This is a genomic window from Rhodococcus sp. OAS809, assembly GCF_040546695.1.
Taxonomy (GTDB): Bacteria; Actinomycetota; Actinomycetes; order Mycobacteriales; family Mycobacteriaceae; genus Rhodococcus_F; species Rhodococcus_F qingshengii.
Window position 1 is genome coordinate 173014 of sequence record NZ_JBEPOI010000001.1, and the last position, 57671, is coordinate 230684.

Below are 57671 nucleotides of genomic sequence, written 5' to 3' on the forward strand. Positions count from 1 at the left end.
CACGGGTGCCACCGGGTACGCACTCGCTGGGACAGCTGGCACGATTCTACCGTTGATGGCAACTGCGCCCGAGGGCACGCTGGGTTACGGTCTCGGGTTCACCACATCGCAATACTCCTTCATTGCAACACCATTCGCACTGTGCACTGTGTTGGCAGGCGCCGTCTTGGGCACCTTGGTGTCCAAGGGGCGCCATCCACAAGTTTTCATGGCGCTCAGTATGACTCTGTGGCCGATCGGCCTCGTGTTGCTAGCATTTCGCAACGACACGCTCGTCGACCTCGTCATGGCGGCCCTAATCTTGGGAACAGGAGTGGGTTTGGCCAACGGATCGGTGCCCAATCTCGTGATCAGAGCCACCCCCCCTGATGACCAGGGTTCGACCTCCGGCGCAGTACAGCTCTGCCAGACGGGTTTCGGCGCCGTGATCCCTGTGGTTATGTTCGCGGTACTCGCACGTTACGCCACCATAACTCCCTCCGGTATTCAGTATTCCGAGGATGGGTTCCGCATCTGGTTGCTGATCGCGGCCGGCTTCGCAGTCGTCGTCCTGATCGTGGCCCGAACACTCTTATGGGATCGAAACAAGACCACCGCGCCGGTTCAGGCTGAGAGCGGTAGCGGAAAATTTTCGACCGGTTCCGCCGTCGAACCCGGACCTGAGGCCGGATTGGCGCCGCGAATACCGTGAACTGGACCGATCGAACTACGACTCATGAACGGAAGTATTTGATGCCAGCGGCAGTGATCCGCGTAGTCGTCGACCCTAGCGGGCGACTCAAGGACGACGACTACCGGAACGGTCTTCACCATCTGAGGTCCAAAGGACTTGATGTGGTTGCCACACCGAGCATCTCGGTCGATCCCCATCGCCACGAGATTGAATTGATCGTCGACGACGATGGACGCGGTCCTGCCACCGATGAGTACCTCGCCGAGTGTCTGACGGCGTTCGGAGTCAAGCCTGCACTCGGTGTCATCACATACATCAGTCGTGGGACCGAGAACGACGCCCGTGGCGTTCTCGCCAGGTTCGGAGTGTCCGGCACCGTGGTGCGCACGATCGAGAGCGACGAAGAAGTCTTCACCGTCTCTTTGTCCCAAGAAACCCGTGGCCAGGTCGCTGAGAGCCGTTTGCACACTGCGCTCGAGGCCGCGCTCAATGCTGAGGTGCGGATCATTTCTGCTTAATAGCAGTGTGCGGAGACGATAGAAGGCCGTATCTCCTCTGGCGGCAGGAGATACGGCCTTCTATCGTGACGAGCGAACTACTTGTTCTTCGACGTCGTGTCGATGATCGCATGAACGGGGCAGTCCAGTAGTGCGCGGCGCACACCGTCCTCCTCGCTGATTTCAACGTTACTCTTGCCCGGATACAGTGAGACATAACCCCATTCGTCGACCGAAAATGTTTGCGGCGCATACTCTGCACACATTCCGAACCCGTCACACAGAGTCCGATCCAATCTGATCTCCATGGTTAGCTCCTCACACGTCGTCGGCGGCGTACGAGACACCGTACGGGGGGTAGGACGGGAATTTCCCGGTTTCGCACGAAGGGCAGGCTCCGCGCAAATGAACTTCGACGGAATCAGGAAACTCCCGTAGCAGACTGGCTGCGACATTGGTTGCGCCGTCAAGGGTTCCGCATGCACCGCGTCCACGTAGGAACGTCGACCAGCGCTTCAATCGATCGAGTTCCGCGAGATCAGCGGCTGAATCTCGCAACGATTCGAGTACATTGGCCATCGCCGATGTCCCGTTAAAGCAGGAACCGCACTGCGCCGCGTTTTCACGCCCGAAATACGTCATCACGGCGGCCGAAGTCGCGACCGCACACGTCTCTTCATCGAGGATGATGACAGCACCACATCCTAAACCTGTTCCAGCAGAGGCATACACGTCGTAGTCCAGTGATAGGTCGAGGGCACGGGGACCGATCACGCCAGCAAAGTATCCACCCATCAGGAAACCTCGCACCCCATCGGGATCGATGCCCGACCAGCTCAGAACCTCGCGGAGTGTGACTCCGAACGGAACCTCGCACAGACTTGCTCCGGCGGCGGTCGAGAGCGTCATCAGGAAGGTTCCGGGTGAATTGTCGGTCCCGACGCGGCGATAGCCCTCCGGGCCGAGCTGATGTAGCAGTGCAAGGTTGGCCAGTGTCTCCACGTTGTTCACGAGGGTAGGTAAACCTGCGACGCCTTCCTCGAATGGACGCGGCGGCTTGTCGGTCGGCAGGGCTGGACCGCCGTTGATCGCCTGCACAGCCGCGGTCTCCTCGCCCGCGACATAGGAGGGTTCCACTTGGACGACAGTCACTTGGAGGCCGAAGGATGCATCTCCCCTCAGCTCCTCCAAAGCCTTCTCCACTCGGTCCCGTGCCGGACTGTCCGACAGATACACAACTGCAGTCATGGTCCCGACCACTTGCGCCGCAAGCCGTAGCCCATCGAGTACCAGGTGCGGACGATGACGCAGAAGCCAACGGTCTTTCACCGAGGTCGGTTCACCCTCTTCCCCATTCGCCACCACCACCGAATCACCGGCGGCGGTGCGCACGCTAGCGAGTTTGACAGCCACTGGGAACGCTGCGCCTCCGCGTCCACGCAAGCCCGACGCACTGACGTCATTCAGAAACGCGACCTCGTCGTCCAACTCGCGGTAACCGCCGCGGGAGCGATAGAGCGAGGCATCCTCGTAGTTGTTGCCATCAACGAGGATTCGAGGTTGTATTCCCTTATACACCAGCACATTACGGTTCAGACGGGTACCGATCGACAGTGTCATGTCGGGAGTCCTCTCTCTGTAGCAGTCACGCGATGACGATCACGTCGTCGCCGTCGATCCGGACGGGATAGGTACGAATACTCCACTCGGGCTTGACCGCTGTAGTGCCGGTCGAGAGTTCGAATCCCCATTGGTGCCAGGGGCAGTAGATGAATTCACCCGGGCGAGTTTCCGACTGACCGCCGGCCTGCGACTCGTCGGCGACCGTCTGTCCGCGCGTGCGCCCGCTGCAGAGAGGGCCCCCCTCGTGTGGGCAGTAGTTCGCAATCGCGTAGAACTTTCCGTTGACGTTGTACACCCCGACCCCGTGCCTGCCAATCGGAACAACTTTGTGTTCACCGGGCTCGATCTCGGATACCGTCGCAACGACATGCTCGCGCCCACTCAGTGGCAGCGGAGTGGGTTCGGGCTGGACAAGGTCGGCTACCGATTCCGCAGTCATCAGAATGCTCGCTTCTGGCCTGGAAGGGCCGGTACTTCCTTGGGCAGGTGGAAAAGCTCAATGGCGTTCTGGAACATGATCGCTTCGCGCATATGTTCAGGCATGTGCTTGGCCACCCACCGAGGGTCGTCGAATGTCCAGTGTGGGTAGTCGGACGAGAACAGCAGCACCTTGTCCGCTTCCATCCATTCAAGAGCGTTGGTCAACTCGAGTTTGTCCTCCGGATAGTCCAACGGCTGGGTCGTGAACCAGATATTCGACTTGACGTAGTCCGACGGCTTACGTTTCAGACCCGTCTCCGGCACACCATGCTTGGCATACATTGCGTCCATCCGCCACATCAGCGGCAGAATCCAGTTGAACGCGTGCTCGATGAACACAATCTTCAGAGTGGGGAACCTGTCGAACACGCCGTCGAAGATCAAGCTCATGACCTGATTGGCGGCAAGCATCGAATAGCTGACCATCAAGTCGTGGTTGTAAGTCATGAAGCCGACTGGTGACATCGGCAACTCGTTGTACCGACCTCGACTCAAATGGCATGCGACCGGGATATCGTGCCTTGCGGCCGCGGCCCATACAACATCGTAGCGCGGGTCACCCCACGCCGGTCGCATCTCGGCGTTGATCAATACCTGCGAAAAGTACTCGTGTCCGGCCCACGTTTCGATCTCACGGGCTGCCGCTGCAGGGTCCTCAATGGCGGCGACGATGGATCCTCGAAACCGCCTATGCCAGTTCACCTCGGTGCTCAACCAGCATTCGTCCTGCCACAGATTGGTTGCCACCGCCAGTGCGTGGACTTCCTCCTCCGTTTGCCCCGGGGAACCGTTGGTGGGCCCCAGAATAGCAATATCGGAACCAGCCTCCATGATCAATTGTTGGAACAGCAGATCTGGATCCGAGCCGGCGAAGTTGCCGTCATCGGGGTAGCTGTCGACCCGCATCGCCATCGCGTGTGCGAAATCCGGTGCGTCGTAGTAGACGCCGCTGCCGGCGCCCTCTCCACGCTTGGCAAAGCGCGTCCGAAACGGTTCCGGAATGAACGGTGCAAGCTCCCCGAATTTCGGTGACGGGTGGACATCGGTGTCGACGACTCGGACGGGTGTCGTCGTCGCCAGGTCGAAGGTGGCGTGACGCCGGTTCAATGCGATGGTCATGATGAAGAATCCTTTAGGCTGTCTACAGGGCGAAATTCAGACCCGGGTTAGCTGATCGAGTCCGAACACAGAAATTGCGTTTTCTCCCAGCACCTTTCGCCGTTGCTGCTCACTCCATGCCGTGGGCAGATCCTCAGGGGAGACGAGTTGCCAATCCGGATAGCTCGAACCGAACATGAGCATGTCCTCTTTGCCTGTCATGCGTAGCCACTCTCCGGCGAAATCGGCATCGCCTGGGCCATCCATCAACGAGTGGACGAAGTAGTTGTGCGACAACAGGTAATCACTCGGCATGCGAGGCGCCCACGGAGTCTGCTCGAGATGCGGTCTACCGAACGTGTCCATCCTCCACATAAACGGCGTGAGCATATCCGCGGCTCCATCCGCCCAGATCATCTTCAGCTCCGGGAACTTCTCGAATACACCCTCGGGGATCATGTTCAGCAGGTGCCACACGAAGGTCATGGGCACGTACGCACCATGGTGTGCGTACGTACGCGCGGGGCCCGACGGTGTCGGCGGGTGCGTGATCCCCATTCCCATTTCCCAGTGAACGGCCACCGGAAGACCAGCGTTGCACGCCGCACGCCAGATCGGATCGTAGTACGGACGGCCGTACGGCATCTGGGTCTGTAGAGGCAGCCCGATCTGGACCATCCGTGGATGGTTCTTCCAATGCTCGATTTCGCGGACTGCACCGTCGATATCGTTGGGATTGACCCTGATGGTGCCGCGGAACTGTTGCGCGTAGGTGCCCGACTCAAGCCATCTTTCGGCCAGCATCCTGTTCGTCGCGTTCAGGATTGCCGTGCCGACATGCCAGTCCGGCACATTCGTGGCACCGGACATCGGATGCAGGACCGCGAGGTCGAAGCCCCGTTCGCCGAACAAGTGCGCTCCGGCGAGCTCCGGATCCGAGCCTGGATGCCTGCCATCAGAGCATTGTGTGCCAGTTGCATACTTCGGCCCGATGGGTGCCGCGAGTGCCACGTCGACTGCAGGCCACCCGCGACTCTTGACCGGTTCGGGGAGATAACTCCGCAGGTCCTTGTCGTTCTCGAAGAAGATGTGGGCGCTGGCATCGACCAGAAGACCCGAAGACACGTTCACTTCAGTTGGTCCTTACTCCTATTTTCGATCCCGCTGTCGATGACGACTGCAGGGTTTGGGGCGGTGACGCCCTTCTTCTCCAACACCACTCCGGGACCAGATACCTCGACGCGGCAGGCCAAACGAACCATGCGACTGCGTAGACGCGGCGGCAACAGGGTCCGCATAGCGGTCGTCTCTTCTTCTTTCGCGGGGACGATGTTGATCTCCCCGTCCTTGATACGCACGAAGCACTGCATACATTCGAGTTGGCCATAGCATTTGGTCGGCCAGGAGTAGCCCTGTCGCCATGCTGCCTCGGCTACAGTCTCGTGGGATTTCACATCGATATCGACGTTGGAACCTTCGATATGCACGGACGTCATCGCGTTTCACCCACCGTTGCGGTCTCGTCGACGGCACGTTCGAGTCGAGCGAGCCGATCCTCCAGCCGACCTACAACCTCGAGCAGTGCCAGTACCGCTTTGCGGATCACGATGTCGTCGTTCTTCGCTATTCGCTGCTCGTCCAGGTCTTTCAGGATCGTGACGACCTCAGCCAGGTCCGATGCCACGGACCCGACTGTCACTTCACCGATGGTGTTCGGAATTTGCACGCGGAGCACCTCCCTCATTCGTACGTCAAAACCACGTCCGTCACGACGCCGCCCGGATCGCTTATCCGACCTCGATTTGCCCGATCTCGGTCCCTACCTCGTAGTCCTCGTCTTCCTCGGCGGTACCGTGCCGCAGAATGCCCGAGGCGGGCGCCTCGATTTCGACCTCGACTTTGTCGGTGGCAGCTGTATAGATGGCTTGCTCTTCGACGACCGTTGCTCCATCCTCGACAAGCCAGCTGATGAACGTGGCCTCGGTGGCCGCCATGTTCAGCTTCGGGATCTGTACTGACACAGTGTTACTCACTTGTACTCCATTGATTTCTTGACAGCGGATGCAATCTTCGACGGCGAAGGCAAGACGTGTGATTCGAGCTTGCCTGCCGGGATGGACCGAAATCGAGTGCCCACTCGCTCCACCGGTGCACGTAGCGATCCGAACAAGTGGGCGTTGATCTGGGCGGCGACCTCCGCACCCGGGCCCGCGAATTCGACGGCGTGGTGGGTGATAACGGCCCTGCCGGTACGACCTACCGACTCGAGAATGCTCTCCGTGTCGAGTGGCAGCAGGGTGCGGAGATCGAGAACCTCTGCGTCGATGCCATCTGCGGCGAGTAATTCGGCGGCCTGCAATGAGTCGAAGACGCCCCGCCCATAGGTGATGATCGTCGCGTCGGTGCCGGGTCGTTTAATGTCCGCCTTGCCGATCGGCACGAAGTGGTCGGCGCCGGTGGGAACCTCGCCCTTCACGCCGTAGCACGCGACAGTTTCGATGAAGATGACCGGATCTGGATCGAAGATCGACGCCTTCAGTAGGCCCTTCATGTCTGCGGGCGTACTCGGCATGACCACCTTGAGGCCTGGCACGTGCATGAACCAGCTCTCGAGGGATTGCGAATGCGTTGCACCGCTGCCCAAACCGCCAAATGTTGCCGTTCGCAATGTCAACGGGATCGTGGTTCGGCCGTTGGACATGAACCGTGCCTTCGCAGCGTGATTGACGACCTGGTCCATCGCGATCCCGATGAAGTCCATGATCATGATCTCAGCGACCGGGATCTGCCCTTCGATTGCGGCACCGATTGCGGCACCGACGATCGCGGCCTCGGAGATCGGCGTATCGAGGACACGACCGGGTCCATGTTTGGTGGACAGGCCTCGTGTCGCCCCGTTGACGCCACCACCCGGATCCGCGAGGTCCTCGCCGATGAGAAATACCCGAGGATCTGCGGCCAGGGCTTCGTCGAGGGCTTCGTTGATCGCTTGTAGATTGCCTAGTGTCTTTGTCGCAGTGATGCTTTCAGTAGCGGCGGTCATGCCGGCACTCCTCTCATGTCGGCGTACAGGTCGTTCTCTAGTGCCTCGACCCCGGGACTACCAGCTGCGGCGATGGCGGCGACTGCCTCTTCCACGTCTGCGACTGCGGCGTGGTCGATCTCGTCCAGTTCCGCTTCCGTCAGCAGTCCGCCGGCGATGAGGGTACGACGGTAGGTGATCATCGGATCGCGCAACTCGGCCTCCGCCAGTTGCTCTTTCGGCATGTACTTCATTGTGTCCCCGAAATAGTGGCCCTTGAATCTGAACGTCACTGCCTCGATGAGAGTGGGTCCGTCGCCGGCGCGGGCACGATTCGCTGCCTCGGTCACCGTCGCGAACACGGCTTCGGGATCGTTGCCGTCGATGCGAATTCCCGGGATGTTGTAAGCGAGGGCTCGCTCCCGTACCTCGGTGATGTTCATCGTGTCCTCGACTGGCGTCAGCTCCGCGTACAAGTTGTTCTGGCATACGAAGATGACGGGCAGCTTCCATACTGCTGCCAGATTCAGACCCTCGTGGAACGAGCCGGTGTTGGTCGCTCCGTCACCGAATGTCACGACGACAACCCTGTCGCTGCCCTGCTGCTTGGCCGCGAGTGCGAGTCCGACTCCGACGGGAACGCCGGCCCCTACGATGCCGGTCGTCAGCATGACGCCCTGCTCCGGTGCGGTGATGTGCATGGTGCCGCCCTTGCCTCCGGAGGCACCGATACTGCTACCGACGACCTCGCCGATGACCTCGGTCAGCGGGACGCCCTTGCAGACGAGGTCGTGCAGGCCGCGGTAGGTCGTCACGAGCCGGTCATCGTCAGTCAGAGCTTCTCCGATCCCTGCAGGGATCGCTTCTTGACCTCGAGAGGGCCAGATCACCGTGGCGAACTCGCCGCGACCGATACCCTTCCGGAGTCGCTCGTCGACCGTGAAGGCCAGTGCCATTTTGGTGTACAGGCTGCGACCGAGCGCTGCCCGCGACGAAAGTGTGCTTTCGCTCATTATCGTGGTCCTCTCACACTGCGCGCGTCGTCGAATGTTGATCTGGAATGGATGATTTACCAACGTCTTCAGATTTTTTTTCAGATTTCGAGGCCTTTGCTGCCTCGTTGGCCGCGATGTAACCGAAAACCATCGTGTACGCGATGGAAGCGCCCGCGCCCGGGTACGTCCGGCCGACGACGGTGGCCGCCATGTTTCCCGTCGCGTAGAGACCGGGTATCGGTGTGGCAGTGTCGTCGAGCACCTGCGCTCGCTCGTTACAGACGACACCGCCGACGGTGCCTACGTCACCCGGGAAAATCTGGGTTGCGTAGAACGGCCCGGTGGCAATGTCTCCGACCGCGGGGTTCGGCTTCGTGCCCGGATCACCGAGAGCCTTGTTGTACTGCGACTCACCCCGGTGGAATTCCGGGTCGTTGCCGACAGAGGCGTGGGTGTTGAATCGATCGACAGTCTCGGTCAGTACGGCCGGATCGACCTCGATTTTCGCCGCGAGGCCCTCGATGCTGTCCGCCTTCAAAATGAAGCCGTTCTCCACCCACTCCTGTGGCATGTTGCCGGGGCGCGCGGACCAAAGATCGCGTAGCTTCGGCATACCGCTGGACCATGGAACATTTCGGCGGTAACGATCGTCGAAGATGAGCCAGCACGGTGCACCGTTGTTCGCGTACATCGCCCGGCCGACCTCGATGTACGAGTTGGATTCGTTGACGAACCGCTGACCCTCTTGGTTGACGAAGATCGTGTGCGCGAACTGCCGTGCCAGAGTGAGCGTCGAGCCTGCCATTTCCAGTCGTGGCGTCAGAAACCAGACCGCTTCGTCCATGTAGTCGGTCTGCGCACCCAACGCGATGGCCGCCTGCAGTACATCACCTGTGTTGCCTGCATTGCCGAGGCTCCAGCGCCCGTCATTCGGCTGAGTCTTTTCGGATACCTTCGATCGGAACTCGCTGTTGTGCTCGTATCCTCCCGCAGCCAGGAGGACGCCCTTGGACGCGTGGAACTCGGTGGCGACTCCATCCTTGGTCGCTCGCACGCCGACGACACGGCCATTCTCGACGATGAGCTCGTCGACTGCGGTGTCCAGGCTGATCGGGATGCCCCGGTCGACGATGATCTTCGTCAGCTGGCCGACCAGCGACATCCCGTTCGTGAACAAATCCTGACGTCGAATCTTCGACAGGTACGTCCGTAGCACGACGCGCGCAGCGGACGAGAAGCTTTTCAGGGAACGGAACACCATGGGAATGTTCCGGACTTCGTTGGTCTTGACCGCAAGGCCGATCCGACGCGCCATTCCCGGGTTTATACGGGGATGCCACGCGCCCAGCTGCTTACCATCCCAAGGAACGCCTTCGACCGACCGGCCGCGCGCACTACCGCCCGGGACGTTGTCGTAGTAGTCGGAATAACCCTCGCACCGAACGAGTTTGACGCCGAGATCTTGAATGAACGAAATCATCTCGGGACCGTCGGCCAGAAATGCGTGGCGGCGTTCGAGCGAAGACGGGGCATCCGGTTCTCCGACGACCGAATTGAAATACGTCAACCCCTCCTCGTAAGAGTCCGGGACGCCGTCGCGGCGCATCAGCGGGTTGTTCGGCATCCAGATCACACCCCCCGACATCGCCGTCGACCCGCCGATCACCGATTGCTTTTCCACGATGATGGGACGGAGGCCCGCTTCGGCCGCTGCAAGAGCTGCGACCAACCCTCCACCTCCGCTGCCCACGATCACGAAGTCGTAGGTTTCGTCCTTGCTGACCATGTATGTCTCCGTTGCACTTTCGGTGGTATCGGGCCTGCGAGTCATTTTTGCTCGGCGCGAAATACTCGAACCAAATATTTGATCTCTCTCAAAGTACTGTGTGCCGGGTCACAGCACAAGGCGGTTCAGATGGTCCAGTAGCGTGGGCGCAGCCTTTAACCAGGGGCCGAAGATGCTCCCCTCGCCACGGTTCATCGCCAGCTGCGCCTGCTCCCAGGCATCCTCCGGCCACGGCGGCTCGATCAGCCGGGATCCTTTGATCAAGCAGTGGACCGCGAACGATGTCCGCTTGGGATGGTCGTGATCGTTCTCCCCGCCACGAATTATGAGCGTGGGGACGTCGATGCCGCCGAACTCCCAGTCCGCCACTCCAGGAATCGCCTCGTTGGGTTTCGGAATGTAAGCGTCGAACCAGCGGGTCATCACTTCCTCAAAGTTAAGAGGCCCCAGCGCCAGGAGTCGTTCACGATTGCGGGGATTGACCTTCACCAGGTCGCTCCAACTCCCAGCCTTTCCTTCCAACTCGAGAATTCCCTCTATACCTGCCGCTCGAACCGTGCGCAGCTCGGCCGTCGAATAGACCCCGGCCAGGGACACAGTGCTGAAAGTTCCTCCGACGATGGACCACAACGCCAAACTCGACACCAGGTGCGGATACTCGATCGCGAAGACAATCGAGTCGCGGGCTCCACCGGATCCACCGAACGCTGCTACCGGCCCACCGACCAACTCGTCGACCATGACTGCCAACGTGTCGGCTCGCATGTGCGACTCGGATCGGCCGAACAACTGTATGTCCGACGCTCCGCAGTTCGGCCTGTCCCACATCAACACTCGCTTTCCACCCTCGGCCAAGGCGACAGCAAACTCGCGAACACCAGGAAAGTCCTTGCTGAATCTGCCACCAGGAGTGAGGACGACGACATCGCCGTCATCGGGGCCTACGAACTCGTAGACCACAATTCCGCCGTTGACTTCGATTTCAGCCAATTCGATCAACCTCCAAGATCTTGAGCTTCATCACGACATCGTTTCTGCGACTGCTTTGTGCACGAATGGCCGATCGTCGATGAAGTCGAGGAGTAGAGGTGCTGCCAGCCTCCACGGATCGAAGACGCTACCTTTGCCCGACTGGGCGTCAGCAAGTGCGCGTTCCCAAGCATCCTCCGGCCATGGCGGGTCCACCAGAACTGATGTCTTCATCACGGAGTGCAGTTCGTACGACGTCCGCTTCGGATGATGAAGGTCGCCTTCCCCGCCACGAATGATGAGCGCCGGAGCCTTGATTCGGCCGACCTCGAAATCCCGAACACCCGGGATCACTTCGTTCGCTTTGGGAACGTACGCGTCCAACCAGCGGTTCATTACCCGCTCGAACTCTCCGGCTCCCAGGTCGTGAAGGCGGGCGCGGTTTCGTTCGTTCACTCGGACCAACTCCGCCCACGCCGGCACGTTCAACACACCGTCGATTCCCGAGCTCTGCACAGCGCGCAGTTCCGACAGCACGTACACGGCTGCAAGGTTGATCGTGCTGAACGTGCCTCCAACCACCGACCACAATGCGAGTTTCGTGACGAGGTGTGGATAAAGGTCTGCGAAAACAATCATGTCACGCGCCCCGCCGGATCCACCGGCGGCAACGACCGGACCCGTGCCGAGCACATCGAGCATCGCTCCGAGTGTCTCTGCACGCATGTGTGATTCGGTCTTTCCGAATAATTGGACATCCGATGCACCGCAGTTCGGTCGATCCCAGAGGAGCACTCTCTTGCCGCCTGCGGCCAGAGCTTCGCCCAGTTCGCGAACCCCACCATGATCCTTGCCGAATCGCCCGCCCGGGGTGAGCACGACCACCTCGCCGTCCGCCGGCCCGATAAACTCGTAGATCACATTGCCTCCGTTGACGTGCACTTCGGACACTTCAAACTCCCGTCTGGTCCACGCAACATGTGATCGAAACCATATTTCAGATCGCTCAGAAGAGTGAACCACAGTTCATTTGATTAGGCCAGGCCGTGTCGCATGAGGCGTGAATACTTGTTCATTTTCCTATTTGTATTGTTTTACATTTTGAATGTGGGTACCTTATTTAGTGATCTGCGGCACAGTCACATCAGAATCGACGGCAACTTACACCATCGAATCGCACTCGCTCGTCCCTTGATCCGACCACCCCGAGGAACCAACCATGAAGGTTCACGTCGAACCCGAGCTATGCCAGGGCCACACAATTTGTTCCATGCTCGCACCACAGATTTTCATCCTTGACGACGAAGACGGTCATGCATCGGCCGTCGACGGCGACACGCCCGCAGACCAGATATCCAATGTTCACGAGGCGATCAGGTCATGCCCGGAACGTGCAATCGTCGAGTCCTGACAGCTCGCCATGACCCAGATAGCCCGCATGACAAACAGGAGACTTGTATGACACTCGATGACACACCAGCTGCAGTGGGCCAGAAGGGGTGCCCGGTACATTTCGACCGGCATGCGCCGACATACCGCGACCAATTCGTCGAGATCACCGACGAGCTACAGAGCAAATGCCCTGTCGCATGGACTGATACGTATGACGGGCATTGGGTCGCAAGCGATATGCCTGAGCTGTTCGAGATTGCTCGGCGCTCAGACGTGCTATCGAATGACAGCGACTACGAGGGCGTGAGGAAGGGGTACACGGGCGTTGTGATTCCGGCATATCCCGGTCGCCAATCTCGTAGTGGCTTCCTGGAGATGGACCCACCGGAGCAACAGGACTATCGCAAGGCACTCAACCCGTATCTGTCGCCCGCAGCTGTGGCTAGGTGGATTCCGGTCATCGACGAGGTGACTCGTGCGTGCATCGACGAGCACATCGAGACTGGAAGTATCGATTTCATCGACGATTTGGCCAACATCGTTCCCGCCGTTGCCACGATGGGCCTTCTCGGAATGCCGCTGTCCGACTGGGACATCTACTGCGAGCCCGTTCATGCCGCCGTATATACGCCGTACACATCGCCGGAGATCGTTGGCGTACTTGGCCGCCTCCAGAAGGCGATGGCACACATGTCTGCCCTAGTCGAGGCTATGGAGGTCGATCCGAATCCGCGCCCCGGACTGGTTCTCGCGCTGCAGAACGCCGTGATCGATGGCAAGCCGACAACCCACCGGGACGTAATGGATACCCTGAATCTGCTGATCGGCGGAGGCTTCGACACGACAACCGCGCTGACCTCACACGCGCTCGAGTGGTTGTCGGAGAACCCGGACGAGCGAACGCGGTTGCACAATAACCTCGACACCATGCTCGATTCGGCGACCGAAGAGTTCCTGCGGTTTTTTACGCCGGCTCCCGGAGCTGGCCGCACCATATCCGAAGGCGTCGAGATCGCCGGTGTCCAGTTCGACGAAGGTGATCGAGTCTGGCTGTCCTGGGCCATGGCAAATCGGAACGCGGATATCTTCCCCGATCCCCACGAGGTGGATCTGGAACGGAGTGGCAACCGCCATGCGAGCTTCGGTCTCGGTATTCACCGGTGTATCGGCTCGAACCTCGCCCGTAATCTATTCAAACGCATGCTGACTCAGGTGCTCGACCGCATTCCGGACTACGTTTGCGACCCCGAGGGAGCTGCGCACTATCAAACCATCGGCATGATCAACGGTATGCGCAAGCTACCTGCCTCGTTCACTCCCGGAAAGAGATTGGGTCCGGGACTAGCCGAAACCATAGAACGACTACAGACCGTGGTCGATGAGCAGCAACTCGGCGAACCCGTGGTTCGCGGCCGGTCCTGAAGGAAGAGATGTCATTCGTCATTCTGCAGTCGTGCTGCAACGACGCGTCGTGCGTAGCGGTGTGCCCCGTAGACTGCATACATCCGACACCGTCTGAAGCTGGTTTCATGCGGGCTGAAATGCTCCATATCGACCCTGAGACCTGTATCGACTGTGGAGCATGTGTCGATGAATGCCCGGTTGACGCCATCCGCGCGGAAGAGGACTTGTTCGACGACGATGAGGAATACCTGACCCTCAACGCCGAGTACTTCGCCGTCCACCCCGTGGAGACGGATTCTGCTGTCCCCGAGCGTAAATCATGGCGCAAATCCGACTTCTCAAGCCTTTGCGTCGCAGTTGTCGGTTCCGGCCCTGCTGCCTTCTACGCCGCACTCGATCTTCAGAGCACAAAGGCAAGTATCGAGATGTTCGAACGGTTACCGACGCCGTACGGTCTCGCCCGGTTCGGTGTCGCTCCCGATCATCAATCGACGAAGGCTGTCACCGACACCTTCCGGTCGTTGGGCAAGAAAGCAAATTTCAACCTCAATCTCGGTATCGAGGTGGGACAGCACATTTCGCACGCAGAGCTGCTGGAACACCACGATGCGGTGATCTACGCCGTCGGCGCCTCGTCCGATCGACGGCTCGACATTGTCGGCGAGGATCTACCTGGATCGCACGCGGCTACCGAGTTTGTTGCATGGTACAACGGCCACCCAGACTACGCGGACAGGCAATTCGATCTGTCCGGCGAGCGGGCGGTCATTATCGGCAACGGCAACGTCGCGCTGGATGTCGCTCGAATCCTTCTGACCGATCCACTGTCCCTCTCCTCGACCGACATAGCCCAGCATGCCCTTGTTGCACTGCGCAAGAGCAATATTCGCGAGGTCACGGTTGTCGGTCGACGGGGAGTCGCCCAAGCTGCCTACACAAACCCCGAGATGCTGGCTTTGCTGTCCATGAAAGAGATCGAGGTCGTTCTCGCACCCGACGAGGTCGCCACTGACGAAGTTACGCAAGCACTCCTCGATTCTGCAGCTACCGAATCCAGCGTGCGTGCGAAGGTTCGCTTTGCCCAAGCCGCCGCCGGCCGAGAATCTAGCGGTGCCAGCAAACGCCTGGTGCTCCGATACAAGCACTCGCCGACATCCATCGACGGGTTGGAAGCAGTCGAGAGAGTGCAACTCGTACGAAACCAGCTGAAGCTCGGCGGCGATGGCAGTGTGATCGCCGTTCCGACGGATGATGTCGAGACTCTGCGTGCGGACGTCGTCTTTCGATCGGTTGGTTATCGAGGCTTACCTGTCGCCGGACTCCCATTCGACGACGATCGCGGTGTGGTGCCAAATGTGAACGGGCGGGTGATCGATCCGGTCACGAGAACACCGATCCCCGGTGTCTATGCGACCGGCTGGATCAAACGCGGCCCAACCGGCGTCATTGGCACCAACAAGAAGTGCGCGGGCGAGACCGTGGACATGCTGCTCCAGGACTACGCAGCGGGCGCACTGACAGCTTCGCTGCACCCCCTGAACGCCACCCGTGAGCTCATCCGCGAACGGAATCCCGACGTGTTGACTTTCGACGACTGGAACCTACTCGACCGGGCCGAACGCGAAGCGGGCAAGGTCGCTGCTCGCCCTCGGGTGAAATTCGTGGACGTTCGATCGATGATGGATGTGGTTCGTGCGAGGTAGAACGACCCACCGATTCTGCAGTCATTCAGGCTAGTGCCACGGAAAGTCGCCGTAATGCTCGTACACCTACCCGGAGGTTGAATATGCCCTATCCCTTTCCTGATGTCTCGACCACTGCGCTGGCCAAACTTCTCAACCTCACTGGCCGTCGCGCCGTCGTCACGGGTGCCGCCCAAGGGCTTGGTAGAGCCATCGCAGCGCGCATCGCCGAGGCCGGTGCAGATCTCCTGATCATCGACCTCGACGAAGATGCGGCCGTAAGAGCTGCCGCCCAACTGGCGAGCCAGTACACGATCAAAGCAGTCGGCGCCCGCGCCGACGTGAGTGACGCCGCCGCGATCTCCGCCGCCGCAGACCGCGCGATGACGGAACTCGGGGGCATCGACATCTGGATAAACAACGCCGGAATCTTCCCCAATACGCCTGTTCTGCAAATGCCAGACGAGATGTGGGACCAAGTCTTCGCCGTCAACGCGCGGGGGGTGTTCCTGTGCTCACGCGAGGCGGCACGCCGTATGACGGTCGCAGGCAACAGCGGCGACGGCGGCGTCATTGTCAACGTCATCTCGACCGCCGGTTTCCAGATACCGTTCCCCGGCATGGCGGCCTACGCTAGTTCCAAGCATGCAGCGCATGGATTAACCAAGGCTCTTGCACTCGACCTCGCTCCGCTCGGCGTCCGCGTCCTCGGCGTCGCTCCCAGCTTCGTGCCTACGGAGGGCAATATCGCAGCAGGAGAGGAAGCCGCCAAGGTTGCTGCCGCGGCAGGGATCGAGTTGCCCAAACTGGACGTGATGACCCAAAGCCTGATCGGCCGTCGGGGCACCCCCGACGACATAGCGCGCGTCGTACTCTTCGCGGTCAGCGATATGTCGATGATTATGACGGGGAGCACTCTGCTCGCCGATGCGGGAGAGACTATTTGAGAGGCTGCGGTTCGTTTCTGATGCGCGGCAGGTAGCCGCCATTTCACGCCCGTCCCTAAGGTCGGGCGGGCGTTGTTGCCATCCCTGCCGATCGGTCAATCACAACCCCGCCCTCGCGTGCGGCACGCCGCGGGCGGGGTTGTTTGTCTGGTCGTACACCTCCTCCTCAATGTGGCCGGAGGGCTAGATCGAGTAGTCGCATTCTTTTCCACCAGCGGCATCGTCAAGGAAGTTCCTGCACCGCCATATGCATCAGCATTCTGGCCTGAACGGAAGTCGAACGGCCGAACGCACCTGCGAGTTGAAAATGTGCACCCCTCTAGTTGAAGCCCTCACCGGTGAACATGAGTCTCAAGATCTCGATAGTCTCGGCTAACCGCTCCGAGCGTACGCGGCGTGCCGTATTCGATTCCGAACATGTCGAACTCGGCCTTTACCTGGATTTTGATCTGATTTCTACCGAGTGACAGGCGCCATCCACAGACCGTACAGACAGTCCACGAGATCCATGCTCACCGCATCCCAGCTAGCCCCCATCGAACCATCCTCACCAGCGAACAGTCGTTCTCGGTCGGCTATTACGTGAATCATCAGGGTTCGCGCCATGTCGCCGCGTGCGGCACGAACACCACCGGGGAGATCTGGCAGACACCTCTCCAGACCCTCGACAATAGTTCTCAGCGTCGGCGAAGCAAACGCGCCCTCGAACACGATCGAACGCAGCGACGGGTCCGTGAGAATCTGCGCGCTGAAACGTCCATACCAGGTGGGATTACCCAGTTCTGCAAGGTGATCCGTCGACGGACGAACCAGACACGACAACCAGTCACGCAGGTCGAACGAGTCCGAGGCCTCGCTCAGCATGGACTCCCGAAGAGCATCTACCCTCTTCGCATGCTTTGAGACGATCGCTCGAACGAGATCAGTCTTCGTACCGAAGTGATAACCGACTGCAGCGTTATTTCCTTGGCCTGCAGCCTCGCTCACCTGGCGATTCGATACTGCAAACACCCCTAGTTCCGCGAATAACTGCTCCGCCGCAGCCATAATCGCTTCACGCGTGTCCACCGCATGCACCACCTTGGCTCTGACTACCAACATCCTGCTCATTCTCATCGCCGACAGAGCTGATCGTCCGAAGATGGGCGGCGATAGCAAAACCTCAGCTCTCAAGTACTTCTGCAGTTAGATTCAGCGCAAACCTCGCGTCCAAGATCGAATAAGAATTGGGAGTAATCGCTCAAATGAGCTGAGCTTCATACTATCCTCCGCAACAGCCAAGAGTGGCGGTCATGGGCAAGTAGCACGAAAAGCGATGCTGACACGACGTGTTGTTCACAGAATTGACAATTGGGTCAAAGCACCGACATCTCGTCCGCTCTGACACATACCTCGCCTCTCACCAGTAACCACATACTGAAACATTGCGCTTCTCGGATGCATTCGCCTCAGCGTAGTCGGACGTCACGGTGTCTCGACCTTGGCAATCTCCCCCGACAATCCCAGAGGGTCTACGCAAAGAGGTCCCGCCGACAGCGTACTGAAATCGACCGCGGTGTGGCCCCCTCGGATGGGCGATACAATCGAACGATGTTGCGCGATAATTGATTCGAGATAATCAACATACCCTAGCCATTCCTGCGCTCATAGAACATCACCTTCGAGCAGAGCCGGATCGTCGCCCCGCACAGACTGCCATCCCACACCGCTTCGGTAGGGATCACGGCACCAACGAACTCGTCCCGTCCTGGTCCCGTCGTTGCCGCGCGGATCCAATGGCAGGCCTAGGCGGTCGTTCCGCACTTCCCATGAGGACAAGATCACCCAAAATCGCTGTGCACCATATCAATAGCGCCTTGCGGCACTCATGAACTTCGATTCACGAGAATTGGCGCTCGTCCTCATAGTCGATGCCTGCCGCCGAACGGAGGTGCGCAACATTTCCGCTTCTAGGGATTCCACCTCACGCGTGCCGGAGCCGTGGAGTCACCGTCTGGCCGGATGCATGACTTTCCCATCAGGATAGGGCTACGAAATTCGGCAAGTCATCGGGCCACATCAACTTGGATACAGGAAATCGCTCCGACAACTGTTACCACCAACCCTAGGCTATCGATCAGCCACGCATCCGCTTGTCGCACAGCTCTCGAAGGGTTCGTCGCTCATCGGGATCTACCGTGCCCCCGCTTTCGATCATCCACGAAAGGCGTTGGAAGAAGACCTTACTCGACACACCGAATTTTACGAAGATGTCGTCGGACGAACCACCCCCGTACAGTGCCCACTGTGATGCGAACTCGATCATCTGTCGGCTTTCTTTGTCGCCGATCATTTGCTTTTGTCCAGTAGTCATAGCACTGGCTCCTTCGATTTGAGGCGTTTCGATATATTGTCGGGCTTCGGTTGCTTCGTCGCAGGCGCAGCAGATTTGTCCTGATCGATTACCTCCTGCAGCTGCTCGATAGTCTCAGCAAGATTCGGTCCCGCCGGATTACAGGGCGAACGCCACGCAGAGAGCTCCCGCATCGACCGGATGCCCATTGTGGTCAACTGCGAGCCGGCACACAGGCATCGTCGATTCCGCCTACGAATGCCCACTATCTCGTCAACTCGGTTACCAATCCGAGAATTCCGGAACTGTGAATCACCACAGTAGGGCCGGAATAGGCGGGGATCCGACATCTGGCCCACAAGGCCGTCGCACACCTGGACGTCGTTGCCCGCGGAGGCCGCGATCCCTGCCGTCGTCGTCACGATGCGAGCGGACAGGTAGAGCTTCTCCGGAAGTGCGCCGAGCCTAACCAACAGACGGACGCTTTCGCCAGTAGTGAACGGACGAGTCACCGTGAGTGAACACAAACACACGGTTGTGATGGGACCGATGACCATCTGGGCATCCTTTCGGTTCGGCGAGCACTACGTGGATTCGACCGTGTCGTCGAACACGATCTCCCGGTTCGACAGTCGATGAAAGACGCAACCACGCCTGGCCGAGACATCGATGCCAAGAGAGACATGCATCACTTCAGGGGGAAGGCTACCACCACAGTGCGATATAGATACAACTTTTTGAACTTTCGTTCAATTAATTTGTGCGAGAGGCTCCAGAGCGCCAAGGTACTGGTCGACAAGCCCAAATCTCGAACAAATTGTCATCACCGAGGATATCGATCAGAATTTCGTTGCGCTTCACGGCAAGGGCTCTTAGGGACCTGCCCGGCAGCCGCGCGTCCCTCTCACCGAGCCTGTCGACGCTGACCGCGGAACTGGACCACCGCCAGGTGGGACAACCTGGAGCCATGTAGGTTTCGGGCTGCGCATGTAGCGCTGAATCCGCTCCGGAGAGTCCGAAATCTCTTCCAGCGCAGCCAAAAGAAGATGCATCCGACGCCACCCACGTCGTCCTCACCTCATTGCCGACTAGGACGGAAGGATCGATACGCCTTGTCAGGCAGCGGGCGGGTTCCATCGCTCCCACAGTTCGGTGCTATCTCTTCACCGAGATGCCGCGGTTTCCGAGCCTTCGCGAGGGCCGAGAAAGACACCCCTCGTTCACTTTGCTCTACGGCCACCCACTGGGAGACCTGACCGCGTCGCGGGATTCCCGGTCGCAGATTTGCGTGACAACCTCCGCATCCTCCCGCAGCGTTTCAGCATGGCCGCAACGGGACGGACGCGGACGGACCTGCGTCCGCCTCGTCTTGATAACCAAGGACGCTCGCCACAAGGCGCGTGGCCTCGGTAGCTCTTGGTCAACGATGATGCTCGGGTTGGTCTGTGATTTCCAGATCAGCAGGCCACGTAGCGGCAACCTTTGCGGATACTGGGTGCGTGCTTGAACTGAGGTCCGCAAGGCTCATCTGGTTGATCGCTTAACTGTCGGTGCCGTCAATTCCGCGGTGACGGCACTCGTGTAGACAGTCGATCGCCAATTCGGTACGGGAGCAGACGATTTGAACGCACCAGCTTATTGGTTCTGATCTAATTCGCGCACAATCTACTAACTTGAAAGGTCGATACTAGATCAACTTCAAGACTACTTTGTTCGAGATTGTCCGGTCGAATGCGGTACGAAAGGCGGACTCTGCGTCGGCTACATCGAAGGTGTGTGTCAGCATTGGCGTGAGGTCAGTCCCGGCGGCGAGAAGGTTGACTGCGTCGGTGACTTCGTCCAAGAATCGAAATGATCCGAGGTAGTCAACCTCTCTCGTAACCAGGCGTGCAAGGTCGAGGGTGATGTCGCCCGCGGGAAGCATCCCGACTTGCACAATTTTCCCTCCGGGACGGACACAGTCGAAACACTGTCTCAACGCCTGCGGAACACCAGTTGCTTCGAATACGACATCGGCATGCGGAGTGAGAGATTCATCGCGTGCAATGTTCACCACGCGGTGGGCCCCGAGTTTCGCGGCGATGGTGAGCGCGCGGTCCGTTATGTCGCCGACACAGATTTCCGAAGCCCCGGCCGCAAGGGCACTGACGATGATGAGGCAGCCAATCGGTCCGGCGCCGTTGACTACCACACGCTTTCCCTGGAGGTCGCCGGCTCGTAGCACCGCATGCAACGCGACGGCGAGAGGCTCGGATACTGACGCGGTCTGGGTATCGAGGTGCGGCGGAAGTACTCGTATCTGTGACGCGCTGACGACGACGTATTCACTGAACGCTCCATTGCTGTGAGGTAGGCGTGCAGCACTGCCGAGGTGATCGACGTCCGGCGAGAGATGGAGGGTGTTTCCGTTGTAGATAGCGCAGGGGGAGGGAAACGTGGCGGGGTGAACGGTGACCTTCTCCCCCGGTTCGACGTCGGATACGTCCCCTGCAACGTCGACGATGCGGCCAGCGATTTCGTGACCGAGCACAATGGGCTCGCGGACAATCGAGGTACCGGCACCACCATGTCTCCAGTAATGCAGATCCGATCCACAGATACCGCCGAACTCCACACGAATCCTCACCGAACCCGGCACGAGCTCCGGCTCTGGTACGTCCTCGACTCGAAGATCGTCGACACCATGCAGGACAACGGCTTTCACGAGAACTCGCCTTCAAAGGCGGGATGCAGCGTTTCAACAGCGCGCGAGACTAACCGCGGCGCAATTTCGCCCAGAATCACATCTTTGAAATGCTTGGTTCGCCGGTGCTCTTCCAAACTTGCGTGCGAGTCCCACCCTTCGAGCAACACGATCGAGTCGTTATCCGTGACATAGGCGTGGAAGTACAGATTTCCTACCTCGGCTCTGGTCAGCCTGGCTGCAACAAGCAGATCATCGAGAACTCCCTGGAGCGATTCTGCGTCAACCTCGTAGCGCGCCAGCGTTGTGACGGTCATACCTCAACCGCCATGTACTTGGTCTCGAGATACTCGTGGATTCCGCTCGTACCCCCTTCACGACCGAGCCCTGAGGCCTTGGTCCCTCCGAATGCTCCAGCCGGGTCCGAGACGAGCCCCCGGTTGACGCCGACCATGCCCGTTTCGAGGCGTTCCGCGTAGGCCAGCGCCTGGGTCTTGGAGAACACGTACCCGACGAGACCGAAGTTGGTGTCGTTTGCTGCGTTCAGCGCGTCCTCATCGGAATCCACCCGGTAGACGACAGCCACCGGCCCGAAAATCTCCTCGCGTGCGATGCGTGACGACAGTGGCACGTCGATGAGGAGTGTTGGTTCGAAGAAAGATCCAGTGCCCTCGACCCGTGAACCACCGACCAGTAGACGACCGCCTTCGTCGACGGCACCGTCGACCAGCTCTTGCAAGGTGCGTGCCTGTTTGTCGCTGACCACTGGGCCGATGTCGACTCCAGGTTCTGTACCTGGGCCGAGAACCAGTGCCGAGACTCGCTGCTGCAACTTCATCACGAACTCATCGTGCACGTCGGTGTGGACGATGAATCTGTTTGCGGCAACGCAGGACTGGCCACCATTTCGGAATTTTGCAACCATCGCACCGGCGACGGCGGCATCAATGTCTGCATCACTGCAGACGACGAACGGTCCGTTACCGCCCAGTTCCATCGATGCCGTGAGGACGTTCTCCGCAGCCTGCCGCAACAACGTGGTGCCCACCGCGGTGGACCCGGTGAAGCTCACTTTCCGAAGCCGAGGATCGGACATGAGGGCCGCCGACAGGTCACTCGATCGTGACGTAGTCACGATGTTTACCACGCCTGGAGGAACCCCGGATTCGTGCAGGATATCGACCAACATGGTCATCGTCAGAGGTGTGAGTGCGGCCGGTTTGATGATGACCGAACAACCTGCGGCCAGTGCTGCACCAATCTTGCGCGTGCCCATGGCAAGGGGAAAATTCCACGGCGTGATCAGTAGACACGGACCGACAGGTTGTTCGGTAGTCACGATCCGGTAGCCGCCAGTAGGAGCCGGACCGTAACTTCCCGCGACGTGCGCGGCTTGCTCAGAAAACCAGCGGAAGAATTCGGCGCCGTACGCGACTTCTCCGCGGGATTCCTGAAGTGGTTTGCCCATCTCTGCAGTCAAAACCGAGGCGATGTCCTCGGTGCGGGCAATGATGGCGTCGAAAGTCTTCCGAAGGATCTCCGCCCGCTCTCGACCCGTCGTTGCTGCCCATTCCGATTGGGCGGCGACAGCCGAATCAAGCGCTGCAATCCCGTCGTTGACGGTAGCGTCGGCGACGTCGGCGAGTACCTCGCCGGTTGCGGGGTCGTGTACGGCGAAGGTCGAATCGCTGGAGGAACCGTGCCATCGGCCGGCAGTGAACAGTCCGACGGGGACAGCGGAAACGGACGCTACGGTCGTTCGCAGCGAATCTTCGGTGAGACTGGAGAGAGCCATCGGGGTTTCGCTTTCGATGCGGGGAGAAGGATTTTCAGTACGTGGCGCTCTGATGCCGTAGGGCCGTCGATTCGACGACCTTCATATCGAGTTCCAGGGCGAGGGCCGGGTTCGAGTGGGGCGGGCAGTCGCCCGTTTTCGATCCGTGAGAACGTGGATCGTTGCCCTAGCTTGTACGACGGCTCGAATGGCCGGTCGTCGGGAAACGCTTCGACATAGCGGACTTCCGGCCAGGCAAAGCTCAAGTGCTGGTGCAGAATTGGATGCGCGTGGGTGGAGACTGGGACTTCGAACTGTCGTGCAACGCCGATAACGTCGATCGTAGGGGCGAATCCGCCGAGCGTGGTGACGTCAACTCGGAGGACGTCGACCGCATCGGTGAGTACGAGATCCATCAATACTCGGGGGTCCGTGATGTCGTCCCCTGCACTGAGCGGCACATCGACCAGTTCGCGAAGTTTCGCGACATCAGCGATGCGGTGCCTCGGGAAGGGGTCTTCGACCCACTCCAATTGCGTATCAGATATCGCATCAATCGTCTCCGCTGCCTCGCGGACGCTACGCCATGCGCCGTTGACGTCGACAATCAACTTCAGATCCTCACCTGCATATTCACGCGTGAGCTGCAGTCGACGTCGCAGGATCTGGGGGTCCTCGTATCCTGCGGCCTCGAGTTTGATCGCCACATATCCTTCAGATGCTCGCTCTGCGAGGCGTCGGGCGAATCCTTCGTCTGTCTCGCCGGGAAGCTCGTACCCTTCGACGAGCAGCACTTCGGCTGGTTGAGAATTGCCACCGAGGAGTTTCCAGACAGGTGCCTCGAGTGCTTTTCCGCGTATGTCCCACAATGCGATGTCTAGGAGTGAGCGCGCCGGTGCCAAGATTCCGTACTGATCCGACGACGCGGTGTGCTGGCGCAACGACTCGTGAAAGGCACCGATTTCGAGACTGTCTGTTCCGAGTGCGACAGGTGCGATCAGGTCGTTGATCGCGACGTCGATCGGTGAGGTGCGGCTGAGTCCGATCGATGCGCCGGTCAGTCCGTCGGCTGTTTCGACACGCACGACCGTGTAGTCGCGATGTGTGATCGTGTTCCACTTGAATTTGATGGGGTGGTCGAGTGGGACTCGGCATGCGTAGGTGTCGATGCGGGTGATCGCGCTCATGCTGTCACTTCCCTGCGCGAAGAGCGTTCGCGGCTTTGGCCGCAATACCGTCGGCGTCGAGCCCCAGATGCCGGTAGAGGTGTGTCGGCGGACCGACAGGCACGTAGGCGTCCTGCACTCCGTGCCGAAGGAGCCGGGCGGGTGACCCGTTGTCTGCGAGAACTTCAGCCACCGCGCCACCGAGGCCTCCGATGACATTATGTTCTTCCACTGTCATGATCACGGTCGACGCATTGGCCGCTGTCATTATCGCGTCGAGGTCGAGAGGTTTGATCGTGTGCATGTCGATCAGTCCTGCGTTGATTCCCTGGGCGTTGAGCTGTGCCACTGCTTCTTTCGAAGGATGAACCATAGTTCCGGTCGCGATCAGCGTGATATCGGACCCGATCGAATGGACTACGGCCTTGCCGATCTTGATCGTTGATGCGTCGTCCTTGGTGTACACCTCGGGGTCACGGCCACGGGCAATACGAATGTAGACGGGTCCTTCGATCGACACAGTTTCGCGGATCAGCGCAGACAACTGATTCGGATCCGCCGGCGCCAGGACAGTCATGTTCGCCATCGACCGCGTTATTGCGAGGTCTTCGGTGGCGTGGTGGGACGTCCCGTAAAAGCCGAGCATAAATCCCGCGTGATGACCGATCATCCGCACCGGCAGGTTGGTGTAGGCGGTGTCGGTACGCATCTGTTCCACGGTCAACAGCGACATGAAGCTGGCGAACGTGGCAACGAACGGCTGGAGTCCGGTGGTCGCCAGCCCTGCCGCGGCACTGACCATGTTCTGCTCGGAAATACCGAACTGCACGAACCTGTCTGGGTAGCGTTCCTGGTAGGTGACCAGTCCGTTGGAGTACTTGAGATCGGCCGTTCCGACGACAATCGGATGGCCTTCTTCCGTGAGTTCGGTCAGGGTGTCCGAGAGAGCATGGAAACCGGGAGCCTGGTGGATCATATCCGTCAGCTGCCAAGACTTGCCGCGGTATCCGACGGCGGCGGAGGAAGTGAGGGTCATTTCTTCAGTCCTTCTGCAAGTTCTGCGTATACGGCTTCCTCGTCGGCATCGTCGAGCCATCCCAAATGCCAACCCAACTCCGATTCCATGAACTCGACCCCCTTGCCCTTTACGGTATGTGCAATCACGACAACGGGTTTGGAGCCAGAAGGGCGGTTCTTCAGTGTTCGGAGCAGTGCTGTCAGTGCTGCAATGTCGTGTCCGTCGACCTCGTGCACTTCCCAGCCGAATGACGCCCACCGATCGGTGAGCGGCTCGAGGCCGATGATGTCGTCTACCTTGCCGTCCAAGGAGAACTGATTTCGGTCGACGATGGCAATCAAGTTGGAGGCTTGGTGATGGCTTGCGCTCATCGCCGCTTCCCAAATCTGGCCCTCGTGTAGCTCGCCGTCGCCGAGGAGAACGAAGACGTCGAATGGTTTCCCGGTGATTTTCGATCCCATGGCCATGCCGAGTCCTGTCGACAATGCGTGACCGAGGGTGCCGGAGGAGAAGTCGATTCCGGGGATGATCGTCATGTCTGGATGATCGCCCAGGGGGTTTCCCAGTCGGGTGTACTCGTCGAGGATCGACTTGTCGAAAAAGTCCCAATCAGCGAGCAGCGGATAGAGGCCCACCGCTGCGTGGCCCTTGCCCATCACGAATCGGTCCCGCTCGTCCCAGTCGGGCTCGCCCCGGCGAAGGTCCATGACGTCGTAGTAGAGGCTGGCGAAGATCTCGGCGCAGGAGAAGGTCGATGCGTAGTGACCGGTCTTGGCGATGGAGATCAGTCGCACAGTCTCGGTCCGGACGAACATCGCTTTCTCTTCCAGTGCCGCAATTTCTTTCGCGGTAAGTGCGACTTCGCCTGTCTGCGGCGGTTCCGCTATGGTACCGACAGTTTCGGGGGGCATATGTTCCTCATTTCAGGGGGATGATGTTTTCTGTCGCGGCCGGATCGCGGTACCCCAGAGAATGGGAGATAGCACGTCCTGCGGCCACGGTTGCGTTGATAACTTCACTGCGGAGGTCGCTGGGATCGGATCCGAGTACGGATTCGCGCAATCCGCTGACGGAGACAGCAGCGCAGATAGACCCGGTGTGGTCGAAGACCGGGACACCGACTGCGGCAATTCCGGGGGTCACGTCACCATCGGAGATGGCATACCCTCGCTCGCAGATGTCCGAAAGATTTTGGAGAACGGTTGCAGTGCTGCGCTTTCCGTTCGCGGTCGCAGTGTCGAGAATGGAACCTTGAGCCAAGGACTTCCATTGATCCCATACCGCGGGTTCAGAATAGGCCAACAAGGTCTGTGGAGCGGCACCGACATGCAATGGTAGCGAACCACCTAGTCGCAGAGCAAGATTGGCGACGCGAAGCCCTTCGATTCGATCGATACATATGGCCTCCCAATCACGCCTGATGCACAGGAACACCGTCTGCTCGGTCACCCGGTTGAGTCGCTCCATGTGCGGGCGCGCAATCTTGCGCTCGTCGAGTCGCTGCACCGCAGCTGAACTCATACGAAACAGATGCAATCCGAGTCGCCAACTACCTTTCGAGCTTCCCGTGTCGATCCATCCGACATCCGCAAGGTTCTTCAGCAGCCTGTACACGCTGCTGCGCGGTTCGCCGAGCAGCTCGGCGATCTCCGTGCTGGTCAACTCCTCTCGCGTCGACAACACCTCGAGCAGGCTTGCGACCTTCCCCAAGAACTGAGTCGGTTGAGCCTTGCCGCCCACATCGTCAAAGTCTTTGCCGTTTCCCATATTTTCCCCTTCGACTATGCCATGTGAGAAGAAAGTTATCACCTCTTGCACATAGCGTCCACCAAATGATAAACATTTGCGAGAGTTGGATCACATCGCAACGCTGCGGACGATCCACACCACAGAAAATTCGCACATCACCCGACATAGACGGAGTTCACACCGTGAAATTGAACAGTCACCAGCGCACACTCGGCGATCTCACCGGCCGTACCGCCTTGATCACCGGCGCGAGTAGCGGCATCGGCGCTGCTACTGTGCAGACATTCCTCGCCGCAGGTGCACGAGTACACGCTGTCGCGCGGAGGAAGGACGCGATGTACGAGGTCGCTCCCGACGCCGTCGACGACGGGCGCCTGATACTCCATCCGCTCGACGTTGCGGACGGCTCGGCCGTTCAAGCATTGGCAGACGAACTCGCGGTATCCGATCCCATCGACACTCTCGTGCTGGCAGCCGGCCGCAACGTCAATCCTCGTACATTCGGCGACCTCACCTTCGAGGCGTTCGACGACCTCATGAAGGTGAATCTCAACGGCGTCTTCTACGCCTTGCGCGCCACATTGCCGCAGTTGCGTGAAAACACCGGCGACGTTGTGATCATCTCCAGCGTCGCCGCATTCTGGCCCGACCACAGCGGCGCTGCCTACCAAGCATCGAAAGCCGGCGTCACAGCAATGGCTCGCGGCGCCGCACGAGACGAACACGGAAACGGCGTCCGGATCACGTCAATTCTTCCGGGCGTCGTCAATACTCCAATCCTCGACAAGAGGCCGGTGCCGCCTCCGGCAGAGGTCCGTGCCTGGTTCATTCAACCGGAAGATGTCGCGACTGCCAGCTTGGCAGCGGTAACCATGCCCGGACGAACGACCGTTTCTGAAATAACCCTGACTGCAACGCGTTTGCAGTCAATCGGAAATACACAGCAGGCGACGCCGGTACTGCCGGATTCGCTTGTCTCCCACTGACCAAGATGTGAACCCATGGCAAGGGGTGCTGAACCACATCACCGTTCGCGATTCACCCGAACAGTGTTCATCTGACTACGGTCGAACGTTTTCGAGCGACAGCAGTCTCGAGAAAGAGGGACGACATGAATACAGCCCAACCACAGGCTGATCCAGAGCGGGACGTAGCACCCGTTGCCGTGAGTAACAAGCAACTGTTCCGCAGCACGATGTCAGGCACAATTGGTACGGCTCTCGAGTACTACGACTTCGTGCTCTACGGACTCGCGGCCGCCGTGGTGTTCAACAAATTGTTCTTCCCCGACGTCAGCCCGGCGGTCGGGTTGCTCGCGAGCTTCGCCACGTACGCAGTCGGATTCGCAGCACGACCGATCGGAGGCCTCGTCCTGGCGGCGTGGGGCGACAGGGTCGGGCGCAAGAAAATCCTTGTCGCGACGGTTGTCCTGATGGGAGTTTCCTCTTTCGCCATCGGACTGTTACCTACATACGAGCAAGTCGGCCTGTGGGCTCCCATGCTGCTAGTCCTCCTTCGCGTCGCCCAAGGTTTCGGAGCCGGTGCCGAGCTCGCCAGTGCCTCAACTCTTCTCGTCGAATCGGCACCACCCAAACAGCGTGGCCTTTTCGGTTCATTGCTCTGCATCGGCACCAATACCGGCACGTTGATCGCATCGGGCGTGTGGTTGCTTGTGGTCATGATGCCCGATGACGCACTGTTCTCCTGGGGTTGGCGTATTCCGTTCCTAGCCAGCATCGGTATCGCAGCATGGGGGCTGTGGATGCGCCGCGATCTCGACGAGAGTCCCGCTTTCGCCTCGGTTGCCGATCGCCAACAGCACAAGAACATCAAAGACATCTACGGCGGCGTATTCGGGTCCGGACGACGCGCGTTCTTCACCTGCTTCGGCCTGCGTATCGGCGAGGGCGGCACCTCGATCATCTACCAGGTCTTCCTGGTCGGGTACATCGCCACACTGCCGGGGGTCTCGAAGTCAGTCGGCACAATGGCACTCGTGATCGCATCGCTCTACGCATATCTGTCCATACCGCTCATCGGCTGGTTGACCGACAAGTACGGACGTCGCCCCGTCTACCGCGTCCTGTCGGGATTCCAGGTGCTCTTCGCGTTCCCAGGCGTCATGATGGTCAACACCGGCAACACTGTTCTCATCGTCATAGCATTCGTCCTGGCCTTCGGCACCGCCGTCCTCGGCATGTACGCCGTAGAATCGGCTTGGATGGCAGAGATCTTCGGATCCCGGTATCGCCTGTCCGGCATTACCGCCTCAAAAGAACTCGGTGGACTACTCGGAGCAGGAATTGCGCCATTCATTGCCGCTGCGTTGAGCGCGGCCATCCACCACTGGTGGCCAATTGCTACCTACGTAGCGCTGCTCGCGGCAGTCAGCTTCACCGCCTCCCTCCTGGCGCCTGAAACCAAGGGACGCAGCCTCGTTGACGAAAAGGATGCAATTTAAGATGCCCAACGTCATAATCGTCACCGGCGGCGCCAGCGGCATCGGCGCGGCTGCCTGCCAACTACTCGCGCAGCGCGGAAACCGCATCGTCGTAGCCGACCTCGACCCAGACAAAGCCTGTGAGGTCGCCGCACGCCTACCCGAAGGTGACCACCTCGGAATCGGCGCGGACGTTCGGTCAACCGAATCCGTAAACACCCTGGTGGCAGCAACATTGGGAAAATACGAAAGAATCGACGGAGTGGCAGCATGCGCCGGCGTCGTCGATCCTTCCCCATCCCATTCGGTAACCGACGAGTCCATCGAACGACTCCTCGACATTCACCTGATGGGCACAATCAGGATCACCCGAGCGGCATATCCACATCTGAAAGCTAGTGACAACGGCGCCATCGTTGCGATGTCCTCAATGGGAGCCCACCTAGGCATCCCCGAACGGCTCGGCTACTGCGCCGCCAAAGGAGGCATCGAGGCCGTCGTCAAAACACTCGCCGTGGAATGGGCTCCCGACCAGATCAGAGTCAACGCCGTAGCACCAGGGTGGGTCAAGACACCCGCAATCACCCAGTTGATCAACGACGGATTCCTGGACCCAAGCCCAGTTCAGACTCGCACACCGATGAACCGGTTCGCCGAACCTTCCGAGATTGCCGAAGTCATCGCCTTTCTCCTCTCCCCCGGGGCCGGCTACGTCACCGGCCAAGCAATCATCACCGACGGCGGCATGACGATCCAGGGCCCCTGGCCAAAATAGCCGCGAGCGGGTCCATCCCTGATGCGGGATCAGCACGGCTCGTTTGCTGATCCCGCGCTTCCGTCACCGTCCACGTTCGATTTCCCGACGCCGGACAAAAAGTCCGGAACGCGCGCCTCGGCCCCGTTCCGTAGCAAGACGCCGGGATTACCACCGACACGGCCTCCGGCGATTGCCCCGATCGAGATAGGTGTCCTCGAACCCTCCACGAGAGTCTTGGGCCTGCATCTCTCTCGCGTACGCAGAGGCCTCGCGTCAGGGCTAGGTGTCATGCGGCACCGTCCCTGCACCGGTCAATCCGACCCCACTCGACCGCACTGACCTGCCGTAAGGGCGCTGGCAGGAGCGGACAGGGCGCCCTCGCAACGAGGACAAGTGCCCATAGCTCCTATATGGGAGCTATGGGCACTTTCCGGGGCATCGTTGACTACCTTTTGGGAGAGCATTGCGCCCACCACCTGGTCGATGGGCAGGGCTCAACGCGCCAGAATGGCCACTTCAACGCTGGACAGCTCCCACGCCATGACCTGAACGTCATCGTCGATTCCTCCGTATCAACGACGTACGGACCAGAAGGAATGCCTCCAAAGGCCGAGTCCGAGGACGCCGAGTGACGGGCAACGCTCCTTGAGTGAGGGCCGTCGATCGGTCGTTTTTAGGCACTATCACGTTGTTGAACGCGGCAAACTGGGAGAATTCGCGGAGTGAGCATCGGCATACCGTCGCACAAAGGTCACCGCTACCCGGTCGAGATCATCAACCACTGCGTATGGTTGTACTTTCTGTTCCCGCTCAGTTTCCGTGAGGTCGAGGAACTTATGCTCGAACGCCACCGGAAAGCGCCTGGACGCGAGCGTGGCTAACTCGGCGCAGCGCCTCTCCGGATGCTTTCCCACGGGCCCGAGCCACTCCGGGCCGCCGGCCGCACATTCGACGAAGGAGTCCAGCATGGACAAGGAACAGTGTCCGTTGTCGCCAACTGCGGTGGAAGCTGTGACGCACCGCGAGGTCTCAGTCGCCGTGAAGGAATAGCGGCGATGACTCATACAGGCGACCGACGGTCATGACGCTACTTAACCTGTTGAAGGACTGCTGGAACGCGCAGCGAGACACACAGTCACTGCGCCTGTTCATCGAATCGCGCGGCTTGGCCCGATATGCACGCGGCTCCATCGCAGTGCTGACGCTTCTGTCGGCCTTCGTCGGCGCCGCATCGCTGGCGACACCGGCCGGAGCGGACGACCGGTTCAGCAGAGCCATCGTGGCGGGAATGGTCGTGGGGAGCTGTCTGTGGGCAGTGCGATGGAGCGTCTGGCAGTGGCCTTCGTTCCGGGAGTCGGTGGCATTCCTCGTCTACGCGGACCTGTCCATCATGTTCGTCTGCTTGGCTGACTCGGATGCCCTCTCCGGCTTGCTCGGTTCCGCACTCCTCGTTCTGACAGGGACGTACACAAGTTTGATGTTGGGAACGCGAATGATGTTCGCGCACATCGTGTGCAGCGCTGTCGCCATCGCAGTTCTCGCCTCCCAGGTTGCGTCCGACCCCGATCACGATCTGGTGCAGGCGACGGCGAAATCCACAGTGCTGGTCACGTTGGTGGTGGTCCTTCCGGTGGTCGTCGACCTGGTGGTACACCTCATCCGCACCGATGCCGACATGTCCCTGACCGATCCTCTGACAGGTCTGTCCAACCTCCGCGGCATGAGGGCGCGCCTGTCCGTGTTGGAGCAACACGCGCGATTGGCCCCGCCACCCCCGGTGGTAGCAGTCATCGTCCTCGACCTCGACCGTTTCAAGAACATCAACGACACGCTAGGTCATCAGGTCGGGGACGAGGTTTTGATCCGCGTCGCACGCGCCGTCCACCATGCGTGCGGACCGGCCGCGATCGTCGCCCGACAGGGAGGCGAGGAGTTCCTCGTCCTCGATCTGTACGCCGACCTGCACTCCGCGCGAGACGTCGCCCACGCGATCTGCGACACCATCGCCCTAGGACCACTCAAACCAGCGGTCACCGCCAGCGTGGGCATGGCCGCGACGTCCAGTGCGCACGCGTTGCATGACGGCGGGGACGTCAGCGATCTGATCGCCCGCGCGGACGCCGCGATGTACCGAGGTAAGGCACTCGGCGGCAACCGTGTCGTCATGGACGAGACCCTCGGTCCAACTTCTTCAGCGGAGACGTCGCCGTGTTGAGCACACAGCACGGGGACCCACTGTCCGCGCCGGGTGCCTTGTTCAACCCTGCATCCTGCACCGTCCACTCCGCTTCCGACCTCGCTCGTTCGGATCGGTGAATACCCACGAAGAGACGTCCCTCACAGCCACTAGCGAAATGCCCCTACAATCGACGTTTCAGGCCGCCGGCTCCGAGGTAGCTGCCCCACGCGGCGAACGGTTCGGGTCAGTCCCACACAGGCGCCCACCAGCCCAGAGCCGGACGAGCCCTCGACGCTGGGACAATCACCGTCGAGCGAGGCATGGCATGGCATGGCATGGGGATTGTCCGTCACCGCTGCCGGACTGGCACTCGCCATGATCCCCGGCCTGGACGGGATCCTCGCCGCCGCAATAGCTGTCGGCATCGGCAACGGCATCATCACACCACTGGGTTTCGCCGCACTGGCCCCCTCAACACCCGAAGAACGCATGGGACAGACGATGGGCGCCGCCGAACTGGGCCGCGAACTCGGCGACGCAGGCGGACCGCTCATCGTCGCCGGCATGACAGCCCTCGCCACCCTCACAACCGGCTTCGGCGCCCTAGCAGTGATAACACTGCTGATCGGCGCCGACTCCGCACGCCACTATACCCCTCGCCGATGACAATTCACTGACGGTCTTCACACCCCTCGTTTGCGGGCGGAACAGGGAACAACGACACCGACCCGCTCACCACAACGACCCACTACAACCGGTATTCGTACTGCACTGAGTGTCGGCGGTCTCTCGAGACACAACAGCCAATCGTTCAGGAATTGGCCTCCCGCGTTCATGTTCCCGATGACAGCCGGACGACCGGACGCACCGATGGCGGTGTGTACAGCGAACAGCGTCCCCGCGCATGGCTTCTCCAAATGGATCGGTTCGCTGAACCACGCGTTGCCGCCACCGCATCATCGACACCCACGGGCACACCCGCTCGGTCGTAGTCGTCGACGACAACGCCACCCACAAAGGCAGGACGAGTATCGAGGTCCCGGACTGGAGCCGGCGTCTTCCGCATCCTGGAATATTTACGTAACCTGCATATACACCAACTCGGCATACTGTCGAGGTGGAGTCCCCACCGACTGATGCTGGGCGGGGACTCCACGAGGTGAGACGTCCCCGTGTTGAGCACACAGCACGGGGACCCACTTTCCGCGCCGGGCTCTTTGTTCAACCCTGCATCTCCACAGTAAAACAGTCCGTCAGGTTTGGTCTACGAAGAAGGCAAACCGTTACTGTTCTAATACTTCACTCCAGCGTGGCGCAATCACGCGGACGGTCGCGGACAGTTCGGTCTTGGGCCAAGCTAGGCGCACTCACAGCCAAGAAGTTCGACCCTGTTGATTCTGCCCATGACGGCCCTCTCCGGCAGGTAGCGTCCGCACTGTGGTCACCAGGGCATCTGCCCGGTTCCGACCACCGGGACGAAAGGTACGAAGTATGTCCACCCTTCGCGATGCACGGTTGACCGGCAACGAGTCCATCGACACCCCGTTCGGCACGATCACCCTCGAACACGGCTTTCCCACGGACGACTCCTCTGATCTGCTCTTCGATCAGCTCGATACTCAACGCGCCGCACAGGCGTACCTGTGGGCGCTTCCTCTCGTCGGGTTCCTCACCTGGCGTGAGCGCGCCGCGAAAACCTTCGACGCCACCCAGTTCGGCGACTTCGTCGTCTACGACACGCTGCGGGAGAAGCGGGGCATCGTCACCGCGAACCTCACCACCCCCTACATCATCAATTTCACCAACATCTCCGACGGGCCCAGTGCTCATCGACTACCCCGCCGGCCCCACGGCGGGCGGGGTCCTGGACTTCTGGCAGCGACCAGTGGTCGACCTCGGTCTCACGGGACCCGATCAAGGCAAAGGCGGCGGCTACGTCATCCTCGGGCCGGACGACGACGCCACCCCCTTCGAGGGATCCGGTCGATACGTGGCGCGCTCGGAAACACTCAACATCTTCATTGCCTTCCGAGTCCTCACCGAGGACCCGAACCTGATGGCCTCGTCAAAGCGTGGCCTCGCGCTCGGCCGGGCCGGATCCACGCCCACCCCAGTCCGATTCATCGAAGGCGTCGACACAGAGTGGAGCGCAACACCCTCCCGCGGTCTCGGTTTCTGGGAGGATCTCGCGACCGTGGTGGACGAGGAATCCGTCCGTGAAGTCGACAAAGCCCTGATGGCGATGCTTGAGCCTCTCGGGATCGTCAAGGGCGAGCCGTTCGCACCCGACGAACGCCAGCGACGCCTTCTCGTTGAAGGAGCCGCGCTCGGGGAATTGATGGTCCGCAACATGCAGGTCAACCCGAGACACACGAGCCCCTTCTGGGTGGGCACGAGCTGGTACAAGCTCATCGACTTCGAGATCGAACAGGAAACCGACACGATCCTGCAGATCGACCAGCGTGCCACCTTGTTCTACGAGGCAGTAACGACCACCAAGGGCATGGTCCACCCCACCCCAGGAACCGGCCAGGTCTACCTGACCTCCAAGCGGGACAGCGAGGGCCGCCTGGTTCGCGCAGACCGCTCATACCGCCTCCATGTTCCAGCGGAGATCCCCGTAGCCCAGTTCTGGTCGCTCACCCTCTACAGCGAGGACACCCGGCGCCCGTACGAGAACGGCGGCACCGATATCCGCAGCGTGAGCCTCGACAGCCGGGACGAGAACCTCGACTTCAACGACGACGGCAGCATCGACCTGTACATCGGGCCGACGGCACCCCACGGCGCTGACAACAACTGGATGAAGACAGTCGCAGAAGACGGCTGGTTCGTCTACTTCCGCATGTACGCAGCCACCAAACCGTTCTTCGACAAATCCTGGGCTCTGCCCGACTTCCAAGCAATTCCATAACCCGCACCACCGATTCAGCGACCTGGTCAGCAACGCGCTCAAACCTCGAAAGTCACCAAATCCACAGGCGTCTGCACAAAGCTCGACTACTGCGAGTCGACGAATGCCGATGTCACAGCCGAACAGCACGGGGACAGGTGCATGCAGTCCTCGACGGTAGAGCACCCACCTTCGCACTGGAGCAGGGCTTCACAACCCCGACGCGACGACGTCGCGCGTGATCTCGAGCTGCCCGAGGTGTTGCCCCAGCTCCCGGACCAGGTACCCGAGGACCCACTCCGGAGTGGCGGTCGCGAATGCCGCGGCACGGGACGACCCGACAGCGGCCCGGTCCCGGACGCCATCGGTGACGACGACCTCGACCCAGACCGGCAATCGGGCGACGACGTCGTCGAGCGCCGTGTGCACCCCGCGACCGTCCCGGTCGCGGTGAACTCGGCGGCGCGCCCGCGGGGAATGCGTTCGCCCCCGATCACGCTGCCCGCCCAGAACAGGACGACCCGCGTGCAGTGATATACCATCGCGTATCCCGAATTCGCCTGCGGCAGCGGAGGAACCACGTTGATGAGCTCGTCGCCGATCTGATCGGCGACGGCGGGGGCTGTCGAGGATCTCGACGGCCCGTGCAGAGCCTCGGCCCAGGCAGGCAGAACCCGGTCGTCGGTCACCACGGGTACCCTTCGAAGTCCTCGAGGTCGCAGCCGTACAGGTCGATACCGTTCTCGCGTGCAGATTTCTCGGTCAAGTGTGTGTCTTTCAACCATTGATCAGCGGGTACACCAACCCGCATCCACCACACGCACGATGAGTGCATGGGATGAAGTCACAGATCCTGTGGATTTTATCCTCAGACGTCGTGTTGCGATGCACAAGCACGTGACTCGGGTGACGGCATACGGGAGGGCTCGCTCGCGAGATCAGCAGCTGCCCTCCGTCTCGACAGCGCACAACAACCCACCGTCGAGATGAGCGGGCCGCTCGGCTGACTCAATTGGGCGAGGGTCGCGCAGCGCCCGGCGTGACCGTGATCCCTCCGGGTTCTGATCCTCGAACTCGATCTCGGACGTCACACCAGGGCCTGGGACGTCAGCGGACAGGTTCGAGCACGCGCGGGTTGTTGTTTCCGGGGACTTGTTCACGGCGGTCGAGAATTCGTACGGTTCCTTGTGCAGAGCAACATGATCCGGACGGCCAGCGTCCCCAGTCGCTGGATTACCTCACGGTCGCGGGTCTCGTCCGATGAACGCCAGAAATCGAGTCTGAACGTCGGAGCCGTCAGGCACATCCACCCGTGGCCCGTACTGACCGCTGGAACGCAGCACCTCATCCCAGGACTCCATACCCGCAAGCATCACGGCGCAGCGTTCAGGATCGAGCGTCTCGTCCTGACCGGTAGCGCGCGCCAGATCCCAGCTGTGCATGAACACGTCAGCGGTGAAGAACTGGGCCACGGCCTGAGGTAACGGTGCCTGACCGGTGTTCGGGTGGCAGAAAACTTTGTCCCCGGCAGACGGATCATCGAGCACGGCTTGGACACCCTCGCTGAAGACGCGCCACGCGGCTACCGGATCGTCATCGACGTCCGGACCGGCAGGCAAAGTGATGCCGGCACCTTCCTGAAGGAACGGCGGAAACCACTCGACGAGGTGACGAACAACGTCGCGGGCCGTCCAACCCTCGACCGGCGCCGCCCTGTTCCAGGCTGCCTGATCGGGTACACCTTCGACGATTTCGGTGAAGCGACCGGCGAGTTCGCGGTACTCCTCAGCGGGGGTCTGATCGGGGGTCATCTGGTCCTCAGTTCATCTGAATTGCGCCGGAATACAACGCGCCCAACTCTAACTCTGGCAGATGACATGGGTTGGCCAGTAGCCGTGGTGCTGGTTTCGACGACGGAGCCGCGATACTTGAGGTGGTCGGCGATCTCCGCGCAGACTCTCGGGGAAGTGAAGGCGTCAATCCAGCCGGATGACCGGACGTATCGACGGCGGCGTGTACCGCGAACAACGCCCCCGCGCAGGACTTCTCAACTGGATCGGCTCGCCGAACAACTCCACCCGCCGCAAGTCGCGAAGAAACCCGCTCACACACTCCCACAACTCATCAGCACACACCGGCGCCGATGGGCCCACCAACCCGATCAACAAACCGAACACCACATCGTCGCCGCCGCCGACGACCGCCGCGTAGGACCCGATCAACACCCGGTCCTCGGGAAACCGCCCACGAAGCTGCCTCAACTCCCGCAGAAACTTCTGCCGACACACACCAACACTCACGCGCTTCCCTCCCTCCCCCGCTCGACCGGCCGGACACACCCCACGACCAGACGATAACGATCGCCCTGTCGCCCTCGTTTATTACCTCTCCCTGACTGGAACCAAGCGTCGCCGCCCTCCGCCCGATCCGATAAATTTCATCGAACAAGCAAGTTGAGGACAGGCAAGATCGGAAGGGCGTACGAGTGCCGACAGAGGACAACAGAACATTAGAGCCGATCGCGAAAGCCGGTGCCCCACACAGAGTCGGAGGATTCCTCTACCACCGCCACGGCGACCGCTGGGAATGGTCCGACACCGTCGCCCGCATGCACGGATACGACCCCGCCACCGCCGTCATCCCAACCACCGAACTGCTCCTCTCCCACAAACACCCCGACGACAGAGCCCACGTCGCCCACACCCTGCACACCATCCGCACCACCGGCGGAGCATTCAGCAGCCGCCACCGCATCATCGACACCCACGGGCACACCCGCTCGGTCGTCGTCGTCGGCGACCGCGTCCTCGACGAGCACGGTGAGGTCATCGGCAGCTCCGGCTTCTACATCGACATCACCGACACCATCGACAGCACAGTCTCCGAAGCAGTCGACGACGTCGTCGCCGACCTCACCGCCTCCCGCGGAGCGATCGAACAAGCCAAAGGGATGCTCATGCTCATCTACCGCATCCCCGCCGACCGCGCCTTCGACGTCCTTGTCTGGCACTCCCAACACACCAACACCAAACTCCGCGACATCGCCGAAGGACTCCTCACCCGCGTAGCCACCGACCTCGACGTCCCCACCGCTGTACGCACACGCTTCGATCATCTCCTGCTCCACACCACCTGACACAACGCTGCGACGCGGTCGCGGCGTGTGTTCTTCATGGCCGCGAGCACCGGAGCGCTGGTCCTGTGGTGACTTCGACTCGGCACTCGGCTCGGTTCGGGTCCATATCGGCCGGCGCACCTTGCTGCCAGTCGTGGTCGCACACCATTCGACACGCTTAAGGTGAGCAGATGCACACACTTCGCCGACAGCCTCGACGACCTCGCTGCCGGTCTCGCCTCAATGTGCGCTCTGACCGTCACAGCAATTGCCGACGCAACAACAGCCCTCCTCGACGCCGACCTTCCCACCGCCGAACGAGTACTCGACGCGAACACCGACCTCGACAAGCCGCCGCCGACTGGGAACACCAGGCATTCTCACTCCTCGCCCTACAGGCCCCCGTCGCCCACGACCTGCGATTCACCGTCGGCGGCCTGCACATCGCCGCCAGTCTGCAACGCATGGGCGGACTCGCCACCCATGTAGCCAAGATCGCGCGCCTACGCCACCCCACACCGGCGGTCCCACCCGAAGCACAGCCAGTCATAGAGGACATCGGAAAGACAGCGGTAGCCCGTGCCACCGAAACCCAAATGGCACTCCGCCACCTCGACCACGAACGCGCCGAAAAACTGGTCGCCGCCGACACCGTCATGGACCAACTGCACCGGCGACTGTTCACCGTCACCCAAGCCCCACGGTGGCCACACGGAGTACAAGCAGCAGTCGACGTCACCCTCCTCGGTCGGTTCTACGAACGGTTCTGCGACCACACCGTAGACATCGGACGACGCATCATCTTCCTCGAAACCGGACAACTCCCAGCCCGACCCGAAACCCTTCTCTGACATCCGAACCCGACGATCACCGCCATTCCGCCAACGTCAGTGGCCTCGCACTTGAGCGACCTCGCCGACCGCCAAGCTCACACCCAGCGAAATCGGCACGCGCACGTCATTTTCGAATCGTGTGCGAAGGTTCGCAGCCCCAACGCTGTCATGCGATCGGAGATACTCACTGCGCGTTGCCGCGGAAGCGGACGTCGCCGAGGAGCACCTCGGTCGGAGTCAACGCAACTGCCGGAGATCCGCACAGCGTCGGCGATCACGCGTCATCCAACGAGCTAAAGACGATATGGATGCGAAGGCGGGAAGGATCGCCTGCAACTCAGGTTCGTTCACAACCGGCCGCTCACGTTCGTTCACGAGAGGCCAATGTCGAACTCGGGCCGAATTGAGTAGCAACGACTCGAATAATTCTGTGGGAGTGCAGTCTTGGACAACTTCGGAGACGGCGATAGAGGTCCTTCTCGACCACCAGAACATGTTGCGGCGAATACAAATCCGCCGCAGACCAAGCAGTGTTCACGTCGGCCGAACTCGGCCAGACCTCCACCGGCGAATAAAAGCAGACAGTTTCTCCGCACTTGTCACCTTCAGAATACCGCGGCGATAGGGGCTTGCGGCAAGGCCCCGGTTATGCGGCACACTAACTCCTCTCAGCCAGATAGACGAGAGGATTGCAGGTGTCCGAACTGCTCGACGAGGGACCGTTTTTTCATGGCACGATCGCCAACCTCCGCGTGGGTGAATTCCTCACCGCAGGCCGTCCATCGAACTACCGCCCCGAGGTAGTGATGAACCACATTTACTTCACAGCTCTTGTCGATGGTGCCGGCCTCGCCGCCGAGATCGCTGCAGAACTCTCGGACAGCGACGCGGTCCCACGGGTGTACGCGGTCATGCCGACCGGGTCGTTCGAGAACGACCCGAATGTGACCGACAAGAAGTTCCCCGGTAACCCCACCCGGTCCTACCGCAGTCGCGCCCCACTACGCATCATCAACGAGATCACCGAGTGGACACGACTGACACCTGAACAACTCCAGACTTGGAGAGAACGGCTAACCGCGCTCCTCTCCACCGAACGCGGCGAAATCCTCAACTGAGATGCGCAGGACCGTCCATGTACGCCTTGGTCTGACAACCAGCATTTCGCGGACGCATCTGTGCAGATGGATCGGTTGATTTCGAGAACGATCCCATCCCCTCACCGACAATGGCCCAAGGATCGTCGTCGAACTAACGGGCGAGCAGGTCCCCCGCGACGTAGCACCATCAAGCATCACGGATACTCGCATTACACGGCAGCAAAAAACCCTCATGCACAGCTGCGCCGCACATCTGCCCCGTCACTCCACCGCACCAGTTTCGCCGCCTCCGCAGCCGGGTAATCAACCTGACGGCGCAGCGCTGCACACGCAACGAGTCGCCGACAGGCCCCACTCCCGGCCACGACCACCCGGCAACGGTCTGCGTGAATCCCACGCACCCGAGCACCGGGATACGCACGCTCGCCGGCTGCCGTCACCAACAGCTGGCGAACCGTCCACACCACAGCATCACCGCCAGGCCCAAGGCACACAACAGCCAACCGTCTACGGGTGGCATCCCGCGCCAATTTCCGCGATTACAGCCAGATGATCGGGCCGTACCGACGGCGGCGTTAACCGCAAATCCCGCCCCACTCAAGCCTTCTCGACTGCATCGACTCACTGAACATTTCCACCCGCCGCAACTCCGGGACACTCAGGCGACGCTCCCTGCCGACAGTCCAATTCGTCCAGCACGATGTCGAGCGGTATCTCCTTGCAGCGGCTCATTTCGTCCAGAGCCTGCAACCGGTCGCGTTCCTCGGCGAGGTCCTGATTGCCGACCTACATTCCGTCGGATCGCAGATTCATCGAGTCCTTGGCGCCGACTGTGGATGGCGCACGGCTGAAAGGCGCAGCCACCCGCTCGCGGGCGCACCCCGGCATTAACTGCTGCACGACAACTACTTCCGAAGCGTGTTGTGGGAAATGGAATCCGCCGCACGACTTTCTTCGCCGTCGTGCGTCTCGGAGTGCGCCAACAGACCACCCCCTTCGTCGAGTCGACGAGTAACGCGTTCGATGTCCTCCTCGGAAGGTTCCTCACCAATGGTTCCTGCGATCAGCTCACCAACACGCTCGTAGTTGATGTGGCGATCCGGAGTCTCATGAGCATGCTCGACAGAGAGCGCCACCACCTGATCGATCTCGGCGTCACTGAGCCGACGGCGTAAGACAGCCAACACCGCGAAATGATCCTTCTCAGGAATACCCTCCGGGTAGCCACTGCGAAGCCAGTCCAATACTGCCTTCAACGCGTGACGCACCTACCGCCTCCTCTCACCGATCGATACGCCGCTCTGCATCTATCCGAGACCTACCGCGTGCGCCGGAAGTTCGGACCTGCTGCACCCCAGCCACTCAGCGCTGCCTGAGGTCAAAGCGGGCAACGGCCAACGCCCATCGTAAGAAATTGAATTAACTCGCACATCCTGCCCGACAAGAACCGCGGACTCCGACGAAACGCGGAGGATCGATCTAATCGTTCGTCAGTAACGACCAGACGGGCCTGCACGTCCTATCCGCCAGGAAGAACGCACAACTAACTCCTCTAAAGGTGCCGCGTCATCCCGGATGGGAACTTTCAACCTCCACAAGGGGACAAGCGGTACGGCACCGCCATACAAGGCCGGCGCGGTGTCGACGAATCTACGCCGCGTGCTGAATCTGTGGGGGTGCGTCCTCGACATGCCGCTTCGGCGTCATCGTCGCCGACAGTGCATCTTGACTCGCTCCGACAATCTCGCGCCACCACGCTTCACGTTCCTCGGATTCCGGCCAGACCACCACATCGAGGTCTTTGACATCCATGCGATTACTCCTTCATCTCATCTCACCGCCTGTTACCCATCTCGCGGTCCTGTAAACGCAGCGGCCCCGCAGGTCCTGTAAACGCAGCGGCCCCGCACCCCTACAGTCCCGCAGCCGATTCGGCCACCGCCGGCGCCCGGGTGGTCGGCTCCCGCACTGCACTCGTAGCGGGGGTCATCGGGCACCGTGTTCCTCGGTGCCCGCCGGGGGGAAGTTTTGTGGGCAACAACAACCCGCGATGGTCGTAGCGTTGGACATACAACCCCCGACTACTGCCGCCGTTGGCGGCCGTGGCCGCGACGATCGCCTCGTTGTCCGACTCGAAGAATTCCTCGACACTCGATTCATCCGCGAACGTGAACTTGTACCGCTCCATGACACGACCTCACCGTCAGTCGAAAATAACTCCTACACATGGCGTTCGGACAAAAACTCTGACAACGTGCGCTTTCGCGCTGCCGACGGAAAAGATGATTGCCGAGCCGGGTCACACTTCTCGCACTTTTCACCGTCGAAGGCCTGTACCCACAACTGCTCGGGTATTCGTAGGGACGTCACAGTGTGTAAGCGTCTCGGCAACCACTACGGAAGCGCGGAAGCGCCTGAGTTCCTAGGGCCGAGGGTTCCTCGCTTCGCCGTCGGGGGCCGGACAACGAGGAACCCGCCCACGCCCCCTAACCTTGCGGAGGGGAGCGTTGGGTAGCCCGGGGCCGCGTCACCGGAACGCGATACGTAAAGCGGGGCAGCATCATCGGCGGGGTCGGCCCCACAGGTCCCTCGCAGGCGCCCACCTCGATCCGGGTGAGTAACACCCACGCCGCCGGAGTGAGCGCATCGGCGAGAATCCGATCCGAATCCCCCATCACAGCAGCATATTCCAGATCGCGCCAGAGGCGGATATCCAGCCCCTCCCACCCCGAGTGGTCGCGCCGGCCCCCGCCGACTACTTCACGCTCGTCCTCGGCGATGCGGGCGCTCTCGACATCATCGACCCGTACCATTTTCTCTGCACCCTCACCAAACATGCTGTTCTGAAATGCTGTTCACGCATCGATCTGCTTGCTCCCTTGCTTGTATCCCACCTCCTTGCTGCTCCCATTGCTGTTCCCGGCGCTGCTGATCTCGATCTTGCGGGGCTTGGCCCGCTCTGCGAGCGGGATCGTCAACCTCAGCACCCCAGCGTCGTAGCCGGCGTCGATATTGTCGGTGTCGAGGTTCTCGCCCAGGAACAGTTGACGACTGAACACACCCCGCGGACGCTCGGCCGCAATCATCTCCTCCTCCCCGGCGCGGACCGGCCGCTCCGCGTGCACCGTCAACACGTTCCGGTCCACATCGAGATCCAGCGAATCCGGATCCATGCCGGGAAGGTCGAACTCGACGACGAACCGCTCACCTTCCTGCCAGGCATCCATCGGCATCACCGCCGGCTGCGACGCAGTACCCAACAGCTGCCGGGTCAAGCGGTCGAGGTCACGGAAAGGATCGGTGCGCATCAACATTTTCGGTCACCTCCAGGAAAAATCTCTGGAACCGTTCACTGACTACCACCACCGCATCCACCGAACTTCTACAGTAGATGCTGTAGATTTGGTATATCATCCAACACACATCGGATCAAGAGTATTTTCTGACAGATCCACGGTGAAGGCGGAAAATTTTCTGATGGAAGGATCATCATGACGCGCAACCCGGCCATCGCCGAACCCCCTGGCCTGTACGCGATCTCAGTGACATCGGAACTCTCCGGATTCACCGCCGGCACACTGCGACTCTACGAACAGTACGGCCTGATCACTCCCACCCGCACCCGCGGCGGCACACGCCGCTACAACGACGACGACCTCACCCGCCTCGGCCGCATCGCGGACCTGATTGCCGACGGCATCAACCTCGTCGGCATCAAACGAGTCCTCGAACTCGAAGACAACACCGCGTTACTACGCCGCGACAACACCCGACTACGCGCGGATAACGCCGACCTACGCCAGAAAAATAAACACGACACATAGAAACGGCCGTGATCGCTCGACAGAGAAGGGACCACCGTCATGGAACACGACCACATTCCCGCAGCACGCGACGCGACACCCGACGCCGATTACATCGAACAAACCATCCCAGCCGACCCAGACGCTGTCGCGGTGGATGCCGTCGACGCCGAGGCCCTCACCACCGAACTCGACATCACAATGCCTCCGCCCGAAGAAGATCTGATCGAACAATCGATACCCGTCCCCCTCGACGACGACCGCTGAGTTCCCGCCCTAGTGCTCATTCAGTCGGTGTTGCGCCAACAGGCAGGCGGGACGAGAAGGGCCGCGGACTTCCCCGGTTACCGCGCCGGAGTCAACGCCCGGATCCGCGGCGGGAAACACTCGGCTAACGGGGTGACCCCGACTCCGCGAGACTGTCGGTATCGGCATAATCGTCCTCACCGAACGGCAGGAATCTGTCTGTCAGATCCGACGCACCTCCTCCGCCCCATGCTCGCGGACCAGATATTCGTAATTCTTCCGAGCCGCCACCGTTTGTTCGATCGTCATCGCGTTTCCCGGGCGCTCGGGAGGCTGCCATTTGCCCCACACTGGTCTCTGCTTCTGAAGAAAGGCCCCCAGTGGTCGCCCGCCCCCGAAAGTCACATCGCGACAATTAGGGCTAGCACTGGCCCCAAACCCGGCCGGTGACGGACCCGGTGCAGAGCAGTGGCCCGCGCCGCGACGCCACACCCGAACGCTGCCGAAAGCAACTCTCCCCTGAACCCGATGACTACCCAGGGTCGACAATTAGAGCGAATCCTTTTCTCCGAGTGTATATTCGGTCTATTTCGAGCGCATTCGCGGTCTGCTGACAGCGACGGGCTCACTCGGTGCGCAGACATGAGCAGACAAGGGTGTGTTGGGTGTTTATCGGGTGGGGTTGGATGCTTTGCGCAGTGGGTCTTCTTTCAGGGCGGCATATCTTTCGTCTGACCGGCGTTGAATCAACTGAAGGGACCGAAAAGGGCCGCCGCACAGGGAATCCGCACGCCGACTGCGCGGGCAACGCCCCGCCGACCCGCAAATGCAGGCAGATCCCGGGAGCGACCCGACCGTCGGCGCAACCGGCGATCACGTTGCAGAGGAGAGAGCGATGAACAACTCTTCAGGCCATCAGAGGAGGGAAGCTGCGAATCGCGGATACAGCGACACGCAGGCACTGCGCCCCGAACCGATCACGATCACCGACCGCCGACGTATCGACCCGGACACCGGCCACGTTCGTACCGATGCACCCCCGCCACCCGCGAGGAAGCGAAAGTCAAACGTAGACAACCCGGCGCCCCGACAACCAGCCGACACAACTCGACGGAAAGCATCAAAATCGGCGGTAGATTTCGCGAGCAGCGATGCCGACCGTGTCGCCGAACTGACCAATGACCTGCACCAACTGCAAGCCGAATACGCCAACTACCGCCGACGGGTCGAGCGGGATCGCACGATGATCGCCGACAACGCCAAAGCCACTGCCGCGGCTCACTTTCTCGACATCCTCGACGACCTGGACCGGGCCCGCGAACACGGCGACACCGCACACGAACCGCTACACCGCATCGCCCACAAGATCCGCACAGTCCTGACGCACATGGACGTGACGGCATTCGGCGAACACGGCGACCGATACGACCCCACCCTGCACGAAACAGGCACCCCACCCGGCGCGGGAACCGACCTCGTCGTTGACACCGTTCTACGCCCCGGCTACACCTTCGGAGAGCACAAAGTGCTCCGCACCGCATTGGTCACCGTCATCGACCGCGACCACTACGAGCACGAAACCGACGCAACTCCCCCAACACCGTGAACAAGCAAATACCATCTGCCGCCACGGAACCCGCACGCTTCGTCCCACTGGACGTGACATATCCGCCTAGCCTGCCAGGCGCGCGGGCACCATTGCAGTGGTGAGTACTTCGAGCCGCTAACACGGGGCCGGACCGAACCGATGAACCAAGTGCGGGGGCGCAAACCCCCACATGTGTGCGAGGTGAGGCGAGGTGAGGATCATGGGTTCGGCCGGAATCGACTTCAACGTGGCCTTCGCAGCCTTCGTCAAATGACTGTCCGTCACGTTCGGCGGAGGTATCGGGATCAGCTGACACATCCGTCGGAACGCTGCCCTCCGACCTCCTCATCGACGTCGAGGGCAGCCGCTTCGTGTTCCATGGCGTTCCGCTTGTTTCGATCCTCGCGCCCAGCAGGGAATGCCGACAACCCCCACTATCAGCGAGGTAGGGAACTTTCGAGATCTTCGACCGCCTCAACCCGCCGTACTCGCAGGACACAGTGCCCAGCTACATCGACGAACCCCAATCCCCATGTTTAGCCAACCTGACGCGCAGCACGAACGCCCGCACATGACGACAGTCACCGATCCAGAAGCGCCCGACCGGTTCGCCACGCCCCTAGCTGTGGGCGGCCACACGGTTCTTTTCGTGACCAGGCTCTATCCTCTTCCCTCGTCATTTCTGCTCCGGGAAACGGACAACCGGACGCTCCCACGAGAGGGAAGCCATGGGCCCGGCACAGCAGCAATCCGCCCCTCCACCAGGTAGCGGCCACCCCACACCCCTGCCGCCTCCCCGCGGGCGAGAGCGCCCGCCAAACACTCCGTCGTGTGAGAACAACTGCGACACAACGACATCGCCTTCGACAGCTCCTCACGCGCCGAAGAGAACCACCATTCCGGATCGTGTGACCGACACGGAGCAATCACCGCCTGTTCCACGCCCACCCGGGCACCCCCAGCCTTGCTACCCATGATCGCCTCACCGCCCCTCTTCTTGCTCGCCGTCCGACCACATCCGGCCAGCCAGGTCTGCCGTCAATTTTCCGACTCATCGATCCTGCGGAGGCTTCGTCATGATGGCTTCCTTCGGCTCTGGGCAAACTCGTCTTCCGGGCGCTGCCTAGTAGGATCACCAGAGCAACGACATTCATGTCGGAGGCTTGCGAAAGCCCGTCAGCTCAACACGCCGAACGATCCCTGCGAACAGCTCACCACACCCATCGCTGCGTACCCAACGCCGCACGTGGCGACCGAGGCCCGTTTTCCCCACGCACTGAGCGGGTAGCTCACGCAGATGAGCATTGGACACGCACCAGCCGGCGACGGAAACCGGCCGCTACGGCCGCGTCCCGAGGCCACCTCACCGCCACACGCTGATTCAGAATGGAACTATCGCGTCCGCCACGAGACACCCACCCAACGTCTCGACCGCAACTGGTCCCACATCCTCCAAGAGCTCCGGGTAGTCCAGACCGGCATGCAGATCCTCACCGGCTTCCTCCTGACATTGCCTTTCCAACAACGCTTCTCGGTTCTGCAAGCTTTCGAGAAGGACTTGTACCTGATCACGCTGGCAATGTCGACGGCAGCGACGATCGTGCTCGTGTCACCTGTCGCCATGCACCGCCTACTCTTCAGGCGTCACGCCCTCCCCGTCCTCGTCGAGCAGGGCCAACGATTCGCCGTCACCGGCCTTCTCCTACTCGGCGGCGCACTGACCGGCGTTCTCACCTTGACTTTCGACGTAGTAGTCAACAGAACCACAGGCCTGATCGCCGGCGGCTGCGCCGTACTTCTGGCAATCACAGTGTGGTGCTGCTACCCGCTCTTCCTCGCACGCCAGCTGCGCCTTGGGCGCCCTGAGAAACAACCCGACCAACCACAGCACCCAAGCACCCAACATTAGGCCGGAATGTCGACACCTCACGCATCCGCATAGGCACCGCCGTTCATGTCCTCGAGTTCAGAAGTCCGGAGATCGGCCCCAGCTCAGCGCTACGAGCGCATTTCGCTGCCGCTTACAGCCCCACGATCGTCAGACAAAGTTCGCTGATTTCGCCGAACTCAGTTCATCCAAGTACTCAAAGCCCAACGCAATTGAGGTGCTGTGCCGCTGAACTGGGCTCGTCGAAGTCGCCGTTTTCCAGGCCTTTTCTGGTTCAACGAAGGTGACCTCGCGAGACGAAAAAATCTATCGCTGAGAGGGTAGACATTCTCACATGGCGTGTTGTATCTTTTTCTCGCAGGAACGAAATCAAGAGGTGCGGGAGAGACGAACTACCCGCAAGCAGTACCGCAAGGTAGGGACGTGCCGGGGCCGAAAGTTGTTGTGAGTGTGTAGTTCAGGTCCCGGCGCCCCCTTCAAACGGGCTACCGGACATGGTGTGTGCGTTCGGAAGCTCGAAGAGTGCAGTTGTTGGTTCAGTGAGTGAGATCGACCCGTCTCGGCCCCCGGCGCACCCCCGCGCCGGGGGCCCCGTCCATTCGAAGTGAAAGTAGACCGCCATCTCGGCAGAGAGACCCGCCGGCGACCTGTCCGGCAAGTTCGACGACGAAGACTATCCCGCCTACAGCATGGGCCACGCCGCCGAACTCCTCGGCGTGCGGCAAGGGTTCCTGCGCAGCCTCGATGCCGCGAAACTGCTCACCCCACAACGCTCCGCGGGTGGGCACCGCCGCTACTCGCGCTATCAACTGCGTATGGCCGCCCGCGCACACGAACTCGTCGCCGCCGGCACTCCACTCGAGGCTGCGTGCCGGATCATCATTCTCGAAGACCAACTCGCCGAAGCGCGTCGCATCAACGCCGAACTTCAACAACACCACGACAACAGATCCGGTGCCGCGCCTGAATAGTGGTGGATTCAGTCGCATCGCGTCTCTCCTGAGTGCGCGGATGCAGACGCCCGCGCAGAGTGGAGTCGGGAGCCGTAGGGGGACAACGCATTCGCTATAATCGTTCAACGCAACGTCATCCCGACGTGGCGTTGCGCTCGGCCCACCGAACACCGGTCCTGCGCGGGCCGACATCCGGTGGCCACCCTGTACGGCGCGCCTGTCTCCCCAGACACCGCGCGCACGGCCCATCAGGTCGGACACCTAACCCCGCCCTGATGGGCCACTTCTGGACCCTGTCTTGCTGTCGGTGAACTTCTTACTCGCCACCCGATCCCCGGAAAACTCTGGCCAGTAGAGTCTGATCCCTACGACACAGTGCATCCCGTCGAAGCAGGCTTAGGCTCGCCAGTACCGCTTTCGCCGCTCGGATCGCGCGCAACACTCGGCCTGATCGAAGCCATCCGGCGCGTCGACAGCGAGCTGAAGGGAGCGACGCGACAGCGACTTGAATGTCGACAACGGAGGAATTCCTCATTCCTCCCGAAGGCGTTGAATCGATTTGCGTGTTTGCCCGCCATGACGTTTGAGAAGTTCGCGAGCGATCAGACTTTGCGCCGCCTCGAGGGCGGCCGGGACTGCCACCCCCAGCCCTTCTCCTAAGGACAATGTTGCTGGGGCGGCCGCTCCCCAGCGGCACCGCCCCAGCCGGAGCGCAAGACCTGACCCTTGACAGCGCACTTGCATTTTGCAAGTGTAGATCGCATGAGCCTGTTCATCACCTGCCCGGTCGAGAGCGTCGAGCGCGCGACCACCTTCTACACCGCCCTCGGCTGGACCCTCAACACCGAGATGTCCGATCACAACGTCTCGTGCTTCGCGATCGCGCCCGAGCAGTACGTCATGCTCGGCAGCCGCGACATGTACGCCAGCGTCGGCGGCGTCGAGGAACTGGTCGGCAAACCCGATACCCCGTCGAAGGTTACGGTCTCGTTCGACCTCGGCAGCCGCGAGGCGGTCGACGAGCTCGTCGACCGCGCCGGCGCCGCCGGTGGGCGGATCGGTGACACAGACGACTACCCCTTCATGTACCAGCGCCAGTTCGACGACCCCGACGGCTACCACTACTCGCCGTTCTGGATGAAGCCGGACACCGATACGACCGCGTGAGCGACCTCGCCGCGGCCCTCGATGTCGTGGGAGCACGGTGGGCGCTGCTGATCGTGGAGCGGCTGCTCGACGGGCCGCAACGCTATGGTGATCTGCAGCGCGATCTCGGAGTACCGACGAACATGCTCGCAACCCGCCTGCGCGAGCTCGAAACGGCCGGCGTACTGACCCGTCTACCCTTGCGGCACAACACGCGGGCCTACGCACTCACCGACCGTGGGCATGCCCTGCGCGGAGCAATCGTCGCGCTCGGACGCTGGGCCGCCGAAGCATAATGTTGCAGGTGGCTATTTGACGCTCTCGGAACAACCAAGCAAACGTGCGCCAATGACGCTCCAATACGCCCCTGTTGAGGTCTTCAGCGAATCCACATTCACCGTGGTGTGTGGGTCGTAATATTTCACCGCTTCTGAGCAGACGACGGTCGATATGAACCGTGCCCGCTTGTTGCCGCTTCAGCAACCCTCAAGGCCTAGTGGGGGGCAATGCAGAAATGTCGTCCTGTTCAGTGCCAGCGGAAACTGTGAAAACAACGTGGGCCCGGTATCTGATCGCCTTCGCCGCAGCGACATTCGCCATCACTAGCTGCGGCCCCGGAACCATCGATGGAAATACTCCGTCCACGCCGAACTTCTCGACTCCACCGCTGACTGGCGGAACGCACATCACGATGGACGCCGTCAGAGCCACGCTCCCAACAGCATTGGCCCAGAACAGCATCTGCTCACAAGTCGAACACCCAGGCCGGAGATCTCTACCTGTTCTGCAGCGTCTCCTTCGCGTCACCATTGAATCGAGGTCTCGCCGACAGCAACATCGTCTACCTCGTCTGGGTGAACAAGGCCGAAGGCGAACGAACACTCCAGGACTGGCGCGAAGGGCACCGACTCGAACTCGTCACCGAAAGCAATACACACACCGCAGCAGCGCGCGTCGAATACCGCGACGCCGTCAACTCCGTGCACTACGTCGACACCATCACGGGCCTCAACATCGACATCTCCGCAGGTAGTCTGCCAACCGCAGAAGCAGCGACGACCTTCCTCCACTGCGCCAACCTCATGAAAAAAAACAACTACCGACCCCTGCCGATGCCGCCGAAGGTAAGGTCTCCGAGAGCCCGGCCGTCGCGCGGGGAGACTCGAAGATCGCACGTAGGGCGGTGATGTCGCTGCTCGTTCCCGCCGGCAGCGATGGTGGCGAAACGCTGCGGCCCGAGCCCGATAGACGGCATCATGGCGAACCCGCCCGAACTGCCTTCCGCCCGGCGAAAATCGCCAACGCTCCTGTCGTCAGCGACAACACACCGCTCAAGAAGCCGACCAGCACTGGACTCGACGTGATCAGATGACCACTCGAACCCCGCCACAACCTGACCGTCTGCCCCACAGCGTATTCGTGCGCGCTGGAGCACTCGACGAACGATTCGATGTGTTCGACGTCGTCCTGCACCCATCCCACCGTATATGCGCGCGGATGCACACAACGGCCCAGCGTGGCACCGTCCTCCACGTCCAACACCCTCGCCTCGACAGCAGGACCCATACCACCGGAGATCGACTGCACAGCAATGCTGAACGTCACCACCGCGCAGATGCCCGCTGCCACAGCAAGTACCGACAATGTGGCAACTATCCACATCACCCGCCGTTCGGCCACGATATCCGCCCTCGAACTCATAGAACCTTGATATGTCACATACAGCCCTATACAAAATCGGGCCAACCGCGAACTCGCACGGCACCTCCATGAGTGAACAGCCACGACACACACCCCCCGCCCAGTACAGTGTCCGACCAGTCCACCGCCAGCGCCTCGCGCGCAACCCGTGATACCAGTTTCGCAGCAAACAAGCACCGAAATCGATTGACAGTCAATACAATCCGAACATGTACATAATTTTAGCGCACATACTTGCCATGCCGACGACGGTCGGAAGTCTGTCTGCACGACCACTGCGCGGCCATCAACCGAATTACGGGAGTGGGCCCTGCCGACACTCACCAAAAGACCGACAAGACCCTGGCGCCATCGTCTCGGGGCCGGGTCGAGAACACAGCGACAAGACCGACCCTACGATCTGGAGCACGCGGCACCGTTCCGAACACACCTCCCGCTGACACCCGTCTTCCACCAGTCCTCGACAACGTCCGCCAAAGCATGCTCCCGGCGAAAATATTCATGCCAGGGCTTTCACAGCCTGAAGGTAGCCGGATATCGCATCCCGATTTCGTGTGAGCACTTCGATTCGCTCGTTCATGCGGGTCCGCTCATGTTCGAGGGTAGCGAGCATCTCAGGTGTCGCATCGGAGAAATGGATGGTCCGCGGCTTATCCAGGCAGGGCAGAACCTGCTTGATGATGCGGGTCGGCAGGCCTGCGTCGAGGAGCCCGCGGATCTGGATGACTCGATCGACGAGGTAGTCGGCATAGTCGCGGTACCCATTGTCCAGGCGGCGCGGTTCGATGAGTCCTTGTTCCTCGTAGTAGCGCAGCAATCGGGCGGGTGTATCCGTCTCCTGCGCAAGTTCTCCGATAAGCATGTGGCTGACCTCACTGTCACTTCTGTGCACCGGCGCTTGACCTTCACACCAATGTCAACGAGGAATGATAGCGCTCATGACTCGCACTGATCTCTCTGCTTCTACCGTGGAATCATCAACACGGTTCCCGCTGTCAGGCTTGGCGGCGCTGGGGACGGCGGGGTTCGTCACGATCATGACCGAGGCGCTTCCCGCCGGAGTACTTCCCGGAATGAGTCACGACCTCGGCGTCTCAGGTTCAGCTGCAGGACAAACAGTTACGATCTACGCGATCGGTTCCGCGCTCGCCGCAGTGCCGCTGACGAGCGCAACTCTCGGATGGCCCAGAAGGCATCTACTGCTGGTCGCGATCGCCGGATTCGCCTTCGCGAATACAGTCACCGCCATTTCGACCGACTACTTCTGGACGATGCTGTCCCGCTTCGTCGCCGGGGTCGTCGCAGGGCTGCTGTGGGCACTGCTGGCCGGATACGCCCGACGGATGGTACCCGCAGAACAGCGCGGGAAAGCCATGGCCGTGGCGATGGTCGGGACGCCGGTGGCGTTGGCGATCGGTGTCCCGGCCGGTACCTTTCTGGCCGAAATCGTAGGCTGGCGTTACACATTCGGGCTAATGTCGATACTCAGTGTCGTGCTCGTCGTGTGGGTGATGAGATCCGTTCCCGCCTTCCCAGGACAAGAGCGCAATGCGGGTGTGCCCGTTCGCCGAACCCTGCGCCTGCCCGGTGTCGTCCCGGTCTTGTTCGTCACGCTGACATTCGTTCTCGCCCACAATGTTCTCTACACCTACATCGCTCCATTCCTCACCCGCATCGACATGCGTGACGACGTCGACGCAGTACTGTTGGTGTTCGGCGCCGCGTCGTTGATCAGCATCGCGATCACCGGCGTACTGATCGATCGTCGTCTGCGCCCCCTCATGATCGTCAGTTGTGCTCTCTTTGCCGGTGCTTGCTTCTGTCTGGGGGTCGTCGGCGAAACCGTTTGGCTCGTCTTCGTGGGTGCGACGGTGTGGGGACTGGCGTTCGGCGGCGCCGCCACCCTTCTGCAAACAGCATCGGCCGAGGCTGCGGGGGTTGCGGGCGACGTCGCTCAATCGCTCGTCGTGACCTGTTGGAACATCGGCATCGCCGGCGGCGCCATCCTTGGCGGGCTTCTGCTCGAATCCTCCGATGCGGGTTCATTGCCCTGGGCCGCGTTCGCTTTGGTTGTCGCGGCACTCGTCACGACGTCAGCTGCACGCCGACATGGATTCCGCAGCCCTCTCCGAAAGTGAAGATGACATGAATAATGTTGTGCAGCAACCACATATCGCGCAGGACTCTGCTACGCGCGCGCTGCGAGCACGGATCGATCCCGAAGTCAGAACCGGCCTCGACGCGACGCTCTCCGTCACCGGCCCAGGCGGTTTCCGCAACTACACCCTCAGCCAGCGCCGAACGATGTATGCAGACAACAACGCAGCCGCATTGGCGGCCAACCCCATTGACTCGTCCATTGCATACAGCGACGAGTTCATTCCCGGCCACCTCGGTGAATCTATCCGCGTCCGAACGTATCGCCCCGGCAACGAACCTTCCGCGCCACGCCCTGCCATCCTGTACATCCACGGAGGCGGACTCAATCACGGCAGTATCGAAACCGACGAACGCCAAGCGGCGCCGCTGACCCAGGTCGTGACGGGTGGAGCTGTCGTCGTCTCCGTCGGATACCGGTTGGCGCCCGAACACACCCATCCGACACCCGTGGAAGATTGCTACGCGGCGCTGGTCTGGTTGTGGAACAACGCTTCACGGCTCGAAATCGACCGTGCACGCATCGCCTTCTACGGCGGCAGCGCCGGCGGTGGGTTGGCAGCAGCGCTCGCGCTCCTGGCCTGAGACAGAAAGGGGCCCGAGATCGCATTCCAGGTTTTGCTCTATCCGATGCTCGACGATCGAAACGAGACGCCGAGCAGCCGCGAGATCGTCGACATCGGGATCTGGGACCGCGACCTCAACGTCGAAGCGTGGCGGTACCTGCTCGGCGAAACATCCGAGACCGCCACGGATACAGGCGAGGCGCAGGTAAGTGCGTACGCCGCTCCCGCGCGAGCTGCCGACCTCTCGGGACTGCCCCCGACCTATCTGGATGTCGGAGAGCTCGACCTCTTTCGCGACGAGGACATCATTTTCGCCAACCGCCTGATGGCCGCCGGTGTTCCAGTGGAAATGCATGTATATCCAGGCGGCATACACGCCGGCGAACTCCTAGCCCCCGCGGCAGCGCTCAACACCCGAATCAATGGCTACCGCCGCGAAGCACTCAGCCGAGCACTGGCCCAGCAGTAGCTGCACCAGAGATCGGGTACAACTACCCCGCAGAAGACAGTGGACCGCTTCCGATCGGGTCGACAACGTCTCGACGGTGACGGCGTTGAGCTGGTGTGAGCGTGCGCAAAGCGGGCCCGTGACCAGGCCCGCGTTCACGGGTGAAGTCGAAGACGCACCTACGCGGGGGGCGTTTCGGATCCGGTGTCGGCAAAAGGGCATGTCCGATGGGCGGTCGCACCAGAGTTGGATAGTCATGGATGGTGAATGCTCCAACCAGACCGCTCACTTCCTCTAGTGGGAAATAGGTTGGGCCCGTTTGGTGGAACGTGCTCCTCGATTCTTCCCGGCTTCCCGCCTCGCTGTGCCGGAACAGAAACGGCGCCCTTCACGGCGAGGCGGTGCCGCGACATGCGTTCGACAAACCACCAACAGGAATCGGTACACACACTCAAGCTCATCCGCTCGTTGTCACGAAAGCGAGTCTGTGCGCACGACCACCACACCGGGCGTGCTTTCTCTTCGTGGCGAGCTCTTCGTGGCGAGCCCGACGAGACCCAAGCTAGGCGCGTTGATGGAGATTTCGTGCCTTTCGGTTCGGTACCGTAGGCGTGGCTCGCGGGTCTGGTTCCAGGTGTCAGACTCCCACTATCTCGATTGACGCTCTAGTTGATTCCGACGACTTCCTGGGCGATCGCTGCGAGTCTTGCCTGTGCAGCGGATACGACGCCGTGTCGGTTCTTGTGCGCTTCCTCGTACGCAACGATGTCTCGTACCTGTGCGGCGTCGGTCAGTTCCTTGACCGCGGAGACGGCTTGGGTGACGTTGAGTTCGTCGAAGTCTTCGATGGGAAGTTCAGCGGGGTCGAGTAACCCACTCGACTTCCGTACCGAACGGAAGACATCCGCGGCACCGTCAGCACCTTCTCGGCGAGTGACCTTCTCAGCCGTGGCGATGGCCGCATCCCTACTGGCCGAGAGTGTTTTCACAGTCACGTCACCGGCATATGCGCCCCAGCTGATCAGCTCACCCAGTACCGGCGGTGAGGTGCGAACAGCGTCGATGGCACGGTCGAGACTGCGGGTCGACCAGGAGACCGGAACGTTGACCAGCCGTATCGCCGCGCCGGTGGCAGCTTGCATCGGTGTGCGGCGCAAAGCTGCCGGTCCACCGAGTGCCTCTTCGGCCAAGACAGTCGTGAGCCAGTCCACGGTCGCGGAGTGTGCAGTGATGAGGCGGTCGGCCAACGCCGCGACGGTCTGATCGCCGCCGGCAGTGGCCAGGGCCTTGAGGTAGCGGGAGCGGTCGAGGAGTTGATGTTCGAGCGCAAGGTCTCCCAATACCGCTTCGTCGAAGGGCTGAGCCTGTTCGACCATCGCTTTCACTCCGGCTGTCGCGCGTCCGAGGAACGGACCGACCAATTCCGGCACGCCCCCCAGATCGCGAACAGTGGACTCGATGGAACTCGCCCTTTCACGGCCGTTCTCTGCGTTTTCCGTGAGTTCGCGTCGAATAGACTCGGTTCTGGCCTGTGCGACGCGCGTTTCGGCGACCTGGATCTCGGTGTGCGTCAGACCGAGGAGGATGCGTAACTGGGTGATCAAGGCGGACGTGGTTTCGGAGTTGCTCATATCGGGGTCGTCCCTTCGTCGGTGCGTGCTTTACGTGATGTTCAGCTTCTGCTCGACGAGTGCTCCGCGGGTCGCGGAGCCACCGCCGCTACGCGGGCTACCCCGACCTACCGCGTAGTAACCACAACGAACAAGTGGGGTCGACGCACCGAGATCGTCGGCGCCAGGACGAGTGAGATCCCGGCCACCCCGAGGTTTCGATTTCTATTCGGCGGGAAGGAGGCATGTGCAGTGCATCCATCCAGAAGCCCACGAGAAACTGCGTCACCCGAGGAGTATCGATATGCCGGACCAGTACGCAATGCAGGACCCGACCACGCGGTTCCCCGCTCCTGCGCGTGAGCGGCAGGCGGAGATCGCACACCCCGGTCTCACCGCAGACATGATTTCTCCTCCCGACCACGGTGAAAACACCTATCGAGGAAGCGGTCGACTCGAAGGAAGGCGTGCGATTGTCACCGGAGCGGATTCGGGCATCGGACGTGCGGTCGCGATTGCATTTGCCAGAGAAGGCGCGGACGTTGTCCTGAGTTATCTCGACGAGGAAGAACAGGACGCTCGGGAAACCGCTCGCTGGGTCGAGGAGGCAGGTCGCAAAGCCGTCTCGGTGCCGGGAGATCTCCGAAGCGAGGAACACTGTTCTGCTTTGGTCGAAACCGCGGTGCGTGAACTCGGCGGACTCGACATCTTGGTGAACAACGCCGCGTTTCAAATGGTGCAGATGGGCGGCATCACCGATATCACCACCGAACAATTCGACCGTGTGATGAAAACCAACCTCTACGCACTCTTCTGGCTCTCCAAAGCAGCGATCGCGCAGATGAAGCCCGGATCGACGATCGTGAATACCTCGTCCATCCAAGGTGCGTCCCCATCTCCCGAACTGCTCGATTACGCCACGACAAAGGCGGGCATCATCGACTTCACCAAGGGACTG

59 protein-coding genes and 3 pseudogenes (2 of these 62 only partly in view) are annotated in these 57671 nt (G+C 60.9%); 28 read left to right on the plus strand and 34 right to left on the minus strand.

Translation table 11 applies throughout. The annotated features are described in order from the left end of the window. Both ABIE52_RS00800 and ABIE52_RS00805 read left to right on the plus strand, forming a co-directional pair. Positions 1-691 carry the 3' end of an MFS transporter gene (locus tag ABIE52_RS00800; RefSeq protein WP_192713141.1) on the plus strand. 842 nt of this gene lie to the left of the window's left edge, so 691 of the gene's 1533 nt are visible here — the last part of the coding sequence; its start codon lies beyond the left edge, outside the window; it ends in the stop codon at positions 689-691. Positions 692-732: 41 nt separating this feature from the next. Further along, entirely contained in the window at positions 733-1191 is a 459-nt protein-coding gene (locus tag ABIE52_RS00805) for a hypothetical protein (protein ID WP_192713140.1), read from the plus strand. Between the two features lie 77 nt (positions 1192-1268). Here the strand turns inward: ABIE52_RS00805 and ABIE52_RS00810 are convergent, their stop codons facing one another. The 13 genes from ABIE52_RS00810 to ABIE52_RS00870 all read right to left on the minus strand — a co-directional run bounded on the left by ABIE52_RS00810 (position 1269) and on the right by ABIE52_RS00870 (position 12094). Continuing rightward, positions 1269-1478, minus strand: coding sequence for a ferredoxin (locus ABIE52_RS00810; protein ID WP_192713139.1), 210 nt, complete (start codon positions 1476-1478; stop codon positions 1269-1271). Positions 1479-1488: 10 nt separating this feature from the next. Next, a complete protein-coding gene (locus ABIE52_RS00815) occupies positions 1489-2790 on the minus strand; it encodes an NADH-ubiquinone oxidoreductase-F iron-sulfur binding region domain-containing protein (RefSeq protein WP_192713138.1) in 1302 nt (433 codons plus the stop codon). Between the two features lie 25 nt (positions 2791-2815). Further along, positions 2816-3232, minus strand: a complete 417-nt coding sequence (locus tag ABIE52_RS00820; RefSeq protein ID WP_192713137.1) for a Rieske (2Fe-2S) protein — start codon at positions 3230-3232, stop codon at positions 2816-2818. Then, positions 3232-4392 carry an amidohydrolase family protein gene (locus ABIE52_RS00825; RefSeq protein ID WP_192713136.1) on the minus strand — a complete coding sequence of 387 codons (1161 nt, stop codon included), beginning with the start codon at positions 4390-4392 and terminating at the stop codon, positions 3232-3234. Before ABIE52_RS00825 ends, ABIE52_RS00820 begins: the two co-directional genes overlap by 1 nt. 36 nt (positions 4393-4428) lie before the next feature. Then, positions 4429-5502, minus strand: a complete 1074-nt coding sequence (locus tag ABIE52_RS00830) for an amidohydrolase family protein (protein ID WP_192713135.1) — start codon at positions 5500-5502, stop codon at positions 4429-4431. Continuing rightward, positions 5499-5867, minus strand: coding sequence for a 2Fe-2S iron-sulfur cluster-binding protein (locus ABIE52_RS00835; RefSeq protein ID WP_192713134.1), 369 nt, complete (start codon positions 5865-5867; stop codon positions 5499-5501). The genes ABIE52_RS00830 and ABIE52_RS00835 overlap by 4 nt, the downstream gene beginning before the upstream one ends. Next, positions 5864-6097, minus strand: coding sequence for a hypothetical protein (locus tag ABIE52_RS00840; protein WP_192713133.1), 234 nt, complete (start codon positions 6095-6097; stop codon positions 5864-5866). The genes ABIE52_RS00835 and ABIE52_RS00840 overlap by 4 nt, the downstream gene beginning before the upstream one ends. A 61-nt stretch (positions 6098-6158) precedes the next feature. Further along, positions 6159-6404 carry a biotin/lipoyl-containing protein gene (locus ABIE52_RS00845; RefSeq protein ID WP_192713132.1) on the minus strand — a complete coding sequence of 82 codons (246 nt, stop codon included), beginning with the start codon at positions 6402-6404 and terminating at the stop codon, positions 6159-6161. Continuing rightward, positions 6401-7414, minus strand: coding sequence for an alpha-ketoacid dehydrogenase subunit beta (locus ABIE52_RS00850; protein WP_192713131.1), 1014 nt, complete (start codon positions 7412-7414; stop codon positions 6401-6403). Before ABIE52_RS00850 ends, ABIE52_RS00845 begins: the two co-directional genes overlap by 4 nt. Then, positions 7411-8406, minus strand: a complete 996-nt coding sequence (locus ABIE52_RS00855) for a thiamine pyrophosphate-dependent dehydrogenase E1 component subunit alpha (RefSeq protein WP_192713130.1) — start codon at positions 8404-8406, stop codon at positions 7411-7413. Before ABIE52_RS00855 ends, ABIE52_RS00850 begins: the two co-directional genes overlap by 4 nt. Positions 8407-8419: 13 nt before the next feature. Further along, a complete protein-coding gene (locus tag ABIE52_RS00860) occupies positions 8420-10174 on the minus strand; it encodes an FAD-binding protein (RefSeq protein ID WP_192713129.1) in 1755 nt (584 codons plus the stop codon). A gap of 108 nt (positions 10175-10282) precedes the next feature. Continuing rightward, positions 10283-11164, minus strand: a complete 882-nt coding sequence (locus tag ABIE52_RS00865; protein WP_354541390.1) for an alpha/beta fold hydrolase — start codon at positions 11162-11164, stop codon at positions 10283-10285. A 30-nt stretch (positions 11165-11194) separates the two neighbouring features. Further along, positions 11195-12094: an alpha/beta fold hydrolase gene (locus ABIE52_RS00870; protein ID WP_192713128.1), complete on the minus strand. Its 900-nt coding sequence runs from the start codon at positions 12092-12094 to the stop codon at positions 11195-11197. A 268-nt stretch (positions 12095-12362) separates the two neighbouring features. Between ABIE52_RS00870 and ABIE52_RS00875 the strand changes: the two genes are divergently transcribed. The 4 genes from ABIE52_RS00875 to ABIE52_RS00890 all read left to right on the plus strand — a co-directional run bounded on the left by ABIE52_RS00875 (position 12363) and on the right by ABIE52_RS00890 (position 16568). Continuing rightward, on the plus strand, positions 12363-12554 hold the full coding sequence (locus ABIE52_RS00875) for a ferredoxin (protein WP_192713127.1): 192 nt from the start codon (positions 12363-12365) through the stop codon (positions 12552-12554). Positions 12555-12601: 47 nt separating this feature from the next. Further along, on the plus strand, positions 12602-13957 hold the full coding sequence (locus ABIE52_RS00880; RefSeq protein ID WP_192713126.1) for a cytochrome P450: 1356 nt from the start codon (positions 12602-12604) through the stop codon (positions 13955-13957). An 8-nt stretch (positions 13958-13965) separates the two neighbouring features. Continuing rightward, positions 13966-15642 (plus strand): FAD-dependent oxidoreductase, encoded by a 1677-nt coding sequence (locus ABIE52_RS00885; protein WP_192713125.1) that lies wholly within the window; start codon positions 13966-13968, stop codon positions 15640-15642. Between the two features lie 83 nt (positions 15643-15725). Continuing rightward, positions 15726-16568, plus strand: a complete 843-nt coding sequence (locus ABIE52_RS00890) for an SDR family NAD(P)-dependent oxidoreductase (RefSeq protein ID WP_192713124.1) — start codon at positions 15726-15728, stop codon at positions 16566-16568. 456 nt (positions 16569-17024) lie between these two features. Here ABIE52_RS00890 and ABIE52_RS00895 read toward each other — a convergent pair whose 3' ends face one another. The 9 genes from ABIE52_RS00895 to ABIE52_RS00935 form a co-directional block, all read right to left on the minus strand. Then, positions 17025-17669: a TetR/AcrR family transcriptional regulator gene (locus ABIE52_RS00895; RefSeq protein WP_192713123.1), complete on the minus strand. Its 645-nt coding sequence runs from the start codon at positions 17667-17669 to the stop codon at positions 17025-17027. Between the two features lie 1015 nt (positions 17670-18684). Next, on the minus strand, positions 18685-18921 hold the full coding sequence (locus tag ABIE52_RS00900) for a hypothetical protein (protein ID WP_192713122.1): 237 nt from the start codon (positions 18919-18921) through the stop codon (positions 18685-18687). A 1666-nt stretch (positions 18922-20587) separates the two neighbouring features. Next, positions 20588-21604, minus strand: coding sequence for an L-idonate 5-dehydrogenase (locus ABIE52_RS00905; protein WP_192713121.1), 1017 nt, complete (start codon positions 21602-21604; stop codon positions 20588-20590). Further along, a complete protein-coding gene (locus ABIE52_RS00910; protein WP_192713120.1) occupies positions 21601-21900 on the minus strand; it encodes a putative quinol monooxygenase in 300 nt (99 codons plus the stop codon). Before ABIE52_RS00910 ends, ABIE52_RS00905 begins: the two co-directional genes overlap by 4 nt. After that, complete coding sequence (locus ABIE52_RS00915; protein WP_192713119.1) at positions 21897-23378, minus strand: NAD-dependent succinate-semialdehyde dehydrogenase; 1482 nt, start codon at positions 23376-23378, stop codon at positions 21897-21899. The genes ABIE52_RS00910 and ABIE52_RS00915 overlap by 4 nt, the downstream gene beginning before the upstream one ends. Next, entirely contained in the window at positions 23333-24544 is a 1212-nt protein-coding gene (locus ABIE52_RS00920; protein WP_354541391.1) for a mandelate racemase/muconate lactonizing enzyme family protein, read from the minus strand. The genes ABIE52_RS00915 and ABIE52_RS00920 overlap by 46 nt, the downstream gene beginning before the upstream one ends. A 4-nt stretch (positions 24545-24548) precedes the next feature. Next, positions 24549-25559 (minus strand): transketolase family protein, encoded by a 1011-nt coding sequence (locus ABIE52_RS00925; RefSeq protein WP_192713117.1) that lies wholly within the window; start codon positions 25557-25559, stop codon positions 24549-24551. Beyond that, a complete protein-coding gene (locus tag ABIE52_RS00930) occupies positions 25556-26452 on the minus strand; it encodes a transketolase (RefSeq protein ID WP_192713116.1) in 897 nt (298 codons plus the stop codon). The genes ABIE52_RS00925 and ABIE52_RS00930 overlap by 4 nt, the downstream gene beginning before the upstream one ends. A gap of 7 nt (positions 26453-26459) precedes the next feature. Next, positions 26460-27308, minus strand: a complete 849-nt coding sequence (locus tag ABIE52_RS00935; protein WP_192713115.1) for an IclR family transcriptional regulator — start codon at positions 27306-27308, stop codon at positions 26460-26462. A 164-nt stretch (positions 27309-27472) separates the two neighbouring features. On the opposite strand from ABIE52_RS00935, the gene ABIE52_RS00940 reads away from it, so the two are divergent. The 7 genes and pseudogenes from ABIE52_RS00940 to ABIE52_RS00970 all read left to right on the plus strand — a co-directional run bounded on the left by ABIE52_RS00940 (position 27473) and on the right by ABIE52_RS00970 (position 35580). Further along, complete coding sequence (locus tag ABIE52_RS00940; protein WP_192713114.1) at positions 27473-28276, plus strand: SDR family oxidoreductase; 804 nt, start codon at positions 27473-27475, stop codon at positions 28274-28276. 125 nt (positions 28277-28401) lie between these two features. Beyond that, positions 28402-29751: an MFS transporter gene (locus tag ABIE52_RS00945; protein WP_192713113.1), complete on the plus strand. Its 1350-nt coding sequence runs from the start codon at positions 28402-28404 to the stop codon at positions 29749-29751. A gap of 1 nt (position 29752) precedes the next feature. Next, the gene (locus ABIE52_RS00950) at positions 29753-30505 is read left to right on the plus strand and encodes an SDR family NAD(P)-dependent oxidoreductase (protein WP_192713112.1); all 753 of its coding nucleotides are present in this window, start codon (positions 29753-29755) and stop codon (positions 30503-30505) included. A 710-nt stretch (positions 30506-31215) separates the two neighbouring features. Next, positions 31216-31335 (plus strand): annotated as a pseudogene (locus ABIE52_RS00955) (IS6 family transposase); the annotation flags it as partial. A 233-nt stretch (positions 31336-31568) separates the two neighbouring features. Next, complete coding sequence (locus ABIE52_RS00960; protein ID WP_192713111.1) at positions 31569-32702, plus strand: GGDEF domain-containing protein; 1134 nt, start codon at positions 31569-31571, stop codon at positions 32700-32702. A gap of 294 nt (positions 32703-32996) precedes the next feature. After that, positions 32997-33332 (plus strand): MFS transporter, encoded by a 336-nt coding sequence (locus ABIE52_RS00965; RefSeq protein WP_192713110.1) that lies wholly within the window; start codon positions 32997-32999, stop codon positions 33330-33332. 1156 nt (positions 33333-34488) lie between these two features. Next, entirely contained in the window at positions 34489-35580 is a 1092-nt protein-coding gene (locus ABIE52_RS00970; protein ID WP_354541392.1) for a DUF1214 domain-containing protein, read from the plus strand. 189 nt (positions 35581-35769) lie between these two features. Here the strand turns inward: ABIE52_RS00970 and ABIE52_RS00975 are convergent, their stop codons facing one another. The 3 genes from ABIE52_RS00975 to ABIE52_RS00985 all read right to left on the minus strand — a co-directional run bounded on the left by ABIE52_RS00975 (position 35770) and on the right by ABIE52_RS00985 (position 37859). Continuing rightward, entirely contained in the window at positions 35770-35988 is a 219-nt protein-coding gene (locus tag ABIE52_RS00975) for a hypothetical protein (RefSeq protein ID WP_192713108.1), read from the minus strand. Between the two features lie 809 nt (positions 35989-36797). Then, complete coding sequence (locus ABIE52_RS00980) at positions 36798-37370, minus strand: TIGR03086 family metal-binding protein (RefSeq protein ID WP_192713107.1); 573 nt, start codon at positions 37368-37370, stop codon at positions 36798-36800. Positions 37371-37535: 165 nt separating this feature from the next. Beyond that, the gene (locus tag ABIE52_RS00985) at positions 37536-37859 is read right to left on the minus strand and encodes a hypothetical protein (RefSeq protein ID WP_192713106.1); all 324 of its coding nucleotides are present in this window, start codon (positions 37857-37859) and stop codon (positions 37536-37538) included. 218 nt (positions 37860-38077) lie between these two features. On the opposite strand from ABIE52_RS00985, the gene ABIE52_RS00990 reads away from it, so the two are divergent. The 4 genes and pseudogenes from ABIE52_RS00990 to arr all read left to right on the plus strand — a co-directional run bounded on the left by ABIE52_RS00990 (position 38078) and on the right by arr (position 40625). Then, on the plus strand, positions 38078-38695 hold the full coding sequence (locus tag ABIE52_RS00990) for a PAS and ANTAR domain-containing protein (protein ID WP_354541448.1): 618 nt from the start codon (positions 38078-38080) through the stop codon (positions 38693-38695). Between the two features lie 170 nt (positions 38696-38865). Then, positions 38866-39111: pseudogene (locus tag ABIE52_RS00995) on the plus strand (hypothetical protein); the annotation flags it as partial. A gap of 27 nt (positions 39112-39138) precedes the next feature. Then, positions 39139-39525: a phosphate signaling complex PhoU family protein gene (locus tag ABIE52_RS01000; RefSeq protein ID WP_354541449.1), complete on the plus strand. Its 387-nt coding sequence runs from the start codon at positions 39139-39141 to the stop codon at positions 39523-39525. Positions 39526-40202: 677 nt separating this feature from the next. Continuing rightward, complete coding sequence (gene arr, locus ABIE52_RS01005; protein ID WP_192713104.1) at positions 40203-40625, plus strand: NAD(+)--rifampin ADP-ribosyltransferase; 423 nt, start codon at positions 40203-40205, stop codon at positions 40623-40625. 887 nt (positions 40626-41512) lie between these two features. On the opposite strand, the gene ABIE52_RS01010 is transcribed toward arr, so the two are convergent. From ABIE52_RS01010 to ABIE52_RS01030, 5 genes are all read right to left on the minus strand, one after another. Next, positions 41513-41875 (minus strand): DUF3349 domain-containing protein, encoded by a 363-nt coding sequence (locus ABIE52_RS01010; RefSeq protein ID WP_192713103.1) that lies wholly within the window; start codon positions 41873-41875, stop codon positions 41513-41515. Positions 41876-42257: 382 nt separating this feature from the next. Next, a complete protein-coding gene (locus ABIE52_RS01015; protein WP_157902101.1) occupies positions 42258-42419 on the minus strand; it encodes a hypothetical protein in 162 nt (53 codons plus the stop codon). A gap of 100 nt (positions 42420-42519) precedes the next feature. Further along, entirely contained in the window at positions 42520-42795 is a 276-nt protein-coding gene (locus ABIE52_RS01020) for a hypothetical protein (RefSeq protein ID WP_256065232.1), read from the minus strand. A gap of 298 nt (positions 42796-43093) precedes the next feature. Further along, positions 43094-43420 carry a hypothetical protein gene (locus tag ABIE52_RS01025; protein ID WP_354541393.1) on the minus strand — a complete coding sequence of 109 codons (327 nt, stop codon included), beginning with the start codon at positions 43418-43420 and terminating at the stop codon, positions 43094-43096. Between the two features lie 42 nt (positions 43421-43462). After that, positions 43463-43921 carry an Hsp20/alpha crystallin family protein gene (locus ABIE52_RS01030; RefSeq protein WP_192713101.1) on the minus strand — a complete coding sequence of 153 codons (459 nt, stop codon included), beginning with the start codon at positions 43919-43921 and terminating at the stop codon, positions 43463-43465. Positions 43922-44098: 177 nt separating this feature from the next. On the opposite strand from ABIE52_RS01030, the gene ABIE52_RS01035 reads away from it, so the two are divergent. The 3 genes from ABIE52_RS01035 (at position 44099) to grpE (ending at position 46262) form a co-directional block, all read left to right on the plus strand. After that, a complete protein-coding gene (locus ABIE52_RS01035; protein WP_192713100.1) occupies positions 44099-44431 on the plus strand; it encodes a MerR family transcriptional regulator in 333 nt (110 codons plus the stop codon). A 39-nt stretch (positions 44432-44470) separates the two neighbouring features. Beyond that, positions 44471-44677 carry an Rv3202a family protein gene (locus tag ABIE52_RS01040; protein WP_192713099.1) on the plus strand — a complete coding sequence of 69 codons (207 nt, stop codon included), beginning with the start codon at positions 44471-44473 and terminating at the stop codon, positions 44675-44677. A gap of 874 nt (positions 44678-45551) precedes the next feature. Then, on the plus strand, positions 45552-46262 hold the full coding sequence (grpE, locus tag ABIE52_RS01045) for a nucleotide exchange factor GrpE (protein WP_192713098.1): 711 nt from the start codon (positions 45552-45554) through the stop codon (positions 46260-46262). Between the two features lie 642 nt (positions 46263-46904). Here grpE and ABIE52_RS01050 read toward each other — a convergent pair. After that, positions 46905-47219 (minus strand): WhiB family transcriptional regulator, encoded by a 315-nt coding sequence (locus tag ABIE52_RS01050; RefSeq protein ID WP_192713097.1) that lies wholly within the window; start codon positions 47217-47219, stop codon positions 46905-46907. 322 nt (positions 47220-47541) lie between these two features. Here ABIE52_RS01050 and ABIE52_RS01055 point away from each other — a divergent pair, with 322 nt between their 5' ends. The 5 genes from ABIE52_RS01055 (at position 47542) to ABIE52_RS01075 (ending at position 51418) form a co-directional block, all read left to right on the plus strand. Further along, positions 47542-48153: a DUF6328 family protein gene (locus tag ABIE52_RS01055; RefSeq protein ID WP_192713096.1), complete on the plus strand. Its 612-nt coding sequence runs from the start codon at positions 47542-47544 to the stop codon at positions 48151-48153. Positions 48154-48821: 668 nt separating this feature from the next. After that, a complete protein-coding gene (locus ABIE52_RS01060; protein ID WP_256065226.1) occupies positions 48822-49103 on the plus strand; it encodes a MerR family transcriptional regulator in 282 nt (93 codons plus the stop codon). Between the two features lie 744 nt (positions 49104-49847). Continuing rightward, a complete protein-coding gene (locus ABIE52_RS01065; RefSeq protein ID WP_073513761.1) occupies positions 49848-50252 on the plus strand; it encodes a VOC family protein in 405 nt (134 codons plus the stop codon). After that, positions 50249-50527 (plus strand): winged helix-turn-helix transcriptional regulator, encoded by a 279-nt coding sequence (locus ABIE52_RS01070; RefSeq protein WP_192713095.1) that lies wholly within the window; start codon positions 50249-50251, stop codon positions 50525-50527. Before ABIE52_RS01065 ends, ABIE52_RS01070 begins: the two co-directional genes overlap by 4 nt. Before the next feature lie 513 nt (positions 50528-51040). Next, positions 51041-51418, plus strand: coding sequence for a hypothetical protein (locus ABIE52_RS01075; protein ID WP_192713094.1), 378 nt, complete (start codon positions 51041-51043; stop codon positions 51416-51418). Between the two features lie 67 nt (positions 51419-51485). Here the strand turns inward: ABIE52_RS01075 and ABIE52_RS01080 are convergent, their stop codons facing one another. Then, a complete protein-coding gene (locus tag ABIE52_RS01080; RefSeq protein WP_192713093.1) occupies positions 51486-51932 on the minus strand; it encodes a hypothetical protein in 447 nt (148 codons plus the stop codon). 499 nt (positions 51933-52431) lie between these two features. Further along, positions 52432-52794: a MerR family transcriptional regulator gene (locus ABIE52_RS01085; protein WP_080911135.1), complete on the minus strand. Its 363-nt coding sequence runs from the start codon at positions 52792-52794 to the stop codon at positions 52432-52434. Between the two features lie 76 nt (positions 52795-52870). Here ABIE52_RS01085 and ABIE52_RS01090 point away from each other — a divergent pair, with 76 nt between their 5' ends. Further along, positions 52871-54070 carry an MFS transporter gene (locus ABIE52_RS01090; protein ID WP_192713092.1) on the plus strand — a complete coding sequence of 400 codons (1200 nt, stop codon included), beginning with the start codon at positions 52871-52873 and terminating at the stop codon, positions 54068-54070. A 166-nt stretch (positions 54071-54236) separates the two neighbouring features. Continuing rightward, a pseudogene (locus tag ABIE52_RS01095) lies at positions 54237-55124 on the plus strand (alpha/beta hydrolase). Positions 55125-55768: 644 nt separating this feature from the next. Here the strand turns inward: ABIE52_RS01095 and ABIE52_RS01100 are convergent. Continuing rightward, a complete protein-coding gene (locus tag ABIE52_RS01100; protein WP_192713091.1) occupies positions 55769-56734 on the minus strand; it encodes a DUF8129 domain-containing protein in 966 nt (321 codons plus the stop codon). Positions 56735-57017: 283 nt separating this feature from the next. On the opposite strand from ABIE52_RS01100, the gene ABIE52_RS01105 reads away from it, so the two are divergent. Further along, positions 57018-57671 carry the 5' portion of an SDR family oxidoreductase gene (locus tag ABIE52_RS01105; RefSeq protein ID WP_192713090.1) on the plus strand. Its footprint extends 243 nt past the window's final position, so the window shows 654 of its 897 coding nt (coding positions 1-654); its start codon is at positions 57018-57020; the stop codon falls past the right edge of the window.

Bases quoted from the DNA above. Each gene is read 5' to 3' on its own strand.
- ABIE52_RS00805 (WP_192713140.1), top strand. From the start codon at position 733: ATGCCAGCGGCAGTGATCCGCGTAGTCGTCGACCCTAGCGGGCGACTC.
- ABIE52_RS00810 (WP_192713139.1), bottom strand. From the start codon at position 1,478: ATGGAGATCAGATTGGATCGGACTCTGTGTGACGGGTTCGGAATGTGT.
- ABIE52_RS00815 (WP_192713138.1), bottom strand. From the start codon at position 2,790: ATGACACTGTCGATCGGTACCCGTCTGAACCGTAATGTGCTGGTGTAT.
- ABIE52_RS00820 (WP_192713137.1), bottom strand. From the start codon at position 3,232: ATGACTGCGGAATCGGTAGCCGACCTTGTCCAGCCCGAACCCACTCCG.
- ABIE52_RS00825 (WP_192713136.1), bottom strand. From the start codon at position 4,392: ATGACCATCGCATTGAACCGGCGTCACGCCACCTTCGACCTGGCGACG.
- ABIE52_RS00835 (WP_192713134.1), bottom strand. From the start codon at position 5,867: ATGACGTCCGTGCATATCGAAGGTTCCAACGTCGATATCGATGTGAAA.
- ABIE52_RS00850 (WP_192713131.1), bottom strand. From the start codon at position 7,414: ATGACCGCCGCTACTGAAAGCATCACTGCGACAAAGACACTAGGCAAT.
- ABIE52_RS00855 (WP_192713130.1), bottom strand. From the start codon at position 8,406: ATGAGCGAAAGCACACTTTCGTCGCGGGCAGCGCTCGGTCGCAGCCTG.
- ABIE52_RS00860 (WP_192713129.1), bottom strand. From the start codon at position 10,174: ATGGTCAGCAAGGACGAAACCTACGACTTCGTGATCGTGGGCAGCGGA.
- ABIE52_RS00875 (WP_192713127.1), top strand. From the start codon at position 12,363: ATGAAGGTTCACGTCGAACCCGAGCTATGCCAGGGCCACACAATTTGT.
- ABIE52_RS00880 (WP_192713126.1), top strand. From the start codon at position 12,602: ATGACACTCGATGACACACCAGCTGCAGTGGGCCAGAAGGGGTGCCCG.
- ABIE52_RS00885 (WP_192713125.1), top strand. From the start codon at position 13,966: ATGTCATTCGTCATTCTGCAGTCGTGCTGCAACGACGCGTCGTGCGTA.
- ABIE52_RS00890 (WP_192713124.1), top strand. From the start codon at position 15,726: ATGCCCTATCCCTTTCCTGATGTCTCGACCACTGCGCTGGCCAAACTT.
- ABIE52_RS00895 (WP_192713123.1), bottom strand. From the start codon at position 17,669: ATGTTGGTAGTCAGAGCCAAGGTGGTGCATGCGGTGGACACGCGTGAA.
- ABIE52_RS00900 (WP_192713122.1), bottom strand. From the start codon at position 18,921: ATGACTACTGGACAAAAGCAAATGATCGGCGACAAAGAAAGCCGACAG.
- ABIE52_RS00910 (WP_192713120.1), bottom strand. From the start codon at position 21,900: ATGACCGTCACAACGCTGGCGCGCTACGAGGTTGACGCAGAATCGCTC.
- ABIE52_RS00915 (WP_192713119.1), bottom strand. From the start codon at position 23,378: ATGGCTCTCTCCAGTCTCACCGAAGATTCGCTGCGAACGACCGTAGCG.
- ABIE52_RS00920 (WP_354541391.1), bottom strand. From the start codon at position 24,544: ATGAGCGCGATCACCCGCATCGACACCTACGCATGCCGAGTCCCACTC.
- ABIE52_RS00925 (WP_192713117.1), bottom strand. From the start codon at position 25,559: ATGACCCTCACTTCCTCCGCCGCCGTCGGATACCGCGGCAAGTCTTGG.
- ABIE52_RS00930 (WP_192713116.1), bottom strand. From the start codon at position 26,452: ATGCCCCCCGAAACTGTCGGTACCATAGCGGAACCGCCGCAGACAGGC.
- ABIE52_RS00935 (WP_192713115.1), bottom strand. From the start codon at position 27,308: ATGGGAAACGGCAAAGACTTTGACGATGTGGGCGGCAAGGCTCAACCG.
- ABIE52_RS00945 (WP_192713113.1), top strand. From the start codon at position 28,402: ATGAATACAGCCCAACCACAGGCTGATCCAGAGCGGGACGTAGCACCC.
- ABIE52_RS00950 (WP_192713112.1), top strand. From the start codon at position 29,753: ATGCCCAACGTCATAATCGTCACCGGCGGCGCCAGCGGCATCGGCGCG.
- ABIE52_RS00960 (WP_192713111.1), top strand. From the start codon at position 31,569: ATGACGCTACTTAACCTGTTGAAGGACTGCTGGAACGCGCAGCGAGAC.
- ABIE52_RS00965 (WP_192713110.1), top strand. From the start codon at position 32,997: ATGGCATGGGGATTGTCCGTCACCGCTGCCGGACTGGCACTCGCCATG.
- ABIE52_RS00980 (WP_192713107.1), bottom strand. From the start codon at position 37,370: ATGACCCCCGATCAGACCCCCGCTGAGGAGTACCGCGAACTCGCCGGT.
- ABIE52_RS01000 (WP_354541449.1), top strand. From the start codon at position 39,139: ATGGGCGGACTCGCCACCCATGTAGCCAAGATCGCGCGCCTACGCCAC.
- ABIE52_RS01015 (WP_157902101.1), bottom strand. From the start codon at position 42,419: ATGGATGTCAAAGACCTCGATGTGGTGGTCTGGCCGGAATCCGAGGAA.
- ABIE52_RS01020 (WP_256065232.1), bottom strand. From the start codon at position 42,795: ATGGAGCGGTACAAGTTCACGTTCGCGGATGAATCGAGTGTCGAGGAA.
- ABIE52_RS01025 (WP_354541393.1), bottom strand. From the start codon at position 43,420: ATGGTACGGGTCGATGATGTCGAGAGCGCCCGCATCGCCGAGGACGAG.
- ABIE52_RS01030 (WP_192713101.1), bottom strand. From the start codon at position 43,921: ATGTTGATGCGCACCGATCCTTTCCGTGACCTCGACCGCTTGACCCGG.
- ABIE52_RS01035 (WP_192713100.1), top strand. From the start codon at position 44,099: ATGACGCGCAACCCGGCCATCGCCGAACCCCCTGGCCTGTACGCGATC.
- ABIE52_RS01040 (WP_192713099.1), top strand. From the start codon at position 44,471: ATGGAACACGACCACATTCCCGCAGCACGCGACGCGACACCCGACGCC.
- grpE (WP_192713098.1), top strand. From the start codon at position 45,552: ATGAACAACTCTTCAGGCCATCAGAGGAGGGAAGCTGCGAATCGCGGA.
- ABIE52_RS01050 (WP_192713097.1), bottom strand. From the start codon at position 47,219: ATGGGTAGCAAGGCTGGGGGTGCCCGGGTGGGCGTGGAACAGGCGGTG.
- ABIE52_RS01055 (WP_192713096.1), top strand. From the start codon at position 47,542: ATGAGCATTGGACACGCACCAGCCGGCGACGGAAACCGGCCGCTACGG.
- ABIE52_RS01060 (WP_256065226.1), top strand. From the start codon at position 48,822: ATGGGCCACGCCGCCGAACTCCTCGGCGTGCGGCAAGGGTTCCTGCGC.
- ABIE52_RS01065 (WP_073513761.1), top strand. From the start codon at position 49,848: ATGAGCCTGTTCATCACCTGCCCGGTCGAGAGCGTCGAGCGCGCGACC.
- ABIE52_RS01080 (WP_192713093.1), bottom strand. From the start codon at position 51,932: ATGAGTTCGAGGGCGGATATCGTGGCCGAACGGCGGGTGATGTGGATA.
- ABIE52_RS01085 (WP_080911135.1), bottom strand. From the start codon at position 52,794: ATGCTTATCGGAGAACTTGCGCAGGAGACGGATACACCCGCCCGATTG.
- ABIE52_RS01090 (WP_192713092.1), top strand. From the start codon at position 52,871: ATGACTCGCACTGATCTCTCTGCTTCTACCGTGGAATCATCAACACGG.
- ABIE52_RS01100 (WP_192713091.1), bottom strand. From the start codon at position 56,734: ATGAGCAACTCCGAAACCACGTCCGCCTTGATCACCCAGTTACGCATC.